Annotated in this window: 69 protein-coding genes and 2 pseudogenes (1 of these 71 running past the window's edge); 11 read left to right on the top strand and 60 right to left on the bottom strand. The window is 35.5% G+C overall.

Annotated elements, in window-relative coordinates; translation table 11 throughout:
• On the top strand, positions 1–284 hold the 3' portion of the coding sequence (locus tag APF76_12175) for a hypothetical protein (GenBank protein KUO53558.1). It extends 58 nt beyond the left edge of the window; only the last 284 of its 342 coding nucleotides appear in the window; the start codon falls outside the window, past its left edge; it ends in the stop codon at positions 282–284.
• A 30-nt stretch (positions 285–314) separates the two neighbouring features.
• Here APF76_12175 and APF76_12170 read toward each other — a convergent pair whose 3' ends face one another.
• From APF76_12170 to APF76_12100, 15 genes are all read right to left on the bottom strand, one after another.
• Positions 315–515 (bottom strand): hypothetical protein, encoded by a 201-nt coding sequence (locus tag APF76_12170; protein KUO53557.1) that lies wholly within the window; start codon positions 513–515, stop codon positions 315–317.
• Between the two features lie 253 nt (positions 516–768).
• Entirely contained in the window at positions 769–1,086 is a 318-nt protein-coding gene (locus tag APF76_12165) for a hypothetical protein (GenBank protein ID KUO53556.1), read from the bottom strand.
• A 419-nt stretch (positions 1,087–1,505) separates the two neighbouring features.
• Positions 1,506–1,856: a hypothetical protein gene (locus tag APF76_12160; GenBank protein KUO53555.1), complete on the bottom strand. Its 351-nt coding sequence runs from the start codon at positions 1,854–1,856 to the stop codon at positions 1,506–1,508.
• Positions 1,837–2,445, bottom strand: coding sequence for a cobalamin biosynthesis protein P47K (locus tag APF76_12155; protein ID KUO53554.1), 609 nt, complete (start codon positions 2,443–2,445; stop codon positions 1,837–1,839). Before APF76_12155 ends, APF76_12160 begins: the two co-directional genes overlap by 20 nt.
• A 24-nt stretch (positions 2,446–2,469) precedes the next feature.
• A complete protein-coding gene (locus APF76_12150; protein KUO53553.1) occupies positions 2,470–3,159 on the bottom strand; it encodes a hypothetical protein in 690 nt (229 codons plus the stop codon).
• A gap of 16 nt (positions 3,160–3,175) precedes the next feature.
• Positions 3,176–3,823: a hypothetical protein gene (locus tag APF76_12145; GenBank protein ID KUO53552.1), complete on the bottom strand. Its 648-nt coding sequence runs from the start codon at positions 3,821–3,823 to the stop codon at positions 3,176–3,178.
• A gap of 16 nt (positions 3,824–3,839) precedes the next feature.
• Positions 3,840–4,559 carry a hypothetical protein gene (locus APF76_12140; GenBank protein ID KUO53551.1) on the bottom strand — a complete coding sequence of 240 codons (720 nt, stop codon included), beginning with the start codon at positions 4,557–4,559 and terminating at the stop codon, positions 3,840–3,842.
• 64 nt (positions 4,560–4,623) lie between these two features.
• On the bottom strand, positions 4,624–5,730 hold the full coding sequence (locus tag APF76_12135) for a uroporphyrinogen-III decarboxylase (GenBank protein ID KUO53550.1): 1,107 nt from the start codon (positions 5,728–5,730) through the stop codon (positions 4,624–4,626).
• A gap of 4 nt (positions 5,731–5,734) precedes the next feature.
• Positions 5,735–6,337 carry a cobalamin-binding protein gene (locus APF76_12130; GenBank protein ID KUO53638.1) on the bottom strand — a complete coding sequence of 201 codons (603 nt, stop codon included), beginning with the start codon at positions 6,335–6,337 and terminating at the stop codon, positions 5,735–5,737.
• A gap of 507 nt (positions 6,338–6,844) precedes the next feature.
• Entirely contained in the window at positions 6,845–7,606 is a 762-nt protein-coding gene (locus tag APF76_12125; GenBank protein ID KUO53549.1) for a hypothetical protein, read from the bottom strand.
• Positions 7,584–9,116, bottom strand: coding sequence for a hypothetical protein (locus APF76_12120; protein KUO53548.1), 1,533 nt, complete (start codon positions 9,114–9,116; stop codon positions 7,584–7,586). The genes APF76_12125 and APF76_12120 overlap by 23 nt, the downstream gene beginning before the upstream one ends.
• Positions 9,117–9,133: 17 nt before the next feature.
• Positions 9,134–10,507 carry a UbiD family decarboxylase gene (locus APF76_12115; protein KUO53547.1) on the bottom strand — a complete coding sequence of 458 codons (1,374 nt, stop codon included), beginning with the start codon at positions 10,505–10,507 and terminating at the stop codon, positions 9,134–9,136.
• Positions 10,508–10,520: 13 nt separating this feature from the next.
• A complete protein-coding gene (locus tag APF76_12110) occupies positions 10,521–11,090 on the bottom strand; it encodes a hypothetical protein (GenBank protein ID KUO53546.1) in 570 nt (189 codons plus the stop codon).
• 18 nt (positions 11,091–11,108) lie between these two features.
• Positions 11,109–12,821 (bottom strand): hydantoinase, encoded by a 1,713-nt coding sequence (locus APF76_12105; protein ID KUO53545.1) that lies wholly within the window; start codon positions 12,819–12,821, stop codon positions 11,109–11,111.
• Positions 12,818–14,890 (bottom strand): hypothetical protein, encoded by a 2,073-nt coding sequence (locus APF76_12100; GenBank protein KUO53544.1) that lies wholly within the window; start codon positions 14,888–14,890, stop codon positions 12,818–12,820. Before APF76_12100 ends, APF76_12105 begins: the two co-directional genes overlap by 4 nt.
• 472 nt (positions 14,891–15,362) lie before the next feature.
• Here APF76_12100 and APF76_12095 point away from each other — a divergent pair, with 472 nt between their 5' ends.
• Positions 15,363–15,749 (top strand): hypothetical protein, encoded by a 387-nt coding sequence (locus APF76_12095; protein KUO53543.1) that lies wholly within the window; start codon positions 15,363–15,365, stop codon positions 15,747–15,749.
• A 19-nt stretch (positions 15,750–15,768) separates the two neighbouring features.
• Complete coding sequence (locus APF76_12090) at positions 15,769–16,329, top strand: hypothetical protein (GenBank protein KUO53542.1); 561 nt, start codon at positions 15,769–15,771, stop codon at positions 16,327–16,329.
• A 146-nt stretch (positions 16,330–16,475) separates the two neighbouring features.
• On the opposite strand, the gene APF76_12085 is transcribed toward APF76_12090, so the two are convergent.
• From APF76_12085 to APF76_12035, 11 genes are all read right to left on the bottom strand, one after another.
• Positions 16,476–16,661 carry a hypothetical protein gene (locus tag APF76_12085; GenBank protein KUO53541.1) on the bottom strand — a complete coding sequence of 62 codons (186 nt, stop codon included), beginning with the start codon at positions 16,659–16,661 and terminating at the stop codon, positions 16,476–16,478.
• A 29-nt stretch (positions 16,662–16,690) separates the two neighbouring features.
• Positions 16,691–16,876 (bottom strand): hypothetical protein, encoded by a 186-nt coding sequence (locus tag APF76_12080; protein KUO53540.1) that lies wholly within the window; start codon positions 16,874–16,876, stop codon positions 16,691–16,693.
• A gap of 118 nt (positions 16,877–16,994) precedes the next feature.
• Positions 16,995–17,615, bottom strand: a complete 621-nt coding sequence (locus tag APF76_12075; protein ID KUO53637.1) for a bifunctional phosphoribosyl-AMP cyclohydrolase/phosphoribosyl-ATP pyrophosphatase — start codon at positions 17,613–17,615, stop codon at positions 16,995–16,997.
• A 23-nt stretch (positions 17,616–17,638) separates the two neighbouring features.
• Complete coding sequence (locus tag APF76_12070) at positions 17,639–18,394, bottom strand: imidazole glycerol phosphate synthase cyclase subunit (GenBank protein KUO53539.1); 756 nt, start codon at positions 18,392–18,394, stop codon at positions 17,639–17,641.
• On the bottom strand, positions 18,394–19,128 hold the full coding sequence (locus APF76_12065) for a 1-(5-phosphoribosyl)-5-((5-phosphoribosylamino)methylideneamino)imidazole-4-carboxamide isomerase (protein ID KUO53538.1): 735 nt from the start codon (positions 19,126–19,128) through the stop codon (positions 18,394–18,396). The genes APF76_12070 and APF76_12065 overlap by 1 nt, the downstream gene beginning before the upstream one ends.
• Position 19,129: 1 nt before the next feature.
• On the bottom strand, positions 19,130–19,732 hold the full coding sequence (gene hisH / locus APF76_12060) for an imidazole glycerol phosphate synthase subunit HisH (GenBank protein KUO53537.1): 603 nt from the start codon (positions 19,730–19,732) through the stop codon (positions 19,130–19,132).
• Between the two features lie 10 nt (positions 19,733–19,742).
• On the bottom strand, positions 19,743–20,330 hold the full coding sequence (gene hisB / locus APF76_12055) for an imidazoleglycerol-phosphate dehydratase (GenBank protein ID KUO53536.1): 588 nt from the start codon (positions 20,328–20,330) through the stop codon (positions 19,743–19,745).
• Between the two features lie 12 nt (positions 20,331–20,342).
• Positions 20,343–21,617, bottom strand: a complete 1,275-nt coding sequence (locus tag APF76_12050; protein ID KUO53535.1) for a histidinol dehydrogenase — start codon at positions 21,615–21,617, stop codon at positions 20,343–20,345.
• 5 nt (positions 21,618–21,622) lie between these two features.
• Positions 21,623–22,303 carry an ATP phosphoribosyltransferase gene (locus APF76_12045; GenBank protein ID KUO53534.1) on the bottom strand — a complete coding sequence of 227 codons (681 nt, stop codon included), beginning with the start codon at positions 22,301–22,303 and terminating at the stop codon, positions 21,623–21,625.
• Between the two features lie 52 nt (positions 22,304–22,355).
• Positions 22,356–23,534 (bottom strand): hypothetical protein, encoded by a 1,179-nt coding sequence (locus APF76_12040; GenBank protein KUO53533.1) that lies wholly within the window; start codon positions 23,532–23,534, stop codon positions 22,356–22,358.
• A 96-nt stretch (positions 23,535–23,630) separates the two neighbouring features.
• A complete protein-coding gene (locus tag APF76_12035) occupies positions 23,631–23,927 on the bottom strand; it encodes a hypothetical protein (GenBank protein KUO53532.1) in 297 nt (98 codons plus the stop codon).
• Positions 23,928–24,106: 179 nt separating this feature from the next.
• Here APF76_12035 and APF76_12030 point away from each other — a divergent pair, with 179 nt between their 5' ends.
• Complete coding sequence (locus APF76_12030) at positions 24,107–24,304, top strand: hypothetical protein (GenBank protein KUO53531.1); 198 nt, start codon at positions 24,107–24,109, stop codon at positions 24,302–24,304.
• Positions 24,305–24,538: 234 nt separating this feature from the next.
• On the opposite strand, the gene APF76_12025 is transcribed toward APF76_12030, so the two are convergent.
• The 11 genes from APF76_12025 to APF76_11975 all read right to left on the bottom strand — a co-directional run bounded on the left by APF76_12025 (position 24,539) and on the right by APF76_11975 (position 35,144).
• Positions 24,539–25,210, bottom strand: coding sequence for a GntR family transcriptional regulator (locus APF76_12025; GenBank protein KUO53530.1), 672 nt, complete (start codon positions 25,208–25,210; stop codon positions 24,539–24,541).
• Positions 25,211–25,239: 29 nt separating this feature from the next.
• Complete coding sequence (locus tag APF76_12020) at positions 25,240–26,235, bottom strand: isocitrate dehydrogenase (protein KUO53529.1); 996 nt, start codon at positions 26,233–26,235, stop codon at positions 25,240–25,242.
• A gap of 61 nt (positions 26,236–26,296) precedes the next feature.
• Positions 26,297–28,222, bottom strand: coding sequence for an aconitate hydratase (locus APF76_12015; protein KUO53528.1), 1,926 nt, complete (start codon positions 28,220–28,222; stop codon positions 26,297–26,299).
• Positions 28,223–28,447: 225 nt separating this feature from the next.
• Positions 28,448–29,236, bottom strand: a complete 789-nt coding sequence (locus APF76_12010; GenBank protein ID KUO53527.1) for a hypothetical protein — start codon at positions 29,234–29,236, stop codon at positions 28,448–28,450.
• Positions 29,237–29,273: 37 nt separating this feature from the next.
• Positions 29,274–30,071, bottom strand: a complete 798-nt coding sequence (locus APF76_12005) for an amino acid amidase (GenBank protein ID KUO53526.1) — start codon at positions 30,069–30,071, stop codon at positions 29,274–29,276.
• The gene (locus APF76_12000) at positions 30,071–30,877 is read right to left on the bottom strand and encodes a nitroreductase (protein KUO53525.1); all 807 of its coding nucleotides are present in this window, start codon (positions 30,875–30,877) and stop codon (positions 30,071–30,073) included. Before APF76_12000 ends, APF76_12005 begins: the two co-directional genes overlap by 1 nt.
• A gap of 129 nt (positions 30,878–31,006) precedes the next feature.
• Positions 31,007–32,314, bottom strand: coding sequence for a histidine--tRNA ligase (locus APF76_11995; GenBank protein KUO53524.1), 1,308 nt, complete (start codon positions 32,312–32,314; stop codon positions 31,007–31,009).
• Between the two features lie 188 nt (positions 32,315–32,502).
• Positions 32,503–32,892, bottom strand: a complete 390-nt coding sequence (locus APF76_11990; protein KUO53523.1) for an NUDIX hydrolase — start codon at positions 32,890–32,892, stop codon at positions 32,503–32,505.
• Between the two features lie 17 nt (positions 32,893–32,909).
• A complete protein-coding gene (locus tag APF76_11985; protein KUO53522.1) occupies positions 32,910–33,689 on the bottom strand; it encodes a 4Fe-4S ferredoxin in 780 nt (259 codons plus the stop codon).
• A 130-nt stretch (positions 33,690–33,819) separates the two neighbouring features.
• Positions 33,820–34,278 (bottom strand): pyruvoyl-dependent arginine decarboxylase, encoded by a 459-nt coding sequence (locus APF76_11980; GenBank protein KUO53521.1) that lies wholly within the window; start codon positions 34,276–34,278, stop codon positions 33,820–33,822.
• Positions 34,279–34,316: 38 nt separating this feature from the next.
• Positions 34,317–35,144, bottom strand: a complete 828-nt coding sequence (locus APF76_11975) for an S-adenosylmethionine decarboxylase proenzyme (GenBank protein KUO53520.1) — start codon at positions 35,142–35,144, stop codon at positions 34,317–34,319.
• 406 nt (positions 35,145–35,550) lie between these two features.
• On the opposite strand from APF76_11975, the gene APF76_11970 reads away from it, so the two are divergent.
• Positions 35,551–36,168, top strand: coding sequence for a hypothetical protein (locus APF76_11970; GenBank protein ID KUO53636.1), 618 nt, complete (start codon positions 35,551–35,553; stop codon positions 36,166–36,168).
• Positions 36,169–36,180: 12 nt separating this feature from the next.
• On the opposite strand, the gene APF76_11965 is transcribed toward APF76_11970, so the two are convergent.
• Positions 36,181–36,750 carry a S26 family signal peptidase gene (locus tag APF76_11965; GenBank protein KUO53519.1) on the bottom strand — a complete coding sequence of 190 codons (570 nt, stop codon included), beginning with the start codon at positions 36,748–36,750 and terminating at the stop codon, positions 36,181–36,183.
• A gap of 314 nt (positions 36,751–37,064) precedes the next feature.
• Between APF76_11965 and APF76_11960 the strand changes: the two genes are divergently transcribed.
• A complete protein-coding gene (locus APF76_11960) occupies positions 37,065–37,376 on the top strand; it encodes a zinc-binding protein (GenBank protein ID KUO53518.1) in 312 nt (103 codons plus the stop codon).
• A 266-nt stretch (positions 37,377–37,642) separates the two neighbouring features.
• Complete coding sequence (locus APF76_11955) at positions 37,643–37,843, top strand: cold-shock protein (protein KUO53517.1); 201 nt, start codon at positions 37,643–37,645, stop codon at positions 37,841–37,843.
• 47 nt (positions 37,844–37,890) lie between these two features.
• On the opposite strand, the gene APF76_11950 is transcribed toward APF76_11955, so the two are convergent.
• The 7 genes from APF76_11950 to APF76_11920 all read right to left on the bottom strand — a co-directional run bounded on the left by APF76_11950 (position 37,891) and on the right by APF76_11920 (position 42,839).
• Positions 37,891–38,133 (bottom strand): hypothetical protein, encoded by a 243-nt coding sequence (locus APF76_11950; GenBank protein KUO53516.1) that lies wholly within the window; start codon positions 38,131–38,133, stop codon positions 37,891–37,893.
• A 190-nt stretch (positions 38,134–38,323) separates the two neighbouring features.
• The gene (locus APF76_11945) at positions 38,324–38,806 is read right to left on the bottom strand and encodes a hypothetical protein (protein ID KUO53515.1); all 483 of its coding nucleotides are present in this window, start codon (positions 38,804–38,806) and stop codon (positions 38,324–38,326) included.
• Between the two features lie 52 nt (positions 38,807–38,858).
• Complete coding sequence (locus APF76_11940) at positions 38,859–39,293, bottom strand: acetyltransferase (protein KUO53514.1); 435 nt, start codon at positions 39,291–39,293, stop codon at positions 38,859–38,861.
• Between the two features lie 416 nt (positions 39,294–39,709).
• Positions 39,710–39,898, bottom strand: coding sequence for a hypothetical protein (locus APF76_11935; GenBank protein ID KUO53513.1), 189 nt, complete (start codon positions 39,896–39,898; stop codon positions 39,710–39,712).
• A 52-nt stretch (positions 39,899–39,950) separates the two neighbouring features.
• Positions 39,951–40,658: a hypothetical protein gene (locus APF76_11930; GenBank protein KUO53512.1), complete on the bottom strand. Its 708-nt coding sequence runs from the start codon at positions 40,656–40,658 to the stop codon at positions 39,951–39,953.
• 75 nt (positions 40,659–40,733) lie between these two features.
• Positions 40,734–41,471: a hypothetical protein gene (locus APF76_11925; protein ID KUO53511.1), complete on the bottom strand. Its 738-nt coding sequence runs from the start codon at positions 41,469–41,471 to the stop codon at positions 40,734–40,736.
• 297 nt (positions 41,472–41,768) lie between these two features.
• Positions 41,769–42,839, bottom strand: coding sequence for an oxidoreductase (locus tag APF76_11920; GenBank protein KUO53510.1), 1,071 nt, complete (start codon positions 42,837–42,839; stop codon positions 41,769–41,771).
• A 728-nt stretch (positions 42,840–43,567) separates the two neighbouring features.
• Between APF76_11920 and APF76_11915 the strand changes: the two genes are divergently transcribed.
• The gene (locus tag APF76_11915) at positions 43,568–44,134 is read left to right on the top strand and encodes a hypothetical protein (GenBank protein ID KUO53509.1); all 567 of its coding nucleotides are present in this window, start codon (positions 43,568–43,570) and stop codon (positions 44,132–44,134) included.
• 135 nt (positions 44,135–44,269) lie between these two features.
• Positions 44,270–45,001, top strand: a complete 732-nt coding sequence (locus APF76_11910) for a hypothetical protein (protein KUO53508.1) — start codon at positions 44,270–44,272, stop codon at positions 44,999–45,001.
• Between the two features lie 36 nt (positions 45,002–45,037).
• Here APF76_11910 and APF76_11905 read toward each other — a convergent pair whose 3' ends face one another.
• On the bottom strand, positions 45,038–45,229 hold the full coding sequence (locus APF76_11905) for a hypothetical protein (GenBank protein ID KUO53635.1): 192 nt from the start codon (positions 45,227–45,229) through the stop codon (positions 45,038–45,040).
• Between the two features lie 305 nt (positions 45,230–45,534).
• Here APF76_11905 and APF76_11900 point away from each other — a divergent pair, with 305 nt between their 5' ends.
• On the top strand, positions 45,535–46,692 hold the full coding sequence (locus tag APF76_11900; protein ID KUO53507.1) for an MFS transporter: 1,158 nt from the start codon (positions 45,535–45,537) through the stop codon (positions 46,690–46,692).
• A gap of 4 nt (positions 46,693–46,696) precedes the next feature.
• Here the strand turns inward: APF76_11900 and APF76_11895 are convergent, their stop codons facing one another.
• The 9 genes from APF76_11895 to APF76_11855 all read right to left on the bottom strand — a co-directional run bounded on the left by APF76_11895 (position 46,697) and on the right by APF76_11855 (position 52,883).
• On the bottom strand, positions 46,697–47,158 hold the full coding sequence (locus APF76_11895) for a pyridoxamine 5'-phosphate oxidase (protein ID KUO53506.1): 462 nt from the start codon (positions 47,156–47,158) through the stop codon (positions 46,697–46,699).
• Between the two features lie 51 nt (positions 47,159–47,209).
• Positions 47,210–47,944: an ABC transporter-associated protein EcsC gene (locus APF76_11890; protein KUO53505.1), complete on the bottom strand. Its 735-nt coding sequence runs from the start codon at positions 47,942–47,944 to the stop codon at positions 47,210–47,212.
• 25 nt (positions 47,945–47,969) lie between these two features.
• Entirely contained in the window at positions 47,970–48,866 is an 897-nt protein-coding gene (locus APF76_11885) for a hypothetical protein (GenBank protein ID KUO53504.1), read from the bottom strand.
• A 50-nt stretch (positions 48,867–48,916) separates the two neighbouring features.
• A complete protein-coding gene (locus APF76_11880; protein ID KUO53503.1) occupies positions 48,917–49,408 on the bottom strand; it encodes a hypothetical protein in 492 nt (163 codons plus the stop codon).
• Positions 49,409–49,594: 186 nt separating this feature from the next.
• Positions 49,595–50,074: a hypothetical protein gene (locus APF76_11875; protein KUO53502.1), complete on the bottom strand. Its 480-nt coding sequence runs from the start codon at positions 50,072–50,074 to the stop codon at positions 49,595–49,597.
• 54 nt (positions 50,075–50,128) lie between these two features.
• Entirely contained in the window at positions 50,129–50,635 is a 507-nt protein-coding gene (locus APF76_11870; GenBank protein KUO53501.1) for a hypothetical protein, read from the bottom strand.
• Positions 50,636–51,160: 525 nt separating this feature from the next.
• Positions 51,161–51,556, bottom strand: coding sequence for a hypothetical protein (locus APF76_11865; GenBank protein ID KUO53500.1), 396 nt, complete (start codon positions 51,554–51,556; stop codon positions 51,161–51,163).
• Positions 51,557–52,002: 446 nt separating this feature from the next.
• Positions 52,003–52,431: an antibiotic resistance protein VanZ gene (locus APF76_11860; protein ID KUO53634.1), complete on the bottom strand. Its 429-nt coding sequence runs from the start codon at positions 52,429–52,431 to the stop codon at positions 52,003–52,005.
• Between the two features lie 194 nt (positions 52,432–52,625).
• Entirely contained in the window at positions 52,626–52,883 is a 258-nt protein-coding gene (locus tag APF76_11855; GenBank protein KUO53499.1) for a hypothetical protein, read from the bottom strand.
• A 349-nt stretch (positions 52,884–53,232) separates the two neighbouring features.
• On the opposite strand from APF76_11855, the gene APF76_11850 reads away from it, so the two are divergent.
• The gene (locus APF76_11850; protein KUO53498.1) at positions 53,233–54,297 is read left to right on the top strand and encodes a hypothetical protein; all 1,065 of its coding nucleotides are present in this window, start codon (positions 53,233–53,235) and stop codon (positions 54,295–54,297) included.
• 81 nt (positions 54,298–54,378) lie between these two features.
• On the opposite strand, the pseudogene APF76_11845 reads toward APF76_11850, so the two are convergent.
• The 5 genes and pseudogenes from APF76_11845 to APF76_11825 form a co-directional block, all read right to left on the bottom strand.
• A pseudogene (locus APF76_11845) lies at positions 54,379–54,751 on the bottom strand (hypothetical protein).
• Between the two features lie 178 nt (positions 54,752–54,929).
• Positions 54,930–55,442 (bottom strand): GNAT family acetyltransferase, encoded by a 513-nt coding sequence (locus APF76_11840; protein ID KUO53633.1) that lies wholly within the window; start codon positions 55,440–55,442, stop codon positions 54,930–54,932.
• Positions 55,443–55,620: 178 nt separating this feature from the next.
• Positions 55,621–56,070 carry a glyoxalase gene (locus APF76_11835; protein KUO53497.1) on the bottom strand — a complete coding sequence of 150 codons (450 nt, stop codon included), beginning with the start codon at positions 56,068–56,070 and terminating at the stop codon, positions 55,621–55,623.
• A gap of 261 nt (positions 56,071–56,331) precedes the next feature.
• Entirely contained in the window at positions 56,332–57,060 is a 729-nt protein-coding gene (locus tag APF76_11830) for a hypothetical protein (protein ID KUO53496.1), read from the bottom strand.
• Positions 57,061–57,240: 180 nt separating this feature from the next.
• A pseudogene (locus APF76_11825) lies at positions 57,241–57,671 on the bottom strand.

The following is a 57,671-nucleotide window of genomic DNA, read 5'->3' as shown; positions in this document are numbered from 1 at the left end:
TTAAGTTTAAGAACATGGGTGTATTTAGTGCTTTTGACTATTTTTCAATATGCACACCCTTGACTTGGATGTTGGCTTTCATGATTTTCTTTTATTTCTTGCCAGTAAGAAAAGTTTTCTTACTCCCATATATAATTGGTTTTTCCTTACTAAGTTTTACAATAGGACACGTTAAAGCACATACGAAAAATTTTATTAACATCTCTCTTATATTGCTTGTGGGAGTGGGTATTCACATAGCGTATTTTAACGATATAGAAGGTGGAAACGAACATATGATGTAAATATATTATTAACTATTGTCCGCCCTATTGCTATTCCATATAGTAAAAACCGTAAACATTATTATAATTATTAAGATAATAAACTTTTTCTTTTTCTGGGGATACCCCTATTATCCTTCCTTCACCGATTACGTCATTTGTGTTTTGGGGAATATTAAATAAAACTATATCTTCTCCTTTATAATATAATAACTCATTTTGGTTAATGAAAATAAAATTGTTTATTTCCAAGCCTATATTAATTCCCTTAGCTTCATTAATATTATATAAGTAAGCACCTGATTTTTTTACCAGTACAAAACTACTATTTTGACAAACGATCCTCTATCAAGAATTATAATGACAAAGCTTCACTCCCGCACTAAAATTGAACGAACTTACTATCTATTACGCCGCATTATATAGTACTTTTTATAAAGTATTTAGTAAATCAATACTTTTTACTATTACCTTCTATTTCTTCCCCACTCTCGACATTCACTTTTTAAAAACTTGTTAACAATATATAGCCGAACACAACTGCAGTTAAACCTTGGAAAAGGCTTTTCATAATATATAGACTTACAGGAGGAGGATATAATGCTTTAAGCAAAGTAAGTTGGCTTTCACCACTAATAGAAGATATAACCAAAACTATTGGGAAAATTGCAATATATAATACTGGAAGTCCTACAGCAGTAAACTTAATCCAATCATATTTGTATTGTCCTTTTTTTCTTAATTCAGATACGAATCTTGGCAATGCTAGAAACATACCTACTAAAACAGGATATATTGCATTATAAACAAAAACTGGATGCATGTTATAAGTTGCACTTCCGATTCTGCTAAGTTTTAGATTGTATTTTTCACCTAAGAAAAGTATTAATATATAAACAATCGTAAAAAGAAATAATCCTACAAAACGTTTTAATATTATTATTCATTAAACTCCCCCTAGTAAAAAGTAATTATATCCAAGCAACATTGATATTATCCTATTTAAAATGAAAAATAGGATATTCAATGCTATTAAAAACAAAATCAGGCTATAATAAGCCTAATTTAACCTGAGTAGTATATTCCTATCTACACTCGAATTTTTCATATAAATGGAAATATTTTTTAGTAAATAAGTTTATATTTAGATTGCTAGAATATGGGGTATGTGCTATGGCCAACACCTATTACTTCATGCGTATTAGATGTTTGAAGTGTCTGCTACATGGTTATGGCTACTGGCTACAACAAACTTGTGCTTAATTGTTCTATGTTCTTATTAACTTTATTAGCAAGTTCATCCTTTGAAATCCCATATACAATAACATTGTAGGAGAATTCTGGTTCATAAAATACTGCTGTGTCCCACGAAGGTGAAATTTGTTTAGTAACCTTTCCAGGCTTTGTACAGCTAAAGGTCGCATAGTTGCCATCTTCAGCAATAAGTACTTTTATATGCCCAGCAATTATCCCCTTTATACTTAAACTCTCAGCTAGATTTTGTAAGAATTCTATCATAGCATTAGCTAGATCATCAGACTTCAATGGAGGTTGTAGTTTTAGCACTATTTTGTTAGCTACGGCCTGATGCATAATCATACAACCCCTTTAGTAATGTGTCTTCAATTCCATGTAAAGCAGAAAGTGTAAACACCTTAGCTTCGCTATTTATATTATTAATACTTGATAGTGTTTCATTCAAATTTATCTTGTCCACTTCATCGGTTTTGTTAACAAGTATCACATCTCCTGAACCTACCTGTGACTTTATTAATTCTGGCATTATTTCAACTAATTCAACCCAACGACTAGCGTCTGCAAGTATTAAAGTGTGTATGTTTTCTATACCTTTCCCATATTTATTCAAGGTGTTAATAATCGCAACTGGTTTCGCTACACCTGTAGTTTCTATTATTACCCAATCTGGATTATACTCTTGAGCTAGTTTGTTTATTGTTAGGGTTAAATCTCCCGTTAGTTGGCAACATATACAGCCACCGAACAATTCTTTAACTAACAACCCTTCTTTAGACAAAAATTGGTCGTCAATACCGACTTCTCCTATTTCATTTTCTATAATTACCACCTTGTTTTCTGATTTACTAATCAAGTATTTTGCAAAATATCTAATAAATGTAGTTTTGCCAGATCCAAGAAATCCTCCTATTAATATCACTTTCATAAAGCAGCTCTCCTTTAGATAGATTTATAATTGAGATAGTTTTGATTCAGGATCAACTACATTTCGAAAATACTCAATATTGATAACTTCCCCAGGTTGGAGAATGATAAAATTCTCGTCCCAAGGACCTGTAAAAAGCCGCTTCAAAAAGCTTATAGAACCATGCACAATTTTGTGTTCCAATCCAAAAGATGAGGCAAAGGAATGGGAATAATGTAAATAATCCTTTGTTAAATACGCTCCAGTATCAATAAGAACCAGGCATTTGTAATGCTCTAACATCATTTTAATAACTTTGGTGGCTTTTTCTTTGCCGTACTTTTCTATACAACGATTATATTCCTTAATGATATTGTTTTCGTGTTCAATCCAACCTCTAGTTAAGAAATATGTTCCTGCTTCTTGAGCTAAGTCTTCCCGTATCTTACAAGATCCTAAAAGAAGGGAAATACAGTCATCTACTTTTGGAATAATTAATTTTGCTTTTTCAGAGTGAACACCCAAAAGCGAGTTCCCACAATACCCAAAGGCCAAATATATTTCGTCTACATTTGCGATTTTATTAATCTGATCTTGTAGTTTATCCCGAAGGATTTCTGGATAGTTATGAAGGCCTGATTCAATCCAAATAACGGGAAACTTAGTCCCTGTTTCAAATATAGCCTTCATTACCTCATCTTGTATAGTCTCACATGCTATGATTACAGAACTCATGATTCACCTCATTATACTATGCTTGAAGTTGGTATTTCTTTTCGATGATCCTCTTACATATCTCTACACCAGTAGTACAATCATTAACCCAATAATCAGCTTCAATATAATTACATACAGCTTGATTAACTAATCCACCTATAATAACCGTGGTTTGATTTAGCTTCTCATTGTTTTTGATTAAAGATACTGTGGTCTTCATAGAATCATAGGAATCTGAGATTAATCCTGATAAACAAAGTATCGGTACTCCAGTATCAACAAGACTTTTTAAAAAATCTTCTGGGGATACGTTTACGCCTAAATCTAAGACTTTTAAACCATAGTGCTGCATTGTGGAAATGGTAATGTTTTTACCTATATCGTGGATATCCTTCTGGACTGTTCCAAATATAATCTCTGGGTTTTGTACACAGTTCTGGTCAGTATCTATTAATACTAGTTTTTGAACTTCTTTATAAATTTCTGCGGCAACAATTAAGTCTGCTAAAAAGTATTTTCCTTGAGTATACATATCTCCAACTATCTTTAACCCCACCCTAATGTCCTCTAGAAGCAAAAATGGGTCAATACCCTTTGATAGTCCCTGACGAACTAAAAACAACACCTTTTCTTCCCTGATGCCAACAACTGCCGTTACTAACAGATTATGAACTACAGGCATTTCAATCACAACCTCTCTATATAGTTTGAGAAATTGCCTTTATTGTAAATCGATCATTCCTACAAATCATTTTTGACCACCCCATTGGCACATCATCCGCTGCACATATAATTTGTTCGATACACAAGGCAGGCTGCCCAGTCATTGCTTCAAGTAGTTTTGCTTCTTCATCAGATAATACACTTGCTGATATTTCTAATGTGTTTTGAACAGAAATTAGTTGTGTAAATTGCGAAACAAGGTCAGGGAAAGCTGCATATTTAAGCTCATTTTCTAAAATTGGTACACCTTTTAAGTAAGGTAAAAAACGAGTATCAATCGCTACTGGATCAGGATCAGATAGTAATTGAATTAACTTTAATACTTTTGTGCCTAAAACTACATTTAACTTATAGGATATTGTTTTATCAGCAGGAATTACGTTAACACTTAAAAGGTCAACCTTTGCGTTTTTATTTTCACCTAGCAATTTGTTATCTGAAAACTTTAGCATTAAGGTATCCATAGGTGGAGCGGTTATAAAACTTCCTTTGCCCTGTATTGATTTAATAAATCCTTCTTTAACCAATAGTGATATTCCTTGACGAATGGTCATTCTACTTACCTGATGCTTTTTTGCGAGTTGGACCTCTGAGGGTATTATATCACCAGGCCGCAATTCTCCACTTTCTATTTTATTTTTAATGTCTTCTGCTAATCGATAATAAGCAGGAGTAAAAGATGACATAGGCTTCATAGAAAAATATGACCTCCTAATAGGTACCCCTTTTGCAGAAAGGGGTACCTAAATACTGAAATTTTTAAAGTTTGACAGCATCAATCATTGCTTTAACATTTTCTGGCTTTGCATTGGGTGGAATATCACAACCTTGAGCAAGAATAAAACCAGATGGTCCAATTTCATTTATGAGACGTTTTGAGTATTCAGAAACTTCCTCTGGGCTTCCTAGCGTAAGCATGGCAGCAGGAACATCGCCCATTATGCACATATGCCCATCCAAAATTTCCTTTGCTTTAAAAATATCCGTCATACCATCAGGGGAAAATATGCACTTTGCTTTGGGTAACTCTCGTAAATATTCTAGATCTCTAGTCCAATCGGAGTCAAAATGCAGAACAGGAATAACCCCTTCCTCCACAACAACCTCTATTATTCTTTTATAGTAGGGCCATACAAAACGTTGCCATAGATGAGGTGCCAAAAACTCACTGGCTGCTCGCCAGCCTCCAACCCATATAGCAATTGGTTTCACTGTTTGTAAAAGCTGCCTTGTATTATTAACTATATCTTCAATGGCTACATCCATGGCTGCTTGAACTTTATCAGGTATACGATATAAATCTCTCATAAATGCTACCATAGACCTCCCACCACAAAAGTTCTCATATGGGATGGTGACAATTGCAGGCGAAAATGGTACAATTCCTAAATCAATAGTTGCCTTAATTGCTCCAGGAAATGATTCTAAAAAAGGATTAAGCTTTTCACCAAGATTATCTAGTCGGGTCATATAATATTCACCAAGAAATGTATTGTATCCCTTTTCTATTATAAAATCATAGTCTTCTATTTTCATTAATTCAACTTCATCCACCTGCCACAATTCGTCATCTGGCAAATCGCGACCAGGAATTTTTAGCTTTGATAACCATATAGAGCTAAGCATATGAACATAAAATGAAACATGTTGTAATCCGTCAACTTCTCCTAGACTAGTAAAGGATTTTAACATTATTTCATTAGATAGTTTAGGAATAGTACAAAAATCTGATACTTTTTCACCCAGATGATTGGCACAAAATGAGTCACCTAAAGGAACAATAGGGACTCTATCAGGTTTTCTTAATTCTACTGCAGTACGAATACGATTCAATCGCTCATTAAAAAGATCCGTTGTAGATGTCATAGTATTATTTCACCTCCAACAATTTTTTTGCAATTTCCACACCTGATGGCGCATCTTCACACACTTCATCAGCACCTACATAATTACTTGTTCCCTTGTCAACAGGTCCCCCACCTATTAAAATTTTCACATTACTTCCTAGGCCTTCTTCTTTGATTGTCTCAATAGTCTTTTTCATATTATCAAAGGCAGTCGTTAATAAACAAGAAATGCCAACAAACTCTGGTTTGTGTTCACGAATGGCATCTATGAACTTTTGGATCGGAACATCTACCCCTAAATCAATAACTTCAAATCCGTTAGTAGTAAATATTAATGATACAATATCTTTTCCTATATCATGGATATCACCTGATACTGTGCCAAGAACAATGGTAGCTATTTTCTTGTCAGTAGATTGAAATTTGTCCTGTAAATTCTTTGCGGCATTTTTAAAAATATCTGCTGCCATAATTAGTTCGGATAAATAGTATTGTTGAGATTGGTAACGTTCACCTATTATCTCCATACCAAGTTGAAGTTCTTTAAAAATCTCTTCTGCAGGAACATTTTTATTCAGTTGTTCTGTAATCTCAGCGAATACTAAATCCTCCTTAAGATCTGCCATATTTAAGCTTAAAGAACTGACCACGATAATCCCCCCAATGAATTATAATTAGTTGTTCTAACCATTACCTTACGTACATAAGCTTGGTAATACCTCATTTTTAGTATATGTTTACCCGATCAATATAACTTGTCTAGACATCTAGATTATATGTAGAAATTTCAATATTGTCAATACTTTCTGAAAATTAAATTTTGGAAAAAAATGCAGCTTCATAGACACAGTCTGTCCCCCAGGATCTCTCATTCTTGTCCTACTAATAATAGGGAGCTTCTAATTATATAGGGATAATGCGAAGAGTGTGTTCATTTAAAGTCGGTAGTTCGGTTACCTATACATTCGTGCTTAATTATTCACTTTTTAATCCGATTTTGATTATTAGTCTCTAATTTTAGTAATCTATTGAATGTCACAGATGCTAGCTGAAGTTTGTCATTAGAGGGTGAAGACACTATTGAAAAATCTAATAAAGGCAAAAAGATGATAGAAACTCGCTATTTAACTTGTTTAAATAATTTGCAGAAGTATTAATCCGCTAAAATAAACAACCAATGAGCAAAAAGCAAGGTAGTCTGTCGAAGTAAAGACAATGCGGTCTAGAAAGGTGCGAGCCGGAAAACGAGTATATCCTTTTAGCTCCATAGATAGGGCTACTTCTTGAGCCCTTTTTAATGCTCGCAGGATTAAAGGAAGTATTATTGGCACCAAACCCTTGGCCTTTTGCCAGGCAGTTGTCAGTTCCAGACCTCTGGCTTGCTGGCTATCATAGATTGTCCGCAAATCCTTTTCCATAATGGGGAGAAAGTGAAGGGCTAACCCAAGCAAGACAGCGTATTTTTGGGGCAATTTCAACTTTACCAATAATAATGTAAGCTCATTTGGAGAGGTACACATCACAAACTGAAGAAATACGAAAGCTAAAGTTATTAGGAGAGTAATACCCTTTATTCCTACTAAAACTCCACCAAGGTAGAAATTTAAGCTCCCCAGTTGAAATAAAACTGCACCTTCTGCCCGCAATAATCCCTGAAATATAATAAACTGTACTCCAAGGATGGTCATTATTTTTATAAGTGGCAAAAAAACTACTAAGGATATACCAGCTAAGATAGTAGTTGTTAAAACTAATCCAAAACTGAGGACTAATACTGTTAGGTCTTGAAAAAAGAGTATTAAGAATAAATTGCCTAACAGCCATAGCAGCTTAACTCGAGGATCTAATTTGTGGATAAAGGAGCTGTTTTCACTATACCCCAGCAATAGCTTCATGTCTCATTTCTCCTTCATCATATATTTCCCTTACATCTATTCCTAGCTCTCGCAAGTTTTCTTCATGATTTAAGCAATGAGCAGTTGGAATATCCACTACAATTTCACCTTGATCCATAATTACCATTCTGCTAGCGAAATTAAGAGCTAGATTTAAATCATGGGATATCATTATTACTGTAACACCATTTCGATTATATTCAGAAATTAACTTCATTGTCTCCCAGCTCTGGGAAGCACTCATTTGCGAGGTAGGCTCATCAATTATCAATATCTGAGGCTCATTTACCAGGCTAGAAGCTAGGGCCAGCTTTTGTAGATCGCCTTTAGCCAGCTTGTACGGATGGTTCTGAGCAAACTGAGTTAATCCCATTTTAGCCAAAAGTAGCGAGACCCTAGCTTCAATCTCTTTTTCAGGCAGCTTTTTTACCTTTAAAGCAAATGCTGCTTCTGCTTGAACTGAATTAGTACAAATCTGCAATTGAGGATTTTGAAATAGATAGCCCACTTGACTTGCCAATTGGGCAGTTGAGTAATTTTTAGTATTCATATGATCAATGACCACATCACCACTTGCAGGCTTATGTAGACCGTTAAAGTGCTTGGCCAGAGTTGTTTTACCTGCTCCGTTTTTACCCATGAGAGCAATAAATTCTCCTGGATAAATATCTAAAGAGATATTTTCTAAGGCAAAGTCACCATTGGGGTACTGAAAAGTCAGGCTATTAACAGATACAATTGGTTTTCGGGCATTGATAACATTATCTGAAATAATCTTTTTAGGAAGATTCCAGATCTTTTCCGTAGTGTAAAGTGCTTCTTTTTTAGGATAGCCATCATAGATCACAGTCCCCTTGTCTAGCCTGATTAAGCGATTAGCTAAATGCAGGTAGTGGTCTACTCTTTCCTCTACCACAATAACTATCCTCTTTTCCTGTGAAGCAAGGGTGTGTAGTTTTTCGTATATTTCCTTTCTTCCTTGAGGATCCAGTTGAGTCACAGCACCATCTAGAATAATGATGTTAGGCTCCAGAGTCAGCGTAGAGGCAAGGGCAATCCGTTGAGATTCCCCTCCAGAAAGGGTCTCAGGTTTTCGCTTCTCATACCCTGGTAACCCTACTAACTGCAAGGTTTTTTTGATTCTAGCTATTACCTCTTCCGGCTCTAGCATGAGATTACATGGACCAAAGGCCAGATCTTCCTCAACAGTTGTACAGAATAACTGATTTTGTGGCTCATCTCTAACAAGGCCGATTGTTCCTGCCATTTCAGGCAGCCGTTTAGTTATAATATTTTCCCCAACGAAGGTAATTTCACCAATTAAGGTGCCTGCTTTAAAGGAGGGGATGACACCAGCTAAGGCTTGGCACAAGGAGGATTTGCCAGAACGGGGTGAGCCTACTAAGAAGACAAATTCACCAGGCTTAAAGTCAATACAAATATCCTTAAGTACTGGATCAGCGTGTTCAGGATAGTTAAGGCTCTTAATTCTTGCACTAAGCTGATTCATGGCGTTTCCTCCCTTTTCTAATATCCAATGTTGCCTAAAATTTCTTGAGCCTTTTTCTTAGCCTCAGGATGGAACTCAATACTACTCGCAAAATTGGCAAGGGGTTTAGTGGCATTAATTCCCATTTTGGCACTTCTGCTTAAATCGTCAGTAGATGGATCTAAGGTACATCCCATTCCCATATGTTGTGGAATAATATGAACATCCCGGTCTGCCTGGACTCTAGTGGCAATAGCCCATAATACCTGACTTTCGTTAAAGACATCTACATCTTCGTCCACAACTACTACATGTTTTAGATTATGATCTACTGAAAGGGCTGTCATAATGGCTTGCATAGGTTGCCCCTCAGCAATTTTTTTCATGGAAATATAACAGTGAAATAGTCCGCATGCAGATAAAGGTGCATGAACATTGACGATATTAGGTAGATTTTCTTTTAGTGCCTTCAGCACATCTCCCTCTCGCTGGACAGCTACAATTGTGTTGTGTTCAGCACACATTCCCGGTGTAATGCATTGATATAAAGCGTTGGTACGATAATAGATAGCCTTTGGTATGAAGATATTCTCAGTACTCCTATAGCATGCGTAATTAGTAAATTCAGCAAAGGGTCCTTCTGGCTCCCGTTCTCCTGCTAAAATCTCACCTTCAATAACAATTTCTGCCCATGCTGGAACTTCTACGTCTATAGTAGTACAATGAGCAATTTGTAACGGCTCATCCAACAAGCCTCCCATTCGAGCAAACTTACCCTGATCATAGGGAATTAGTGCCATTGAACCTAAAGAAACCGCTGGATGAACTCCTAATACAACAGCTGCTTCTAGGTTTTTCCCCATTTTCTCTGCCCTTCGATGGTATTCCCACAGTCGTTGCCGTGAGTGTAGGCTTACCCCTAGCTTGCCAGGTCCTTTGAGCTGCATCCTATGGTAGCCACAAGTGTCAGCACCGGAAGCCGGATCCTTGGCAGTTACTAATCCCGCTGTAATATATGGACCTGCATCAATTGGAAAATGGGTCAAAATCGGCAGCTTGGTCAGATCTAAATCAGGGCCAGTCAAACAATTTTCTTTAAATGCTGGGTTTTCAATAATCTCAGGCTCAATTGCTCTCTTAATGCGCTCAGCATAAGCTGTAGGCAATTCTTTTTCATCAACTCCTATAGCCATGGCCATCCGCTGGCGAGTAGCAATCGTATTAGCCACAACGCCAAACTCTGATCCAGACACTTTCTCAAAGCGAACTAGAGGGTATCGCTTTTGCCGCTCTAGTTCCATAATAATTGCAGTTGGCTCATACTTCCTGTTTAGTTCCTCCTTAATCCGCAAAACTTCTCTTGGAAACTGCACCTCAAAGCTATCTAAAAAAGCTCTCCAGTCTTGATTCATAAAATGTCACTCCTTAGTTTAATACTCCAGATTTCACCACATTGTCATAAATTATTTTAGTAAGGATAGTTCCACCAATAATACCTGCTATTGTAGTAATGCTAAAAGACACCAGAATTATCGCTATAGGCAGTTTAAGAATCACATGCAGCCCAATTGCTACACAGATGTTGCCAACTATATTTGTTACTGTCTGAGCTAGTAGGTGATGTGACCATTTATCCATTGATAATTTCCAAGAAACTAGGGAATACGCTAAAGAACCTAAGCCGTTAGCTGGTATAAAGAATAGAGCTAATGGTGACAGGCCTGTAGCTACAGCTATAAAAGCCTGAACTTCACCAGTAATAACTCCTGCAGGCTGTCTGAAAAGAAGGACTACTAGCCCGGTAAAGGTGGCCCAGGTTATTCCACCGATAATTACAGAAGCTGGGTTAACTACTGCATCTATCCGGTGAGCTATTTGTTGTACTAGGACAAAAACAACCCCTAAAAAAACCGCACCAACCAATGCTTTTGTATCAAATCTACTAAACTTTTTAGTGACTACTCTTGCTTCTTGATTAGCTATAACTTGACTCATAATAAACACTCCATTCATCTATTTTTTTGTTTCATTCCAATTAATTCCTTCAGTTGTAACAGCCACCCCGTACTCCTTTAAAGCAGTCTCAAGGCTTATGTAACCATTTTTATAGTCATCGTAAACCATTTGCGGGTCCCTTTCATGAGGATTTCCCCACCCACCTCCACCTGACGATAAAAGAGTCAAAGTATCTCCTGACTGTAAAGCACGAGGCGGTGACTTACTTTCTAGAGATTCACTCCCATTTTTTTTGGTAGACAATTGATTTCTATTCAGGCTGCCTGCTTTACCACCCTCTATGCCATAAGGCGCTATTTTCATTCCATCACCAAACATGACAATACTAGGATCAGGACCGTAAAACTGAATCTTGTATTTTACTCCCGGAGCTCCCCTGTATTTACCTGCCCCTGCTGTATCCATTTCGAAGTGATGGCATAATGTTAACAGGGGATATTGCACCTCATTAGCTTCATTGTTTGGGGCACGAACTCCACCATAATTTGAGATAGGAGCCATATAAGGAAATCCATCTTGTCCTTTTTTCCCCCCACCTGAACCTAAACAACAGAAAGCAAATCCTACATAAAACTTTTGATTTCTTGGATCAACACCATAGAAAGAAGGTCCGCAGTAGCGACCAAACCCTGCTGGAATTCTCTCAGGTACTGCATTGGCACAGGCTTTTAAAATAGCAGAGATAATTTCGCTAGCACAATGAAGAGTAGACAGGGTTACAGGAGCTGGCTCAGCAGGGTTAACTACTGTTCCCGGTGGAGCTAAGATTTCAATGGGTCGAAATGCCCCGCTGTTTCTAGGTATCTCCGGTGATAGTGCCCATAATAGTGCTATGTATGCTGCACTTTTAGTAGTAACAAGGGAGCTATTGATAAAGCCTGTTACCTGTTTGTCAGTTCCTGTAAAATCAATAGTAACCTGGCCATTTTTAAAGGTGACTGTAGCCTTAATCTTCACCGGTGTTTCCTGAAATCCATCATCATCGAGCCACTCTTCACCTATATAGGTGCCTGTTGGAAATTTAGATATTTCGACTTTTGTCAAATCTTCTGCTTTTTGAAGAAGCTGGTTTACTGATTCCTTTACATCTTTTAACCCATATTTAGCAAGTAATACTTTTAATCTGTCATGACCAATTTTATTGGCTCCTATTTGAGCAAAGAGATCACTTTTTAGCATTTCTGGATTTCTGGTGTTATAGCTTATTAAATTGAGCACTTCATGGATTATGCTGTTTTGGCTAACTAGCTTTATGGGAGGGATTCTAATTCCCTCCTGAAATATTTCTGTAGCTCTTGTGTTGTAGCTACCCGCCACGGATCCACCTATATCACCGTGGTGCGCACGGCTTACCGTAAAAAATATTAGTTCATCCTGGTAGAAAACAGGAGTTATAATACCAATGTCAGGCAGATGATTTCCACCCCAATAAGGGTCATTGACGATGAAGACATCACCTTCGTATATATTATCCTTGTACTTCTCTAATACTGCCTGCACACTAAATGAGCCAGCAGCAGCTAGAATGGGAATGCCATTTAACTGGGAAACAAGCTCACCCTTATAATTGCAGACTCCACAAGCAAAATCACAGGCTTCAGCAAAGATAGGTGAGCGAGATGACCTCTCAAGTGCAACCCCCATCTCCTGGGAAATTGTATCTAAGCGATGTGCAATCACAGACTGAAGAATAATCTGGTCTACATTCAATTAAAATTCACCTCCTTTGCCGTCAGTATAATATTAAAGCTATTGTCTGCATGAGCCTTTAAATTAGGACTGACAAAGATTGTGGTGTACGTTTTTTCAATTAATGCCGGTCCTATAATCTCAACTCCTGCTTTTAAGCTTAATGATTGGTAAACAGGAATTTTATTAAATGTTAAATCATTATTCCAACAGATTAAACGGCATTCTATCGGAGCAGGTGCCTGATCAAGTGTAGAGTTATTGTTAAGCGAAAAGGGGTAATCAACTTCCTTCTCCCAGACTTCCATGCGTATATTTATTAGTGAACATTCTTGACTTGGTTCAGCATATCCATAGTACTTTTCATGAAGCAGATGAAACTCACTTATTAAATGATCAATGATTTTAGCATCAAGTTTTCCTCCTATAAAGGGAACTGACAGTTGATGATGCTGATCGGTATACCTCATTTCAAAGAAGAACCTGTAATCAATATTTTCTAGAGCCACCCCCTGTTTAACCAACTGTCCTTGAGCTTTAGATTTCAATTCTTTTAAAACCTCATTAATTTCACATGCATTGATTTTAGCTAGACTTCGTATATAAGTTTGCATTATATCCAGTTTAAGATGAGATTGCAGCATTCCCTGAGCGCAAAATACTTCACCAAAAGCAGGAATAACAATTTTCTTCACACCTAGATCTTGAGCTATTTTAGCTGCAAAGAGAGGTGACGCACCTCCAACTGCTCCGAGGATAAATTCTCTAGGGTCATATCCCTTTTGTACAGTCATTAAATGTACTGCATCTACCATTTTAGCCTCAGCAATTTGATAAATGGCAAAAGCCGCCCCTTCAACACTAATGCCGAGAGGATTAGCCACTTTCTCCTTTATTGCCTGGATAGCTAATTGTTTTTTTATTTCCATGCTTCCCCCACCGAAGCTATTAGGTTTAATAAACCCCAGCAGCAGAGCTGCATCAGTAATGGTTGGTTCTTTTCCTCCCCGATCATAGCAGGCTGGTCCTGGAAATGCCTCAGCTGAGTCAGGTCCCACACTAAGCCTCATGCTAGTATCCACAGAAGCAATACTGCCGCCACCAATACCTACTGAGTTGATGTCTATCAGAGGTAGATTGATTGGGTAGCCTGCCACCTCAGCTTCAGGATTAACTTTGATTGAATGGTCTTTAATCAAGCTTACGTCAAAGCTGGTTCCTCCCATATCTACTAAAACTAAATTAGGTTCTTTTAATTCTTTAGCCAGTGCCCTGGCACCACTACTCCCTGCCGCTGGCCCTGAAAAAAGTCCTTTTACTCCGAACTGTTTGGCAAGAGATATATCAGTTAAGCCTCCATTATTCTGTACCAAATGAATATCGCACATTAACCCCTTAGTTTGAAGTATCGATGTCAACTCATTCAAATAATTGGACACTAGTGGTGTAAGATAAGCATTCAGCACCGTAGTAGAAGTCCTCTCATATTCTCCAAGCTTTGGTGCCACTTCGCTGGAAATGGATACAAATACTTCAGGCAGCACTTTTTCCAGGTATGCTTTTACAAATACTTCATGGGAAGAATTTAAAAAAGAAAACAACAGGCAAACAGCTACCGCTTCTACTTTTTCAGCATTTATTTTATCTACTATTTGCTCTAAATTCTCTTTGTCCAGCGCTTGAATAACCTTGCCACTATAATCAATTCTTTCCTTCAGATTAAAACGCAAATAGCGAGGAACTAGAACTGGCGGAATTGGGGCAAAGAAATCCCATTGATTATTTAACTTAGAACGCCTCATCTCTAAAGCATCATTAAATCCAGCAGTAGCAATTAGTGCAGTTTTTACCCCTTTTCTTTGAATAAGAGCGTTAATAGCTACTGTATTACCATGTACAAAACGGTTAATCCTTGGCAAAAACTCCTCCAAGGTAAGATAATAGCCTTCTGCTATCAATTCCAAACCATTGATAACTGTAGCAATGGGATTATCTTTGTTTGATGCAACTTTGACTATTCTAACGTCTCCTTCATTTATAACCATAAAATCTGTAAACGTACCGCCCATATCTATCCCTATCTGAAACACACCACCACTCCTTCCTAGAACACATTAAAAAAAAGTTCTCAGCCTTAAACAAGACTGAGAACTTTACCATCATTCTCAAATTATCACTCTTTCCTAGAGAGTAAACAATCAGTACCAACAAGCAGGTTTCCTGACTCGCAAATCAATGCTCCCTATCTCCTTCCCATTTCCCTAATCCATTGGACCAGAAAACAGTGGTTATATGATAAGTCGCTCCTCGCTAACAGTGGCGGGACCGTACAGGATTTTCACCTGATTCCCTATTATCCTCAAAAAGATGAGGCACTTATTGGAAATATTCACTTAAGTAGATTTTAATTGGATACGGCAAAAAAATCAAGTATAATATTAAAAATATGATATAAATTATGTTTTTAAATAATTACCCATAGATTGACACAAAGTCAAAGTCTTAAGCTATAATAATATTGCAGTAAACCTAGAAATTTCACTTTTATTGGAGGATTATTGAATGTATTCAACATTTCATGTTAGTATTGGTGAAGGAACTCTGTGTTTAAAAGGTACTATTGTAAAAACTCAAGATGGGATTAATATTTATATTGGGGGAGGCAAAAAAACACACATAGGTACTACGGTCATAAGTCAACCTCGATCTAGTTTAACAGGGGATGGTAGTACAAGCTGCACTACCTCTGTGCTAAACATCCTAGGTCACAAAGACGATGAAATTGCCCTACCGATAGCAGAAGAAATATGTAAGCACTTTAAGGAGACAACAGTAGTAACTGCTGGAATACATATAGATAAGGCTACCACACAAGTTATAGAAAAGTTTAAATGGTATGGAACTCAAATTATTCCCCTAATCATAGAACAATTAAATGGGAAAAAGTAAATGTGAGGAGACATTAATCATGAAATTAATTATAGGAATAACTGGTGCAACAGGAGCAATTTATGGAATAAGGATTTTACAGGCTTTAATGGAAAAGGCAGATGTTGAAACCCACCTTGTTATAAGTAAGTGGGGTAGAGTAACTATAGAAACTGAAACGGAGTTTACAATAGATGACTTAATAGCCATGGCTGATTTTCATTACCATGAAGATAACTTGGCTGCTGCCATATCTAGTGGTTCTTTTAAATGTGATGGAATGATAGTAGCGCCCTGTAGCATGAAAACTCTAGCTGGAATAGCTAATGGGTATACAGATGATTTAATAATCCGTGCAGCAGATGTAGCAATAAAAGAAAAGAGAAATCTTATATTGATGGTACGTGAGACCCCACTAAATGCAGTCCATTTGGAAAATATGTTAAAGCTATGCAAAATAGGGGTAACAATTGCCCCACCTGTACCAGCTTTCTATACAAATCCTAATTCATTGGATGATTTAGTAAATCAAACTATAGGACGGATATTGGATAATTTTAATATAGAGATAGACACGCTATACCGCTGGAAAGGTCTATAAAAACAGCAAAAAAGCCGGAAGTCTTACACCTTATATTTTTCTTATTCTTTTGAAGGCTAGAGATAGTGGTAAATGAAATATTTGAGGTTTAATGGAAAAAGTAAAACCAAGGGAAACCCCTGGTTTTAATGAATCAAGAGGATAAATTACGAAAGATATGAGCTAGCACTTTGACATTGTTTTATACAGTCATCTATAGTCAAAAATGCCTTGTTTAACTCATCTCTAACACTTTGATTTTGTGCAGTATCAGCTAATATCCGTATAGAGTTCTGTGTACCTTGACACATATCTATACATGATCGAATAGCTTGTGTTTGACTTAATGGCATATTATTAACTCCTTTCTTGTATCATTGTATTATGATCTTGAATTTGATAAAGCTGCCTGGCACTGTTTAATACATGTATCCATAGAATAGAGTGCTTTATTAAGTTCATCCTTAGCTCTTGGATCAAATGCTACTTCTGATATTTCTTTGATATCACTAAGGGTACCTTTACAATGGGACACACATGAACTAATTGAATGATGTTCTTTTATCAATAATTTCACCTCCTTTCTTCTATATTGTTAGTTTCAATTAGTAACTAAAACATTATTCAGCTATATAATGTCAAATTTATGTATAAAAAAGCGACTTCATCTTGAAGCCGCTTTACAATTATCGTCTTTTATTTAATTCAGCTGCCAAATCATCCAAGGTTATTCCATGATAGGCAAGCAGTACTAACATATGGTATATAAAATCGCCGCATTCATAAATAACTTCCAGATTATTGCTGTTTTTTGATGCAATTATTATCTCAGCTGCTTCTTCACCGATTTTCTTTAAAATTTTATCCTGACCTTCAGTGAAAAGGTATGTGGTATATGACTTTTCAGGCCTCTTTTGTTGTCTGTCAAGAATAACCTTATAAACTGCTTCTAATATAGTTCCCAATTCTTGATTGCTATTTAAATTCTGATCTGAGGTTATAATATGATTATAGAAACAGCTTCTCTCTCCTGTATGACATGCTGAGCCTGTCTGCTCAACTTGAACTAATAAGCAATCCCCATCACAATCATAGGATATATCTAGTATTTTTTGTATATTGCCTGAAGTGGCCCCCTTGTTCCAAAGTTCCTTCCTGCTTCTGCTATAAAACCATGTATATCCTGTCTCTATGGTTTTCGCAAAAGACTCTTTATTCATATATGCCATCATTAGAACTTCACCCGAAACTTTGTCTCTAATAATAGCAGGTATAAGTCCATTATTATCAAATTTTAGATTCTCTATGATATCTTTCACCTCATTGTTTTTCACCTGACTATCACTCCCTGGCTTTTTAAGTATTCCTTTACTTGATTGATAGTATAAGTACCATAATGAAATGTGGATGCAGCCAATACTGCATCAGCTTTTCCCTTTGTCAAAGCCTCACTAAAGTGTTCTAGGATACCGGCACCTCCTGATGCAATGACAGGAATGTTAACTGTATCACTAACCTTACTAGTCAGTTCAATATCGTATCCATCCTTTGTACCATCTCTATCCATACTTGTTAATAGTATCTCGCCTGCACCTAAATTTTCTACTCTTTTCACCCACTCCAACACCTTAATACCAGTAGATGTGCGTCCTCCATTTATAAAGACCTCCCAGTCACCGTTTCCGGTAGATCTAGCATCTACTGCCACAACAACACACTGGGTTCCAAAGCGTTTTGCTGCTGTTTCCACAAGCTTTTCATCTTTTATTGCAGCTGTATTTAAAGAAACCTTATCTGCACCAGCCGCTAGTAGCTTTCTAATATCTTCTATTGTCCTAATTCCACCACCTACAGTAAATGGAATGAACACTTCTTCAGATGTCCTTTTGACTATATCGTATATGATATTCCTTTCTTCATTAGAAGCGGTAATATCTAAGAATATAAGTTCATCCGCCCCCTCTTTATCATAGCGGGCAGCTAACTCTACCGGGTCCCCAGCATCCTGTAAATTAACAAAGTTAACCCCTTTTACAACCCTACCTTTATTCACATCAAGACAGGGTATTATTCTTTTTGCCAGCATCAGCTTTGACCTCCAGCTATACTTATTGCTTCTTCTAAATTAATGTCACCTGTATACAAAGCTTTTCCAATAATTAATCCTTCCACTCCTATAGACTGGAGCTCTTTAACTTTGGTCACGTCTTCAATACCTGCCACGCCACCGGAAGCAATTATCTTGATACCAGTCTTAACAGCCATTTCTGTGATACCTTCAATGTTTAATCCCTCAAGGGTACCGTCCCTTAATGTATCTGTGTAGACAATTCTTTCTATACCTAGTTTTGCCATTTGTAAGGCAAACTCTATTGCAGATTTTTCACTAACAGTCTCCCAACCATCTACTGCCACATTGCCCAGTTTGCTGTCTAGTCCCAAAACAATGGCACCAGCACCAAATCTGTCTACAGCTGCTTCTACTAACTGAGGATTCTTTAAGGCCGCGGTTCCGATAATAAGTCTAGAAATGCCTAATTTAAAATAATGCTCCATAGTTTCAATGCTGCGTATTCCTCCCCCTAATTGGACGGGAATATTAACATTAGAGATTATCTTTTTAATTGCTTCTAGATTTTTTGGAGATCCTGAAATAGCTCCATCTAGGTCAACAAGGTGAAGATACCTTGCACCCATTTTCTCCCACCTTAGAGCTACTTCTGCTGGTTCCTTTGAATAGACAGTCGCCTCATTCATATTTCCTTTATATAAACGGACGCATTGTCCATCCTTTAAATCTATAGCTGGTAATATTAACAATTTAAATCATCTCCCCAAAACTTTTAAGAATAATTTGTCCTAGCGAACTGCTCTTTTCAGGGTGAAATTGAACCCCCATTATATTATCTTTGGCTATTACAGAGCAGTAGTCAATTCCATATTGGGTGGATGCAACAATATATCCTTTATTTTTAGGATTCACATAGTAGGAATGGACAAAGTAAAAATAACTGTTTTCCTCAATACCTGATAACAGTCTATGGTTTTTATTGATAGCAAGAGAGTTCCAACCCATGTGGGGAACTTTTACTGTTGAAGGAATTTTCAAAACCTCTCCATCTATCAAATCCAAACCCTGATATAAACCATTCTCCTCACTACTTGACATTAGTAACTGCATTCCAAGGCAGATGCCCAAAAGTGGTTTGCCATTTTTAACTACTTCTCGAATTGCTTCAATCATTCCACTAGTTTTAAGATTATCTATAGCATCAGCAAAAGCTCCAACTCCAGGTAGGATAACACCATTAGCTCTTGCTATCCTTTCAGGATTAGAGGTAATTGCGGCTTTGTAGCCGATGCCTTCCAAGCTTTTTTGTACACTTCTTAAGTTACCCATACCGTAATCTATTATCTCAATCATATTTACCCACCTACTCTAGAATTCCCTTAGTTGATAAAACAGAATCGGGATTTGCATCTAACTGCCAGCCTGCAGACATACTACGGGCTAACGCCTTGAATATTCCTTCAATGATGTGATGTGTATTATGTCCAGATATTTTATCCACATGAATAGTTATGCCACCATTTAATGTAAGGGCACGTAGGAATTCTTCAACCAGCTCTGTATCAAATACACCCACCCTATCTTTTATGTCATGTACACGATAAGCTAGATAAGGTCTTCCACTAAAGTCAACAACAACTCTTATCAGAGCTTCATCCATTGGAACATAGCTCATTCCGTATCTTTTTATTCCTTTTTTGTCTGCTAATGCCTCTTTGATGCTCTTACCTATACATATTCCTAAATCTTCTACCAAGTGGTGATAGTCAACATGAATATCGCCACTAGCTTCTACATCAAGGTCACACCCACTATGTTTTGCAAAAAGCTCTAACATGTGGTCAAAAAAACCTATACCTGAAGTTCCTGTAAATATTCCATTGCCTTCTATACAAGTTTTGATTTTAATATTTGTTTCTCCGGTTACCCTTTCTATACAGCCTTTTCGCATCACGCTTCACCTCTATTCTAATCTAACTTTGACTGAATTGGCATGAGCATCTAATCCTTCAATTTGCGCCAGATCAATTATTTTTGGGCCCCATTTTTTTAGATTATCTTCAGTATAGTAGATGATACTACTTTTTTTCATAAATGTATCTACCGAAACAGGTGAGTAAAACCTTGCAGTACCACCTGTAGGAAGTATATGGTTTGGCCCAGCGAAATAATCTCCAACAGGTTCAGGACTATTTGCCCCTAAAAATATTGCTCCAGCATTTTTTATTTTAGGCAGTAAATCCAAGGGGTTATCAACTAATAATTCCAGGTGTTCAGGAGCATAAGAATTAGAAATATAAATGGCTTCATTTATATCTTTAGTAAGAATTACAGCTCCATAGTCCTTTAATGATCTTTTAGCTATTTCCCTACGAGATAGTTTTTGTAGCTGAGTTGCTAACTCATCTTGAACTTTTTGTACTAATATTTCACTTGACGTAACAAGGATTGATGATGCCAATGTATCATGCTCTGCCTGAGACAAAAGGTCAGCGGCAACATATCGCGGATTTGCATTTTCGTCAGCAATAATTAATATTTCACTTGGCCCTGCCAACATATCAATGTCAACAACCCCATATACAAGCTTCTTAGCAAGTGTTACAAAAATATTACCTGGTCCTGTTATCTTGTGTACAGGAGCAATATCTTTGTCCCCATAAGCAAGAAAACCAATAGCCTGTGCTCCTCCTACTTTATAAACAGCAGTAACTCCAATTTCTTTAGCAGCTACCAATGTATAAGGGTTAACCGTTCCATCCTTTGCAGGTGGCGTTACCATAATGATATCTTGTACACCTGCCACTAAAGCTGGTATAGCATTCATTAAAACTGATGATGGGTAAGCAGCAGTTCCTCCAGGAACATAGATTCCAACCCTTTCAATTGGCTTATACATCTGCCCTAACATATTTCCATCCTTATCTTTTTCAAGCCATGAAACCCTTTTCTGCTTTTCATGAAACTCACGAATTCTATCTGCAGCCATATTTATGGTTTCTATATAATCCTGATCAACTTGCTGATAGGCAGCGGCAAATTCTTTTTCTGAAACCTTTAATTGTTCTTTTGTTAGCTTAATCCCATCAAACCGTTCTGTATACCTAAGAACTGCTTCTATGCCACTACTCCTTATTTCGCGAAGAATAGCTTCCACATAAGAAGTGAATTTTTCTTCATCGTTTCTTTTTTGATTCATTAGTGATTGCAATTCTTCAAGAGTTAATACCTGTAACATTTTGTTTAGCTCCTTTTATTGACTTGTTCATAACATTTACTAGCAAGATCTTGGATTATTAGATTCTTAATACGATAACTAACCCTATTTGCTATTAATCTTGCTGTAGCTTCAAACATTTCTTCTACTTCTAGAAGATTGTTTTCCTTTAATGTTCTGCCTGTTGATACAATATCCACAATCATATCTGCAAGACCTACTGTGGGAGCAAGTTCTATGTTTCCATGAAGTTTAATAACTTCAACCTGAACTCCCCTGTCCTTAAAATACTTTTTTGTAATCTGAGGAAATTTTGTGGCTACTCTAGCATTGTTGAAATATTTTAAATCAAAATTACCCTTGGTTTCTTTAGCCTTTGCAACTACATCTTGGGGAAAAGCAATCACAAACCTGCAGTATCCAAAACCTAAATCAACTAATTCAAACACATCTGCTCCAGATTCCTCTAGAGAATCCTTACCTACAATTCCTATATCAGCTGCTCCATATTCCACGTATGTAGGTATATCAGTTGGACGACATATAAGATATTTAATATTTTCATTTGAAAATTCATGAAGTAGTTTCCTTGACTCTGTTTTAACCCCTTCTGTTGGTAATCCAATTTTAGAGAATATTTCTAATGCTCCTTCGCCAAGTTTACCCTTTGGTAATGCTATAATTAATTTATCTGAATGTATATTCATATGCTTCACACCTTTTTTTATATCTAATATTAGCTTGCATCAAGTACCATCTTTACAATAATCTAAGAATGTTATTTATCCCTCTTTTAGCAGCATATTCTTCTGCATCCTTTTCTGAGAGGTTCATCAGATCTACTTCAACCACATATCCTTTAGACCGTAAAAGATTTGCTTCTTTAATGACTTCATCCTCTTGATTTCCACATACTAGATAGTCTATTTCAGGCTCTTGTAGATTTGTCTCTCGGCTTAAAGCCTCAAGAACCCTTTCAACACCTATAGCAAAACCAGTTGCTGGATTAGGATAGCCAAAGTTTCCTAGTAAATTATCATACCTACCCCCACCACAAATTGGGTATCCTAGATTTTCACTATATCCTTCAAACACTATTCCCGTATAGTAGTTAAAATCCCTTAATATGCTAAAATCAACAAAAACCCTTTGTGTTACTCCATATGCCTTTAAGGAATTGGTTAGTTCTTCTAAATCCTTAATCGGTTTTTCAAGTTCCGGGTTTGTGATTAGCTTTTTAAGGCTACCAACAACTTCATCTAAGTTATTCTGAGTTGTTATTAATTTGAAAATACTTTCTTCCATTGATTGTTTTTTAAAACTTAATAGGTTAGCTAATTGCACATAATTCTTACGACTTAGGGCTTGCCTTATTTTCATTGATCGCACATTGTCATCAGTACCATTTAGCTGTCTTAAAAGCCCTTTTGTTATTTCCATGTGGCCTAATCCAATCTGGAAGTTCTTCAAACCAACTGTCTGCAAAGCTTTAACAGCTAGTGCAATTATTTCACCATCTGCCTTTGGCCCCTTGGGCCCAATAAATTCAACACCAGCTTGATAAAACTCTCTGTGGCGTCCTTTTTGTATTTCACTTTCATAACGAAACACATTAGCTAAATAAAAAAGCCGCTGGGGTAACTTTTGATCCTTCATTCGGGTTGCCACCAGACGTGCTATGGGGGATGTCATATCAGGCCTTAAGGCTAAAATGTGTCCTCCTCTATCAACAGTTTTTAATAAGCTTAGCGTATCTACTCCAACATTCATTGTTAAAGTATCATAATACTCAAAGCTTGAGGAGACTATTTCTCGATAGGCCCAACTTTTAAATAGATGTATCCATTTTTCTTCCAAATATCTTTTTTTATATGCCTCTGCAGGCAAAAAATCTTTAAACCCTTCTGGAACTTGAAGTCTATTACTATAACTATCCACATAATCACCTTCTGTTGTTTAACGTGATAAAGCATTAACGTAATATTAACATGACCTACTGAAGAGTGTCAATAACTTTTTCAGCAGAAGCCTTCTTTATTTGTCCTCTAATCTGTCTAAAATCAGACGATAGCCATCTGCACCGTAATGTAGGCATTTCTTAACCCTGCTAATTGTTGCGGTACTAGCCCCAGTAACCCCAGCTATATCTGAATAGGTAGCATCCGTCTCCAACATCTTAGCTACCTCCAATCGTTGAGACATAGATTTTATCTCACTTACCGTACATATATCTTCAAAAAAACGATAGCATTCTTCTTCACTTTTTAACAGTAAGATAGCCTCAAAAAGAGAATCAGTAAATTGGTCCTTTAATCGTGGATTATATGACATATATTCCATCCCCCTAGTATTTATTGTTGTATATTTTTCTACATTTCATCTATAATCTCCTTCATAGTTTACAATAGTATGTATCACTACTGTAAAATTTCTATATGTTAAAGTGTTCAAGAGTGCCAGATAACACCTCTGCATAGTACAATGGTTTTTGGAGAAAATAATAATAGTGAGTGAAAGAAAGAAAGGATTTATTAATGGATATAAAGGTAAAAAATAATTTATCCGCTTGGGACAGGGCACTAAGATTTGGGATAGGAGCATTTTTGATAATATTAGCAACAGTCAATCTAGACTTGCCTGTGCTTACAAATTGGATTATTGCAATTATTGGGATCTCACAAATCATTGAAGGCACTATTGGCTATTGACTAATTTATGATTTGATGGGTTGGTCAACCCGTAATCTATAACACTTCAATTAGTGGCATTCTAATCGTTAGATGAACAAATCAGGAGCTAGTTTATGCAAAAAAGCACGGTGTTGCGTAATAATATTAAAAGGCTACAGCCCAATAGAGTATCGAGCTGTAGCCTGATTAGTTTATTTCTACTGTCTACTTGACAGGTAGCAATTCAATAAAAGTTTGTCTTCTTAGTAATTCCTATTTTTCAACCACTTCTTTTCTATGTGATGACAGGTTGTCTTTAGCACCTAAAATATGCCTCTGCATTGCTTGTTCAGCAGCATTAGGGTCATTGGATGCAATAGCGTCTAATATAGCTCTGTGTTCCCGTAAAGCCTTTGGTAATCTTCCAGGTACCATTAATGAATCTCCTCTAGCTTTTCTAAGAAACTGATGAAAATTCGCCAGTACAAACCTTAGTGGTTTGCTTTTGGACGCCTGAAAAATAATACTATGAAATTCTGCATCTAACACCTGAACCTGATCCAAATTTCCTCTTTCAGTATAAAAATCCATTAAATCCAAAGTCTTCTTTAACTCTTGAAACTCGTCATCAGTAATGTTTACAACTGCCCAGCGGGCTGCTAAACCCTCAAGTCTTTTACGGATAATATAAATGTCATCAATATCTTTGTCTGTAACACCTTGGACAATAACTCTCCTATTCGGTAGCGGAGTGACTAAACCTTCTAGTTCTAGTTGTTTGATGGCTTCCCTAATTGGCGTCCTGCTGACTCCAAGCTTTTCTGCCAATTTAGATTCAACAAGAGTTTCACCCGGAATATAAACCCCATTTAAAATGTCGTCTAGTAACCGATTAAATACCATACCGCGCAGTGAGTTCTGGTCACCGCCGCCAGTATATTCCATTACACTAGCCTCCTTGGTTGATATGACCCTTATAGTTTTGACTTAATTGCTTCAGTAATCTCTGTTGTTGAACTGCTCCCTCCCAAGTCACCGGTAAGGAATTTTCCTTCCATTAAAACCTGGTCTATAGCAATTCTTATTCTCTGACCTATATTTTGATAGCCTAGATAATCCAACATCATACATGCTGACAGTAAAAGGGCAATGGGATTGGCTTTGTTCATTCCGGCTATATCAGGTGCACTTCCATGAACAGCCTCAAATACAGCCACATCTTCACCAAGATTAGCTCCAGGAACTAATCCTAACCCGCCAACAAGTCCTGCTGCAAGATCAGATAATATATCTCCATATAAGTTAGGTAACACGAGAATATCAAAGCGCTCTGGAAATTGTACCAACTGCATACACATATTGTCAACTATTTTTTCATTAAATTCAATATCAGGATAATCCTGGGCTATTTCCTTGCAAGATTTCAAGAATAAGCCATCTGTTAGCTTGAGGATGTTTGCTTTGTGTACAGCAGTTACCTTGTTTCTATAATACATTTTAGCATACTCAAATGCAAAATGTGCTATTTTTTTTGAGGCTTTAGCAGTAATAACTTTAACTGCTTCTGCCCTACCCTCATCGATCTGCCTTTCAATTCCTACATAGATATCTTCAGTATTTTCTCTAACTACAATTAAATCAACATTTTCAAACCTAGTTTTTACATTAGGTAGGTTTTTTATAGGTCTTAAATTAGCGAAAAGATTCAATTCTTTTCGTAAAATCACATTCACACTCTTAAAGCCTTTCCCTACTGGTGTTGTAATGGGGCCTTTTAAAGCAACTTTATTTTTTCTTATAGAATCGAGTACTTTAGCAGGTAATGGAGTTCCTTCGGTTTCAATTGTCTTTTCTCCTGCTTCTACTTGTTCCCACTCAAAGGGAGAAGCAGCTGCCTCTAATATTTTTAATGTTGCCTCCATTACTTCTGGGCCTATACCATCCCCTGGTATAATGGTAATCTTTTGCATAATCATCCACCTATCCTTTTATACATTTATTTCCTGTATTCTTAATGGTTAATGCTTAATTCTATTTACCTTGAGTTGTAAAATTTAATAATCCACCAGCTAGTAATATCTCTTTTTGTCTCGGTGTAATATCTAAAATAACAGGAATTGCAACACCCGAAGTTTCATTAAACAATGAACCTTTGCCTTCCATTACCAAGGAATGGACGTCTTTAGCAGATAAGATATCATTCTCTGCTACTTTGTCTATATCTTCTAGTCTTTCAAAAGTTAGTGGCAGTATTCCAAAGTTAATCAAATTAGATTTGTGTATCCTAGCAAAAGATTTTACTATTACTCCTTTAATTCCAAGATACAATGGAGCCAAGGCAGCGTGCTCTCTACTAGAACCTTGTCCATAGTTTTCACCACCTATGATAAATCCACCCTCATTATCTATCGCTCTTTTTGGAAAATTTTCATCAACTGGAGTAAGGCAATATTCTGCTAGCTTTGGTATGTTTGACCTAAATGGAAGAAGCTTTGCATTAGATGGCATAATATGATCTGTCGTAATATTATCTCCAACTATCAGTAAAACTTTTCCTTCTAAGCCCTTGGGTAATGGTTTTGCCGTTGGTACCGGTTTAATATTAGGACCCCTAACAACTTCAACCTTAGAAGTATCATCTAGTGGACTGATTATCATACTATCATCAATTGTAAAATTTTCAGGGTAGTCAATGTCAACTATTTCACCTAAGCTTCTAGGATCAGTTAAAAAACCTGTAACTGCTGTGGCAGCTGCTACTTCTGGACTCGCAAGGTAAACCTCAGCACTTTTGGTCCCACTTCTGCCTTCAAAATTACGATTAAAGGTCCTAACGGATACTGCATTACTCGCAGGGGCTTGCCCCATACCAATGCAAGGTCCACAGGTACACTCTAATATCCTTGCCCCGGCACTAATTAAATCTCCCAAAGCACCATTATCAGCAAGCATCTGTAAAACTTGTTTTGAGCCAGGTGAAATAACCAGGCTAACTTCTGAATGAACTCTTTTGCCCCTTAAAATAGCGGCAACTTTCATTAAGTCTGTATAAGATGAGTTGGTACAACTACCAATAGCTACTTGGTCTACTTTTAGGTTCTTTATTTCTATTACAGGAATTACTGCATCTGGACTATGCGGTTGTGCAACTAGAGGCTGAAGTTCAGACAGATTAATGGTTATAATTTCATGATAGTTTGCATTCTCATCTGCTTCTAGAGGCGCCCATTCTGCTTCTCTTCCCTGAGCTTTCAGAAATTTTAGAGTTTCTTCATCACTAGGAAAAATAGAAGTAGTGGCACCAAGCTCTGCACCCATGTTTGTAATAGTGGATCTTTCTGGAACAGAAAGGCTCTGAACTCCATCTCCTCCATATTCAAAAACCTTTCCAACTCCACCTTTTACGCCAAGCTGTTTAAGCAGATAAAGAATTACATCCTTGGCTGAAACCCATGATGGTAGTTTTCCTGTCAACTCAACTTTCACCACTTTTGGCATGTTTAAGTAATAAGGACCACCAGCCATTGCAACAGCAACATCCAATCCTCCAGCTCCTATAGCAAGCATTCCCATGCCACCTGCAGTAGGAGTATGACTATCAGACCCTAGTAGTGTACTACCAGGTATAGCAAATCGCTCTAAATTCACCTGGTGGCAGATTCCATTTCCAGGTTTAGAAAAGTTAATTCCATATTTTGCAGCAACAGTCTGAATATATTTGTGATCATCTGCATTCTCAAAGCCAGTTTGTAAAGTATTATGATCAATGTATGCAACTGATCTTTTTGTTTTCACTCTAGTCACCCCCATAGCTTCTAGTTGTAAATAAGCCATGGTTCCTGTAGAATCCTGTGTCAATGTTTGATCTATTCTAAGGGCCACTTCATTTCCAGTACATATGTCACCCTCATTACCTAGATGAGATTTGACAATCTTTTCAACTATGTTTAAAGCCATATAATCTACCTCCTGTGTTCTTATTAAAATTCTTTCATTAATATGTGGAGTTATTTTTCTACCACTCATGTATTTCTGCATACAATTATACAACGTATTTTGTTGTTTAGTCAAACACAACTGGTAGTAAGAAATCTAAAATAGCGTCCCCTTTGACGGTTGACGCTATCAAAACATCTTCAAAATTTGTTACGTAGTCTTTCTGCGGCTATATTAAATATCCAGCTAAGTTATAAGCTCTCCTTTAAGAACTGTCACAGCTTGTCCCTTTAATAAAACCCGCTGTCCATCTATGGTAACCTTAACCACACCACTTCTTTTGGAAACTTGTTTCCCAACCAATGGATTTTTGTTTAACCTGTCTTTCCAATAAGGGCCTAAGCAGCAATGAGCTGAGCCGGTAACGGGATCTTCGTCAATACCTACACCTGGTGCAAAGTATCTTGATACAAAATCATGATCACCTTGGTTAGCTTTACTTGTAACTATAACACCTCTATGGCCTAATACTTTTCCCATTGATATATAATCTGGTTGTAAACCTCGAATTACCTCTTCTGTATCATATTCAAATATATAATCCAAACGATTCCTACCGGAATAGATAGGTTCTACTCCAACAGCTTCTATAAGTTCAATAGGCGCCTTTGTTTGATTTTCAGGTTCTGCTGGAAAATTAAGCTCTATCCAGTCGCCTTTTTTGACTGCTGTCAAAAGTCCGCTTTTGGTATAAAACTTACCCTGCTCCTCCACCTTTAAATACCCATTTTCCCAGAGTGTGTGAGCACTTGCTAATGTAGCATGTCCACATAAATCAACCTCTGCAGTAGGAGTAAACCAAGATAAATTAAAACCGTCTTTTTGGGGGTATAGAAAAGCAGTTTCTGATAAGTTCATCTCCAGGGCAACTGATTGCATCCAATGCTTATCCATTGTCTCATCCAATATACATACAGCAGCAGGATTGCCTTTAAATGGTTCATGGGTAAATGCATCTACCTGGTATATTTTCATTTACACCCTCTCCTTTTTCCACATATTTGATAGCTTCCTATATTACAAAAGAAAACATTCTTAGAACATCAAAGTAGTTCTCCGACTTAAATAGAATACTGTTTGGTGAAATCTGTTCTGCTCCTGGATAGAATGATGCTTTATAGGCCATATATGGATGAAAAAATGAAATCTCAACCACAAAATAATCTGGTAATTCAATATGATATTTGCTAAGATCATTTTTTAATGCTGATTCAATACCTTCCTTTATCACATCTACTGCTAATGCTGGATGAATACTTATGGTAGATTTACCTATACCCTTGTTCACAGCAATTGTCTTAATCTGATTGTTAAACTCCAATACGTGATTACAAAGCTGTTCATCACCACTTACTAATATGACTGGAACATTTACCAAAGAAGCCGTATAAGCATTTACTAGAAACTCACTTGCATATTGATCATTAATTATTATGTAATTAACTGTTGTGTCCAGAGTATGAGCCAAAGGGCTACCATTAGAACCAGCAAAGGAATGATAGCCGATCATGGCAATAGCATCAAATGAGCTGTCGAGGTCCTGCATCATTAAAAATGGGTGACCACTAAAAACCCTAGAATACTTAACATTCCTTGGTAATTTACTAACATCAATGTTTCTCCCAGTATCGTGAGCATCCTTTACCCATACTTCTAATGCACCAGCATTGTTAGCTCCGTCACAAACTGCTTTTACTTCACTAGTCATCTGTTCAACAAGCTTTTGATAGACTTCCTTCTCCTTATTCACCTCATCCCAATGAGATGCTCCAGTAACACCTTCCATATCTGCACTTATATATATTTTCATTATGTCACAATCCCTTCCACTTTAAAAATGGCAACGTCAGGGTCTGGTAGATAATCCCAGGTACCTTTAACACCCGAATACATGGCTCCTAACTCTAAATGGAGCATAGCAATCCCGCAATCAAGTCTTTTAGAGATATTATATGTACCTTTAAAATTGTCCATTGAAACTTTAATAGCATTATTCTCCAAAGCAAATCTCCAGGGCTGCCTGTTTACTGCAGATGGTGCTAGCCTCGCTGCCTCTATGGCAGTTTTTTCCCACTCTTCAAGGTTCTCAGGAGAAGATTTTGGTAACAAGATATTTAGATCTTTTCTTTTACGACTAGAAGACATTCCAGACATTAATTTTTCCTGCATTGTATATTCTTGTTGTACATGGCCAATTGGGGTCACCGCCAATACTTTTTCGTGATTATCTATTTTAATATGACTAGCAACTGCTTCTGGTTTAAAAAAACCTCCCACCCAACAGGTTGCCAAGTTTAATGAGGTTGCTTCTAAGATGAGTGCTTCCCCAAGGTATCCGACTTTTTCTTGCACATTTTGGTCATTCATGTCACCTACAAATGCAACATAGGCAGGTGCACCTGTAATTTTCCCGTAAGAACCCACAATACCTTTAAAGACTTCATCAGGGTTTTCCTCAACAATAACAACCCTTGCACCGCTCATAGTGTGATTTAGCTCCGTACTGACCTTTTTTAACTGAGACATGAATTCTAGTGAAATCTTCTTATTTAAAAACTTTCTTCTGGATTTTCTTGTGAAAATCGCATTATACCACTTTTTAACGGGATAATTCATACTTGCCTCCTAGATAATGATTTTTCAATAAAAATCAACTTTTATATGTTTTTGAAAAAAGCAGCAATATGCTATGCTGCTTTACCTACCCTACATAAAACCATTTGTTCAGCTCCTAACCTTAATTTTCTACCTAATTCTTGCGATTATTTCTGAAATAGCTAAAGCCTTCTGTTCTCCATTTTTCATATTTTTAAAGGTTAACAGATTACTTTTTACTTCTTCACTACCTATTAGAATTACATAGGGTATACCAAGCTTGTTAGCATAGCCTAGCTTTTTAGCTATTTTGGTTTCTTCAACATATACCTCTGAAACAATTCCATTTCTTCTTAATTCATTAGCAATATTTATGCAATACTTAAAATCATCATCAACGGGTATAACCAAAACCTGTGACAAGGTTGCTGATTCTGGCTGAATTATATTTGCTTCTCGCAACTGATAAAAAAGTCGTGTCAAGCCGATGGAAATACCAACTCCAGGTAGTTTTTGATTTGTATAATATTCAGCAAGATTGTCATATCTGCCACCTGAACATACACTACCTATTTGTGGATAGTCATTAAGTATGGTTTCATATACAGTACCAGTATAATAGTCCAATCCTCTGGCAATCTTTAAATCAATTGCATAGTTTCCTTCAGGAACACTAAATGCTTTTATGTAATGAACAACCTGTTCAAGTTCCTCTAACCCTTTTTTGTATACTTCATTAGAGATGTTTAAAGATTTCAAGGCCACTATGATTTCAGAATTGCTTCCTTTAATTGCAATAAATTCGATTAGCCTTTCAATAGATCTTTCACTAATTCCTAGATTTTTCAATTCCTTAACTACAGCTTCTTGGCCAATCTTTTCTAATTTATCTATTGCTCTTAAAACTTCGGCCTTATCATTAATCTCGAGTTCTTCAAAAAAGCCATTAAGAACCTTTCTATTGTTAATACGAATTGTAAAGGAATCAAAACCTAGATCCTTAAATGTTGAATAGATAACACTAGGAATTTCTGCATCATTAAAAACACTTAGTTTACCATTTTTTCCCACAATATCTATATCACATTGATAAAATTCTCTAAATCTCCCTTTTTGATTTCTCTCTCCCCTGTAGACCTTGCCAATATGATATCTACGAAAGGGGAAAGTTAGGGAAGAAAAATGCTGAGCTACATAGCGGGCTAATGGAACAGTAAGGTCAAATCTCAATGAAAGGTCAGTATCACCCTTCATAAAACGATAAATTTGTTTCTCTGTTTCTCCTCCCCCTTTAGCCAAAAGTATTTCTGACTTCTCTATAACAGGTGTATCTATAGGAATATAACCATATGTCTCAAAATTATTTCTAATTTTATCAAGCATTTTATTAAATAACAATTGATCGGCTGGTAATAGTTCCATAAAGCCTGGCAATATGGATGGCTTTACTATACTCATTTATACCCCTCCATCTTGTGTAATTGGACTTAATAATCAATGAAAATTATTTCGCCTGTAAAATACCCACATTAATCACCAAATATATACAAATTAAGTTAAATATTTTCATTAATAGTTTAATTCAAACTTAGGAGTTTGTCCAGAATCACCCAGAATGTTTTCAATGCCTAGTCTTAATATACTGGCTATAGCTTCATGGATTTAAGTTTTTCTACAAATGGAATATCGGCTGGCGAAAAATCATAGTTAACCAATTCACTAATACTTACCCACCTATAATCATCGTGTACTGTTGGTTTAAGTATGTCTTCACCATTATATTTAGCCCAATAGCCTAGCAACTCAATAGCTCCATGTTCATAGGAATATTTACTACTGCCAAAATAACCTTCCACAACTATCTCAATTTGAAATTCTTCCTTAATCTCTCTTATTAAGCATTGCTCCGATGTTTCTCCTTCTTCGATTTTGCCACCGGGAAATTCCCATTTATTTGCCAGTTTATCACTTGCTCTTCTTTTTGCAATAAGTATTTTATTATTTTTTACTATGAGGGCTGCAGTAACCTGCTTCATGAAATCTTCTCCTAGAGTTATTTGTTTGGAATTGAGGCTTCACAGGGTACTCCTGTTTGGCATTTGCCACAACCGTATCTAGGTTTAAAACGAGGTACTATATTCTCATCTATAAAATTTGAACATAAACCATGGTCCTTACCTTCCTCTGAAATGGCCAAGGCTGGGCACCTTTTTATACAAGCACCACAATTATTACAATACTCATATATATCCTTATATGGCCGCTCAGTAATAGGAAATTTAATATTTGTAATAACACTACCATACCTGCCTGCACAACCCTTCTTCGTAATCAGAGACTTGCTAAGATTGAAAGTACCTAATCCTGCAATGAATGCAACATGCCTCTCAGACCAATTACTTTTTCGGTTGACTACACTAAAACGTGTGTCTAATGCAGGGGCGATAGCCTTTCCACCTAAACCTTCCAATTCTTTTATTAGATAGCTGGCTAAAGCATTATTTAATGCTTGTCCTTCTATTCTGCCATATAACCATTCAGTAGATGGGATTTCTTTCAACAGTCTGTTAGATGCTATTACACGATGGCTAAAGGGCAGAAAGTATGATATTACCACCTGAGCACCATGTAACCATTCTACTGGTTCCATATGATGGGGCCCAATAATTTCTTCTTTCTTCAATTTCTGAAAAATCTGATCCTCAGCATGGGCAACCCCAACAAGTGGTGTTTCGAATATTTGCATTTCACCCAATTCATTTACACAGTTCATAGGACTACAAAAAATGAAATCTGCAACCTTTTCTCTAATATTTTCTACACTTTGCAAGATCGTATTCCCCCTCTAATATTTACTTGCTTCCTAAACTGAAACAGTTATTCTTGCTTTTCACAAAGCCTAATATTATAAAAACTGACCTTGTTTTAATAAAGGTCAGTTTTATATATATATAAATATGCACTTAATACCACATGGGAACAGCTGCAACAGCACAACCAATAGTTTTTACAGTATGTTCCGCACATGATACTGATATATCTTTTACTTCCATTTCCCGCATTTCAAAAGATTCCTTGACCATGTTAATGATTTTTTCTTCTGCTTCTTCCTTTTTCATTTTGCCAACAAGTTCCATAATTATTCCAAAGGAATCTTTAGATCTTCCAACTGCAACTGCAGCAGATATAGTAACACCTGGTTCTTTGGAAATAATTGTACCGTATGCTGTTGGTACTAGCCCACCCAGAGGCAACTCCAATTCGGCAGAATACTCAGCACCTGGTGGAAGAATACTACTGACCTTTAAAAGATTTATATTTCCTATGTCTGCATTTAAAAGAGCTCCATCAAAAGCAGTTAACTCTGTTTCACCTTCTGAACTTCCACTTGTTAGAAAAAACTTTTTTGGAATCGGCAACATGATTTTTCTCCTTTTCAATGTAAATATTTACACACGTTCTATCCATTGAACTTTGCAATATTTCTTCCATAGTATATTTCTAACATCTCTTTTTTTATTCTATGTTTTATTTTTTTCTTTTCTGATGCTTGTAGGTCCTTTTTGGCAACACCAAATAGATAGTGATCCAAGTCATATTCTCTCAAAATCATTTTAGTATGGAAAATATTCTCCTGATAAACATTCACATCTACCATTTGATAAGTTTGTCTAGTTTTACTAGCCATAAAGTTTTGAATAGAATTAATCTTATGATCCAAAAAATATTTTTTCCCATTGACATCTCGAGTAAATCCTCTAACTCTGTAATCAATTATTGCAATGTCTGGTTCAAAACTTGTTATTAGATAGTTTAATGTTTTTAAAGGTGATATTTCTCCACAGGTGGAGACATCTATATCCGCTCGAAAAGTACTGATGCCCCTATCTGGATGACTCTCTGGATATGTATGAACAGTAATATGACTCTTATCTAAGTGACCCACAACAGCTTCTGACCCAGGTCCTGGTGATTCATTATCGTTTATATTCATATGATCTTCTTTATTTATTTCATTTTCTGCCACAAGCATTGTAACGCTTGCGCCCTGAGGATCATAATCTTGATTAGCAACATTAAGGACATTGGCACCAATTATTTTCGCCACATTATTTAGTATGTGTACTAAGCGATCAGCATTATATTCTTCATCAATGTATTCAATATACTCCTGACGATGGGCTGGATTTAATGCATAACATATATCATAAAAATTGAAACTTAGAGTCTTTGTTAAGTTATTAAAACCATATAACTTTAATTTCCTATTGATGGGCTTTATTTTCATTTTTTCCCCTTTCCAAGAAGAAGATCCCTTTTATCTCTAAAAATATTGTGTGGTTTAGACTAAAAAATATGCATTATGGTATTGCAGATGTTTAGTCATAATTCAACATCTATCAATACAAAAGGTGATTGTTCTATATAAATATACAACAAATAGATCTCTAATAAAAGAGAATTATAGTCTTTCTCTGTGTGGAGCTATCTACACACAGAGAAATCTGCAAACCATGATGGGTGTTGCTGGATTTTCCTTATCAAGTATTGTATAATTTGGTAAAAAGTTATCTATAATAAATAATAGACAAAAACTAATATGATAAATAGTAATTCTTTAAGGGGTGACTAGTATGACCTACGATTCATTAATAGATCCTAAGGATTCTAATAAATTGGTAAATAGGTATACAATAAAGGAAGAGATCTTTAGCAGTATAACTCATGGTATTGGAGCTTTGTTAAGTATAGCAGCTCTGGTAATTCTTGTTGCATTCGCCAGCATTAACGGAGATGCCATGCAAATTATAAGCTTCAGTATATATGGTTTTACTTTATTTTTTCTTTTCACATCTTCCACTCTTTATCATAGTATTTTCCATGAAAAAAGCAAACATGTATTCAGAGTACTTGACCACGTATCAATTTATTTGGTCATTGCTGGAAGCTATACTCCAATTGCACTAGTAGCTATGAAAGGTACATGGGGATGGATAATTTTTGTTCTAATATGGTCTTTAGCTGCTCTGGGAATTGTATTAAAAATCTTTACTATGAATAAATCAAAATATTTTTCAAGTTTTCTTTATATACTTATGGGATGGTTAATAGTAATCGCTATCAAGCCTATGCTAAATACGGTACCTCCAGGATTATTTTTGTGGTTGCTAATTGGTGGATTAACCTATACATTAGGCATAGTATTTTATATATGCAAAAAAATACCATTTAATCATGGAATTTGGCATATATTTGTTTTGGGAGGAACAATAATTCATTACTTAGGTATTTTATTCAATCTAGCATTGTAGAACTATCAATATCTAAAACCTTAAGATTAACGTCCCTATAACGTTATCAATTGGCACCGCGCCAATTTGCCTGCTATCCTTGCTATAATTCCGATTATCTCCCATTACATAAATATAATCTTGAGGTACCACTATTACCTCATCTGTGGGATAAAATGCAGGCTCTTTTATATATGACTCTTTCAAAATCTCTCCATTAATATATACATTTCCTTCTTTAAACTGAATTGTATCACCAGATTTAGCTATTACCCTTTTTATCCAGTATATACTTTCATTTTCTCTATTAAATAATTTGTTTGCTAATGAATTATTCTTAAGATTATCAGTTATATCATCAATAATTGTACGTTTCCTATTGACCCTACTATCAATAACAACAATATCTCCATAATTAAGTTCATATTTAAGTGTTCGAACTAGCTTGTTAATAATAATCTTATCTTCATTGTGTAGGGTAGATTCCATTGATTCCCCGATAACCAGGGTAGGTTGCAAAATAAATATACTAATTATTAATGCTAGAGTAATGGCAATAAATATATGTCCTATCCAGCTTACAAGTTGTTTTAGCATCAACATTACTATTACCTCCATCTGTAAAGCATATTTTAAATGTAATCCCAGCATTAATCTACTAGAAATAATTATACCATAAAACTAGATTATTAGATTTCATTTAAGTCTAAGCACCTAATTTTATAGGTATCATAATTTAAAAAAAGTAATTTTATGCACTAAAAGTTATTTTTCTCTTTTAATTTTGCTAAGTATTGGTTATACTAGATTTGCCTAGAAAATGCTAAGGTATACACTTTAACCTCCTCGATTCCTATGGTCAGGGAAGTTTATTGGATTAGCTTTGCACCGGGCAATAAATTTTTGGAGGTTTTTTCATGGAAGATAAAAATTTGAGTTGTAAGGATTGTGGAAAGGAATTTGTGTTTTCTGCTTCAGAACAGGAATTCTATGCACAGAAAGGTTTTACTAATGAGCCCGGTCGTTGCCCTGAGTGCCGATCTGCTAAAAAAGCACAAATGAGATCAAATAGGGGTGGAGGAGGATACGGTCGTTCATCACAAGAGCGAGAAATGCATCCTGCTACCTGTGCTACTTGTGGCAAATCTACTACTGTACCTTTCAGACCAAGTGGAGATAAACCAGTATACTGCAAAGATTGTTATCAACCACGTAAAAATAATTGGTAGATATTACAAACCTTTTTCAGTAACATTCTGAAAAAGGTTTTATTCTTTTGGTAATTGATCACGGCTATAGACACTTTATCCTTTTGAGTATGTTTCTTGACAAATATAAAAAATAATGGTAATCTATTAAATGTTGTATATGTGAAGTTTCTTTTTCACATATTATAAAGGGTAACATTTTTTGGTGAATGATACTCCCTATAATGTGTGAAGTCTTTTCTTCACTATCCATCAAAACAAATCAACAAATATTTGGAGGTTCTAAAATGCAAACAGGTACAGTAAAATGGTTTAATGCAGAAAAAGGTTTTGGTTTTATTGAAGTAGAAGGTGGAGACGATGTTTTCGTTCACTTTTCTGCAATTACAGGTGACGGTTTTAAAACGCTAGATGAAGGACAGCGTGTAGAGTTCAACGTTGTTCAAGGAAATCGCGGACTGCAAGCTGAAAACGTAGTTAAAGCATAAAAATACTGCCCTTCATGGGCAGTTTTTTTAATTCTGATAGAATAACATTAATCGTAGCCTATTAGGCTTAATTTTTCTTCTTTTGGTAATTGCTTTATGAAGTATTCTCTTTGTAAAGCTTCTCTCTTGGTTGTGAATTCTTCAAAATGTTTTAATATAACAGGGTATCTAGCACGTGTATATTTACAGCCCTTTCCTTGATTATGTTTTTCTAACCTTTTCTCAATATTAATGGTGGAACCCGTGTATAATGTTCCGTCTTTACATTCAATAATATAAACATAATACAATAATAAGACCTCTCTCTAATTTAGTTATATTTTTCCTTCTGAAAATGTGCTTTGCAATTGATATATTTATTTGCTCAAGCAGTACCACATGGGTTCTTCATTAGATCATTCCTCTCCAGATTGTACTCTATCATCTCATTGCCCATTAATAATATTACTATTGCAATTGGTATGATATCACGAAAAAATTCTAGTCAATTTTAAATAGTGACCAAATAGAAATTTTATCTTGAGTAAGTAACCATATATCTTTATAGACTTTTTGGGGTAGTTTGATCAAGGAGTTAGCTTCTTCAAAATCCTCCTTTGTCCATACTGGAGAGGTATCCCTAATCAATAATGAACACGGATATCCAATTGGATAATTTAATCCAGTCTTAGCTTTCTTATCTAACAAGTCATTCAAAACATCTAAATATTTATAAAAACTTTCAGTTTTATGTCCAGTACTATTAGACTTACCCAAAAGAATTTTTGCTTTTAATTCATCATAAAAAAGATGAGTAACCTCCATACCCAGCCTATTTCCTTCTGGATCTTCAAGGATGGCATCAGGACGTTCTTGATAGCAAACAACCTTATATTCAACACCAAAAATCTCTTTGAATGAACATATAAACAATTCAATAGCAGCTTTTTCTAGCATCCTTTTTTCAGATTGGTTTTCATTCATTTAATCTACCCCTATTTTAACTCTATACAACTACAATATCATGTCATTATCCTCATTTCAATTTCTTTTTGAATCCCTGGTGTGTATCAGGATTATATCCTACAGTTTCATAAAACTTGCAAGCATCAATCCTATTATTATCTGTTATAAGAATTATTTGGGTACAGTTTCTTTCAGCAGCAATTTCTTCAAGTTTAGATATTAATGCCTTACCAATACCCTTGTTTCTAGATTCTTTATCCACTATCATATTTTCCAGCACCATGAAAGGTTCACAAGAACCATATAGTTCTTCACAGATTACTCCCATTACAGAACCAAGTAGTCTATTGTTTTCAACTGCACTAAGTAATACATGTGTATCTGCTTGGCATATTTTATTAAACTGATTGTTCATTTTATCAATACATGAGTCTTCATTCCAAAATTGTTTGTATAACTTCGCTAATTGAGGGATATCACTTGCAATCATTTTTCGAATAATCATTTTATAAATCCCACCTAACTAACAATTATTTATCCGATGACTATCGCCACTAAGACTCCTATCTTCTACAAGTAGGAGATAAGTGGCGCTACGTCCCTGGATAACGGTTTCTAAAACTCAGATGGAGTCAAAACTCCACCTGAGTTCAAGAATCCTGTTTATGCTTTCTATAAGCCCTTCTTTCAGCATACTCCGCACATAATCCACAAACTGCTATTTTATTTCCTTCCTTATCCAAATAGTATCTTTTATCCTGAGTTGGCTTATTACAGAAATAGCATTTATCCCCTAGAAATATCCTTTTAAAAAATTGAAACATAATCATCCCCCGTTCCTATAAACTTTCATAGGCATTCTTCCTCGCGGCTTTTAATTTAAAATTAAAGCATCTCTACACTAAGTGGTTTATATTACCCTTAATCCTTTATAGACTTAAGTAATTTTTTTAAACCAAAGGTTAGTAATACATATATGATAATTATAATTACCAGCGTAATAACTCTTTCTTGCATTGAACCGTCTGCAAGTAATACTGGGCCTATTCCAAAAAAAGTAACTAATATATATAGCAGAGCAAAAGTTCCAATAATGATGGGTTTTTTCATAATCATACTTCTCCTTATTTTTCATTGTTTTTATATATTATTGTACTTTAACTCAGCTTTGTAAATCTAGCCCTTGATTGTTCTTATAAATAATGCCAACTTTCACTTCACAACCAAATAATTGTTGTAACATTAAGGCTAATTCATCTCGAGCTAAGATTACAGATCCATAATTATCATTTATAAAACCATCTATTGGAAAGAAGATATTTGTGCTTCTTTCAGTAATTTTCCCTTGTTCACTTTGTCTCCATATCCATCTTCTTGTTTTAATATTACTCCCACTTGCATACACTAATTCTCCAGTTTCTAATAATTCGGGCTCTGATGCTCCAAAGGGGATGAAACTATCACCAGTCGCAGAAAACCTGACTGTGATATCATCCTGTACCAAGTCAATGTCATGTGCACCAATTGGTAGTATGTGTTTAATGGATATAGAATTAGCTAAATCCACAACATTATTTATATTTGGAATTTGGTTCCCTTTTAGAATCCTGGTTACTAGTGCTTCTACAGAAGGTGCAAATTTATTTGGGTTAAACCCTAACTTTCCAAAGGCATTTCTGTATGGAATTATTTTAGGATGTTCTTTGATATTTTCACCTTTTAGTTGTTCGCTAATTTCTCGTATACTATTTTCTAACATATCTTTAATCTCATTGTTTTTTGTTGCATTATCTACTCCTCTTGCTACAACTACACCAAAACATACATCCTCCAATGTTTTAAATACATTCTCTTCTACCGTAAATCTCATAAAGTATACCTCCAGATATTTTCTTTCATTATTATCATAAGCAGTTTCAAAATGATTTCACCCAAAAGAAATAGCTCAGTTATTTAGCAATAAATCTTCATAACTGCACATATTTGTTTCTAGAGCAGTTTTACGGAACACTAAATATAGCTCTGCTTTAGTTGCATTTTCATAAGGCATTACAAACAGCGCACCAATTCCCAGAGCCAAAATTCCAAGCAAGTACCATCCAAGAAAAGATAGATCCAATACAAACATCTTAAATTTATGCCCCTTCGTCATTTTGTCACTAAGTTTAATTGCTTTTTTGGCTCCTATATTGGGATTATCCGCCAAAATATATGGTACCATTCTATATGCATATAGTTTAATAATGCCAGGAATAATCAAAAGTAAAAACCACAAAAAGTTTTGAACTCCTTTCAGCAGCATGGTAAAGACTATTCCAAAATAATTTTGCCCATTAAAGGCAAACCTAAAGCATTTTTTATTATCCTTGTATTGAGCGGATTGCACAAAGTACTTTCTGCCCCCAACCTCTAAAGGGTACCCTAAAAAAATACGTAATGTGACAGCAAGCATTATAACTCCTATTGCTGCAATTATAATAAATATTATGGAATATAAGACATTCGGATCAGTAAAATCAAAAGCCATGTTGTTTGTTGAGTCACTACTTCTGCTGCTTCCCCCGCCTATTCCACTATCTTTACCTCCTACTAATAGAATAACCATACTTATTAAGAATGCCTTCCAATAGATGTTTTTCAAAACCGCCTTTGCTCTTTCTTTAAGTTCTTTTCTTGTCCACATATCTACTTTCCTTTCTAATATTTATTTTAAAGGTTAAATTAACAGCACCTACTGGTCGAAAACTAGCTCCGCCTGCAGCTAATGGAGATGCTGTATTTGCACATAACGGAGGGGTATCTTTGGTTCGACTAACGCGGTAATATAATAAACTCCAACTTGGTAGGTACTTGAAAAAAAATCTAGTAGTTAAAACCCAAAGACATCGAGGTTAATATAAGAATAAAGTATACAAAACTATTTCTATTTATTAGCATTTAAATGATCTATCTCCTCAAAGAATTTGATTTGTGGTTTTTACTAATCACTATCAATCATATTCATGCTGGATATTCCTGTTTTCATAACAAGTCCTCTTATCAAGGGGTTATACATAAAAGGTGCTTTTAAGTTTTTGGTAAATATATTAAATTTTAAACCTTTGGTGTTTTGGATATAGTCTGATAGATAGTTTTCTGATTTGCTCTTTAAGCTTTTAGCTAAAGCCAATGCACTTCTAAATGAATAGCTTAAGCCTTCAGCAGATGTTGGACTAATCCAGCCAGCTGCTTCCCCGATAAACATTACATTGCTTTCACCTAAATAGATTTGAGCTCCAGTTTCGGGTCGAATTATATAACAACCATGTTTCTTTACTAATGTTTTTAATTCAAATCCACAAGTTGACAGTTTCTTTTTTAATAAGTTATATTTGTAGCCAACATTCTCTTTTACTGGTACAGCTGCTCCGACCAGCAGATAATCTTCCTTTGGAATAGTCCATGAGTAGAAATCTGTAATTTCACTATCGAAAATTGCTGAAAAATAAGGTAAAGTATCTTGTACCTTATACCACTCTTGTATTGCTACATATTTTTTTTGAAACAGTAAGGGGGCCAGTTGCCTGCGTACGGTTGAAAAAGCCCCATCTGCACCTACCAGTATTCTTGCCCTCTCAATGTACTCTTTTCCATCATAGATAAGCTTAATATTGAAGTTTCCCCCTGTACGTTCAAAAGTTTTAAACTGAGAACCACATCTTATGTCAACAGATGGTGGAATTAATGATACTAACCACGAGTCAAATTTTCCTCGATCTATATTAATATAGTGTCTTTGGTAGTATCTTTCAATATTACTTTGTAAGTCCATAGTTCTTACCGTAAATAATTGGGGGCCTACTAATACCCTTTTAGGAACTCCAAGTCCTAATTTTCCCAGCATATATTGAGCATCAGGGGCAATAAGACCCCCACAACACTTTTCATCAGTTCCATTCTTTTCATCTAAAAGCTGTCTCTTATCAATTAATAACACCCTAAATCTATTCCCAATCAGTCTAGCTAAAGTAGCCCCTGAGGGCCCTGCTCCTACGATTACCACATCATACATTTTATCTCCTCCAAGCTCAAGAGCTATGCTTATTTATGTCCCATCTCTTAGGCGCCCATCTGTAATAGAAGCATCAATTTTATTGTTTTTGTTGCATTATCGATTCCTCTGGCTACAACTACACAGAAACACACATCCTCTAATGTATCAAATACATCTTCCCCTAATAAAAACCTCATAAAGTACTCCTCCAGATATTTTTTCATCATCTCAAAACAGTTTTCTAGATTAAAATTAATTAAGACTTACTAGTAACATTATACCAATTATTAAATTTTTAATCATGACAGAATCATTCTTTTTTTCGATATTTAATTTTACTTTCTTGTTTTGGCTACTTTGATAATAAGCTAAACAAAGCATCCAAAATTTTAAGCCCAAAAGAATTTGGGGAATTTGCTGTCTTAGCCAAGGATCTAGTTTTCTTTATGGTAAAGCACGGAGATATGTCTACTTCGGAAAGAGAAAAATTGGGGCAAGTGGATGTTACAAAGCTAACACCTGATCAACAAGAGGAATATAATGAATTAGTAGCTAAAATTCAACCATACTTTGATCGGTTAAATAAATAAGAAATGTGGACAACGGGTAATATCCGTTGTTTTTCTTTATGCTAATTAAAACTGTTCTTAGATCTGCATCATTACAATTTGCATTCTTTGACACTTTCTTCGCTCTATAATACTTGCTTCCAGCATAATATTATTTAGGGGAGGTGTAATACTCATATGGGAATTAGTAATGAAAAAGGTGTTCTTTATTGGGAGTTTTACGGTGCAATAGTAATAATTATACTTGGGTTTGTCTTTCATTTTGCATTCTTTTGGTTCAACCAATGGAAGCCCTTAGCTTTATTCTTTGCCGTAAATGAAAGTGTTTGGGAGCACTGTAAGATAGGTTTTTGGCCTGCTTTACTTTTCTTTCTAGCAGAATACTATTTTATAAAGAACAAAGCAAATAATTATGTTCTAGCAAAAGCTACTTCGCTTTTTATCATCCCTGCTACAATAATTGTAATATTTTATACCTATACTGGAATAATAGGCTTCAATCTATTCCCCATAGATATTAGTATATTTTTCATTGCTGTTATTTTAGGACAATATGCAAGTTATAAATTACTTGTCGCCAAACCTTTAGGTCGATATTATGGATCTATGGCAATAGTATTAGGCATTATCCTCGTAATCTCCTTTTCAACATTTACATTTAAGCCTGCCTCAATACCAATATTTATTGATAATAATTCGGGAAGCTACGGTATACCCAACTCTACTCTAGAATTGTCAAATTAATTATGCGGTGCTAATATGCTATACAATCAGACATTTGCTATTTCTTGGTATTAATTATATATAATGGAGAACAATATTAGAGACTATCTTTCAACTCCATCAAAAGGTGCTTTTATCAAGAAAGGAGTTTGTGTTATGGAAGTTGTGACTAGAGCAGTTATAGTGTATATCTGGTCCTTGATTCTTCTTCGTTTGTTAGGTAAAGGACTAACGTTCCAACAAAAACCATATGATTTTGTAGTGATGATGTTGATAGGTTCAGCTTCAGCAGCACTAATAGTCAACCGAGATGTTCCTCTTCTAAATGCGCTCGTAGCCTTAGGTGTCCTAGCTTTAATGCACACACTCATAAGTGTTGGTACTTTAAATAACTATTTAAAGGATATTTTAGGTGGACAACCAGACCTACTAATACGCAACGGTCGTATAGTTAAAGCTAATCTAATTAAGAACCAAATTAATATGAATCAACTCATGGCTGGACTTAGAATAAAGGGTTATCACCGAATACAAGATATTGAATTTGCTACTCTAGAAGCCAATGGCCAACTATCGGTTATTCCAAAGTCTCAAGCCCGCCCTGTCAAACTTACAGATCTTAAAATAGACTCAGGTTATGAAGGTATACCTACACCTCTAATAGTTGATGGTAAAATTTTTAAGGCTAACTTGCATAATTTAGGTTTAAATAACAAGTGGCTTGAAAGCGAACTCTCTAAAAGGGGGTTAAAAGAGCCACATAAAGTACTATTAGCCCTGCTCGATACTGATGGTAGTCTCTATATAGCCGAACAACCCCCCATCAATTCAATTAAAGCATTTTTTGTAGGAGAAGGTAAAGATACACCCCTTAAAAAAGGCTCTTAATTAATTTTCTCACTCTTTATCCAGTTTTTATCTGTTTTACTTATTCCTTTCGAATATTAGTTCATAAAACTCTGCTGCACCATATCCGCTTATAGCTGGTGCAAAAATTTGAACTAACCTCCAACCTTCCCTTGCGTACTGTTCAATGATTTCATGATAGTCTTCCTCAGGCTTTCTTCCTTTAAATCCTGACTTAAGCTTTATTTTAATAAACCTATATTCATACATTGTTTTACACATTCAACTCCTTCCAAATAAACTTAGAATGATGTTTTAAAAAAGTTGTAGAAGTAGAACAGAACTATATAGTATAATTGCACCATAGAAGGTATAAGTCAAATAAAAGGATGGTTACTTAATATGCTAAGAGTTGCTCTTATTTCTACAAATTAAATAGTGTTGAAATATTTTAAGAGCAACGGTAATTCATGATTTATGTTGAAGTAAAATTTTATAAAAAACTTTACGCCGTGTATCTTTAAAATGCATGGTTTTTTTGTGCCTAAATTTAACTTGTTAGGAGGTTTTTCCTCATGTTTAGAAATAAAACACTAATAGGCTTAAACCTTGCTGTATTTCTTATGATGCTGGGAGTGGGAATGATAGTCGCCATACTTCCACAAAAGGTTATTGTCCTAACCGGATCAGGAGAGTTGGTAGGTATTTTAGCTTCCGCTTTCGCACTTTCCTACATACTCTTTCAGTTGCCTATAGGGAATCTATCAGATAAGTTCGGATTTAAACAATTCTTAATCTTTGGCTATATTCTATGTACAATGACTGGATTGCTTTTTTATTTTACTAAAAACGTTAATATTATTTTCCTAGGTAGACTTATGCAAGGTATTGGAGAGGCACCTATTTGGGCACTTGCCCCAGCACTTTTATCAATAAAGTATCCACTCATAAAAGGACAAATTATGGGACTATATAATGCGTCCATCCATATTGGCCTCACAATTGGCCCTATCCTTGGGATTGTGTTTGCTACTCTTTTGTCCGGAAATGAAGTCTTTCTCTTTTATGCAATCGTCTGCTTTCTTGGATCATTAGTTATTTATTTTATGGTGGATGATGTTAATTCAGATGAGAGAGGCACAATAGAGCCAATAAGTTTCAATAAGATAGTCAAGATAGCTGCTAACCGAGAAATTCTTGTTACTTTACTAGGAATTACAGTATATGGTGCGGGATATGGAATATTCCTTACTGTCATCCCCGCGTTTTTAATTACCTTAAAGAATTTCAATGAGATACATATAGGAATTTTCTTTTCTCTTTTTTATGCTGCAATAAGTATTTCCCAAATAATAACTGGTCCATTATCAGATAGAATGGGACGAAAAATCTTTATGTTAGGAGGATTAGTATTAGCTTTATGTGGAATTATAATATTCCCCATTCTAGTTCTTCCTTGGATAAGTATAGTACTATTCGTTGCAAGTCTTGGACTTGGTGTGTTCTATCTCTCATCCATGGCCTTTCTTAATGAGGCTGTTCCGAATTCTTTAAAAGGCACCATTTCAGGAGCATATTATCTTTTTTGGGGAATAGGCATGTTCTTTGCACCCCTGATAGTAGGTAGGGCAAGTACAGTATATAGCTATAAGACTGGTTTCTATTTATTTACTGCTGCTGTATTGCTAGAAGTATTAGGTATGCTCATTTATTTTAGTAAGGTACGAAAATAATCTATTATATTCCAGACCTTTTACCTGTTATTTCTTCTATTTTTACTTTAATAATTGCTATTTGTTCAACTGCCTTATCCAAGTAGCTGAATGAGTTATTGCATGAATACTTTCCCATAATTACATCTAAGGCTTTTTTCTTCTCTTCCAAATCTTCAATTATATATGCTTTTCCCAAACCTATAACACTAGAAAAGTTCATACTCCAGTTACAAGGATTTTCTGATTCTTTAACTTCATAATCTACACCAACTTCAAAGCAGATCTTGTTATTTGCTTTTATGAATTCAATTTTTTTACCTTCTTTAGCTGAATGAAGATATAAGCATCTATCTTGATATCCAAAATTCATTGGAACTACATAAGGTTCATTTCCTCTGCATAAACCAATTCTGCAAACTTCAGCTCGGTGTAACACTTGCTCAATATCTGCATTATCCTTGATTTCCTTTTCTGCCTTTCTCATTATTTAACCCTACTCTCTTATTAGTGACGTAACTATTTTTTCCTATTCTTTTCAACTCTTAATTAATCTTAATCTGTAAGCATTCATAGCCGTTTTTCCCAGGTTATCCAACAATCTATAATTAGCAAATGCTCCAATAGGTGCTCCTATTATGGGAACTAACTGAAGCATTTTAGCTATATCAATATAATCCCTATATTCCTGCTGAAATTCCTTCCACTGAAATAGGTTCATGTCCTTTGGCAATTCTTGCTTTTTATTTTCCCAGTCTGATATTTGTTTATATACCTTATTTCTCTTTTCTTGGCTTGAAAAAGCTAATTGAAAAATATATAGAATATATATTCTTTCTTTATAGTCGCTTACGTTAAAACCATAAAGACTAGCTACATTAAAAAGAAACTTTATTTTTAGGCTTAGTAATACAGGCAAATCCGCAAGTCCTAGGAGGATGCCCCCGTAACCAGTTCCAGCACCGCTAATTGCAGCAGTTCTCTTATAAAAAGCAATGCTTTCTTTTACTAACTTTTCACGGTCTTCTAGCGATACCCCTACTAAAGGTTTTTTTGTGATGAACCCTGATCCGAACAAGACCGCTTTTACCATGTTCTTTATTGTACCTGTAATTACTTCGTGGACCTTATCCGGGACTATGTTATTAACTCTATTTTGCACACCCTTAGTTAAGCGGTTTGATAAGGATGGCTTCTTAACCATCTTTATTTGCCACATAATAAGTTCTTTTAATATAATTTCTTCATATGTTTTCGTTTTAATTACCACCATTAAAATAGCATCTTCTTTGTTTATATTAGCATTTATTTACTGAATTCTCCATGGCAGCCATGAGATTTCTGCGAAACATATTGTAATTTACACCGACTAAAGCGTATCCCAAGTATTTATTAAAATCCTCTTCAGTCAGCTTGATTAAATTATTCATATTAAAAAATTTATTTAAGTTTCCAAATTGTTCATTTAGGCTCCATCTATAGTTAGATTTAACCCCTTTATTATCAAGTTTTTTATTCCAGGGACAAGCCAGCTGGCACAAATCACATTCTAAAATTTTGTTTCCCATCACATTCTTTATCTCTTCAGACAGTTCTTCACCTTCTAGTAAACTTGACAAGCATCTAGATACATTAAGTTTATAAGGTTCTTCTAATGCATTTAATGGACACGCAGTTCTACAAGCATCACAATCTCCACAAAGATTTTTTTGAGGTGCAACCCTGTCGTATTCTAATAATGCATCTGTAATAATACCCCCTAAAGCAATAAAACTGCCATACTCTTTTGAGATCAACAAGGAATTTTTTCCTTGCCAACCAATACCTGCACGAACCGCTGCAAGCTTTAGAGGTAATATAGATTTATCAGAATAGCCGTCACATTGAATGGCTGTATATCCTTCTTTGTTTAGAATAGATTTTATAGAATCAAGCGGTTTTACCACATCAAAATAGAAGCTTGACAATATTAGTCTACTTAATTGTCCTATATTAGGGTCTTTCGTATCAGGTATTTCAAAACCACCTATATAAATTCCACAAATAATAAGTGTTTGAGAGGATGGAAGGGAAATACGCGGGTCACTCCTTGGCGACTCCGGCAATGCATAATTGAAATATCCTGGATTGGTAAACCGAATTATATCCAACCCTTCCGTAAAAGCGGTTTCTTCAATCCTATTTTTTAAACTCATTAGTCTATCATCCTCCATAAGTTATAAATTTTAGTTAACCATCCCTTCAATTATACTACAAGATCAAAACGTTGTTCTATAACGGTTGTGCCCCATTGGTCTCCAGGTCGTTCTTCGGTCAATTGAAATTCAAATTTCTCATAAATATGCCCAGATGAGGAAAGTCCCTGAAAAGTCCATAAATAAACACCTTCAAATTCGGCATCCTTGCAAAATGAAAGAGCTTGCTCCATAAGAAAGTTTCCAGCTCCTTTTCCTCGCAATTTCTCCGAAATAATAAACCATCTAAGATGAGCAATATTTTCTTTTTCAGAAGAGCCATCAATGGTAATAGATCCTTCGATAGAGCCATCCAAGACTAATGACCAAATACGGTCGCGGGAATTGTTATAATTATTTACAAATCTCGAAAGCTCACTAGCAACTTTTCCTTCAAAAAAATGTCCAAAATTCCAGTTTTCAGCGTAATACTTGGCATGCAACTCGGAAACTCTACCAATTACACCAGGCGTATATCCAATTATGGTTTTAAAATTCGTCATCTTCCTCCTCCTACCTAGTTAATAATAAAAATTCTAAGGCATAGTTAATTGAGTAGTGGTAATATACTCGAAAATCTACATTAAGAGACTCTGCAATTTCATACCTTGATCGATCTACTTGCTTTATAGCCCATAATCCTCAGCTCTTAATATACACCGTAACACCCTAAAAAGAGCCAATAATAACTAACGTAAACACTTCTTCATAGGTTTGTACTTGAGACCATGTTTTTCCTGCATTGTATTAGTAGCATTGAAGCCAAGTTTTTCATATATTATCACAGCATATGGTGAAGAATTTACCGTTAATTCTTGTAAATCAGGATCAATTTTTAATAATTCCATTGTAGCTATTCTTAAAAGTTCCTTTGCAATTCCAATCCTTTGGTGGCTCTTTTTAACAAACAATAGTGAAATATGAGATGTATTCCTAAATGCCAAGACACCGACAAGATCATTTCCTTCAAAACAGCAGTAAATCTTAAAATCATTACTAATTATCTGACTAACAAGTCTTTGGGGATGAATAAACTCTTTAAATGTATTAACCCCTTCAGCAGAATAATAAGGAGCTTCAAATTCACTAAAAACCTCCCACACCATATCTGAAACAATATTCTCCTGTCCAACCTCAAATAACTGGTATCTTAATAATGAATTATTCATGAAATCCTCTCCAATGGTCAACTCTGTAGCCTCACTTATAAAAAAGATATACGATTATTTGGGTCCTCGCCCAATAAACATTTCATATGATACAGCATATTCTTTAAAGCCATTACGCTGATATAGTTCCTTTGCATTATTATTCCAAGAATATGCATGTAATTTGACTCTATCAATTCCTCTTTCTTTCATCCACTTCATTGTCTCATCCAGTAATTTTTGTCCTAATCCAAGGCCTCTTGCTGTATCATCAACAAATACTTCATCAAAAAGTCCCATAGTACCTGTTCCATTATCCGCAGTTTCATCCTGTTTAAGTATTCTTCCCAAAGCGTATCCTACAGGTATATTTTTCAATTCAGCTATTAAGATTAATGTATCTTCATTTCTATTATTAAAAATCTCTTCAGCCTTCCTTTGTATTGAATTAAGAACTGATTCGAAATCATCATACTTACATTCATTATTAAGATTGCTCCGATTGAATTTGCCTAATTTTACTGTGAATCCAACAAAAATATCTTTATCACTTTCTACTGCTCGTCTAATTTTTACTTCCATAATCTAGCCTCAATTCAGTTTGTATTATGTTATGCAGCCTTTGCGTCATCTTTCCGAGTCACGGTATGAACACCAGTTAAAACTTATTCTTTATACTCTTTTTTGCACTAAAGACAAAAATTTCGATGAACGCATATTTTCATCCTTGAGCAAGGGAACTTCTGGCATTCAAAGCAATATATAAATACCGATTTATTGTGTTCACTACAACATTTTATGCCACACTTAACACCACGATGTGTTAATTTCTAATTCTAATTTACCATAACCGAGGGCTAACTTGGAATTAGCCTATGCATTTGCCGAATGGTTCAGGAAATATCCTTTTGTCATATAAGAAGCCAGTATGAATAAAACGCCCGGTATTATGATATATGCAAACTCTATTTCCCCTCACCCATCAAATATCACCTCGGATCGGTTATTTACGATCTCTTTCAATAATAATATTAGTGCCTATTTCTCTTTGATAAAAAATCTTATTCACGTTGTATCGTTCTGTCTACAGAAATTTAATATTATTCACTATGGTTTGCTATTAAAGAATATGAATTTCTCAACAAACACTCCCATTACAATTCCAATACTATATGAAACCAAGTCACTCCACAAAAAACCGTACCCCAAAACTAATCCACCTAACCTTGTCTGTCTCAAAGCATCAATCCACTGTGAATGATACAACTGACTTATTTCAATACTGAAGGAGAATAAAAGGGTTAGCGCAACAATCCATCTCGTTTTCGCCGTCTTAAATATGAAGCCAAACAAAAAGAAAACCATAAGTGCCCATAAAGTATCTCCTAAATATAGAGTAATCCAGTTAGGCAAATACACTGAAAAATATCTAGTACCTAAACCTAGTATCATAACGATAATTAACATGGTAAGATAAGTAAAACTATTCCTCTTAACTAACATAATTGGAAGCCCCTCAATAATAATTGTTTGCTCGTATTATTCTTCGAGTTAACTAGGAAACTTTATCAGTAACCCCTTAGATACCTTTTCTATTCCTATTATCTTTTTCTACCATTATTATACTATTTTTGTGAAATTATTAGGGGTTTTAAAATTTACATTAACCTGTTTTTTCCGTTATACTCAAGCTTGAATAATTCAAGGTTCAACAGCTAATGATAAGAATAGATGAAATTTTTGTCAGTAAGAATGTCAAAATACTTCCTCATTTCTTGTAGCACCATGCGTGTCTCACCTTTCTCATCACTAATCTATCCTAAGCATAGAGGAACCCCCCCCCTTTCAACGTTTTTCGTTTAAAGAAGCATTTTCCAGACGCTGCCAAGCTTAAGGCTTGGCGAGACGGCCGCTGCCAATTCTGCATGCGCCCTTGCGGAAGTATATTGTTATATGGTTCCGCCTCTCCTTGAGTTTACCCACATAGTCATTAACTTGAAAACAACATATCCTAATATGAATCCAAACGAGTTTAGAATGAAATCGTCTACATCAAAACTCCCACGTTTAGTAATTAACTGAGATACTTCTAATAATGTTAGCCCAATTAGAAAAACACCCAGTGATTTAAGGTAAGATAATTTCAATGCCAATGGAATTAAAAATCCAAAGGGAATAAACACACCAATATTCCCTATAAGATTAATCACCCAGACATTTTTGTTTAATTTGTTAAAGTTAAGAAAATGCTTGATTGTTGAAAATGGCTCCAGGTTATACATATACATTGAACCAGCAATTCTGCCGAAACCAAAGAGCATCCAATAACCAAGTAACATAAAATATGCAATCAATACTAAAAAAAAAGTTTTACGCATCATCTATGATTTACCTCATTTTAATAAAGTGTATAACTATCTCTTGTGTGTGGTATTTTAGTGGATTTGCAAATCTTCGCCAATAAGTTTAGTCGCTTCATATATTACACCATTTTCATAACTCTTTATATCGAAATAACCATTATAATAATCCCATACATCTGAATGATCAGAGTAATGAGCAATATTTTCTACTATTTTATTAAATAAAAAAATGTCTCTTCTTCTGTTGGGTATTTTTCAACCATTAGTCTAAACTTAACATCACTTTCACCATCAAATGCAGCCGCAGTAGTTTCTACCTTATTTAATTGTTTAAACTCTTCTTCAGACTTCTCCAGTATTTCACTCATGTTTATATCTGGTTTTTGATTATAACCAGCAATTAACAACAATAAAACAAATAATACACCTAAAAAGAATAACATCTTACACAGGGTACTTTCTTTCATGGAAATCACATCCATTTTGCTCCATATCGAAAAGGTACTCCCATTTTCATATTTTCCTTCCAAAATTTAGATTTTTTGATTGTGGTGCCTAGTGCTTGATATATTTGACAATTCTATAAGTTTTTATCCATTTCGATTTACATCTCAATTTTTGCTTTTATTAATAGTGTTTATTTAGAGCACATATTAAACCAAAAGTTATACTTTATAATCCATACAAAGGGAGAAAGAAGGCTAGGAATAACATAGAAATAACAGCTACAAAGTGTAAATTAAGTATGCATAAAATCATATAATATGATAGGACTAAGTTAAATACGCTAGTAACAAGTGAGGAAGGAATGTTATTATGGCCAATACACTAGTTCCAAATCAATGCCCGCCAGGTTTTTTTCGCTATGTGGTGATTTCGGGAGATACTATTTTTCAATTAGCCGATCAATTAGGGGTAGATGAGGGTCTTATTATCGCCAACAACCCTCTTCCCGACCCAGCATCAATTAATCCGGGTGATGTACTCTGTTTACCTATCCCCATTAACTTTCCTTGTAATGCAGTATTGCATCCTACTATAGACACTCCTCCCAATGCTACAGGTTCCATACTAGTTAGGCAACTGCCAGACGGTCAACAATCGGCTACCGTTACTGCATTTGGCCTGCCTTCTTTGGCTAATTTTGATGGTTTTGAAGCGCTAATTGATATTGTTGGCATTGGAGGTTTTGGCTTTCCTCTACCGCAAGAAAGCCCTTCTACCTGGGCCGGCACAGTAATCATTCCCAGGCCGCTTTTATTTGCCGGGGCGCAGGTAATAGTTCAACCTGTCAATACTCAAACCAGTACAGTCGGTAGTCCGGTGCTAACAGGAGATCTCAGTGAATGTGCACGACCACAAGATCCAACGCATCGTTTTAACATCGTCGCCCTGCCGACAGATACCCTCTTTTCTCTGGCCCGCACCTTTGGTGTATCCATAGAGCAGATTATGGTACTTAATCCAGGAATCGTTAACCCCAATGTTATTTTTCCAGGACAGATTATCGCTATTCCGTTAGTAGTACCAGTATTACCTATTCCAGCACCTAGTCCGGCGCAATACTTGGTAAGAACTGGAGATAGCTTCTTCACTATTGCCCGGCGCTTTGGCTTGACAGTAGCTTTGTTATCAGCAGAAAATCCCCAAATTGTAGATCCCAACGTTCTTTCTGTCAATCAAGTCATCAATCTGGTGGTAACGCCACCTTTGCCATCACCAATGAATACTGCACAATTATATGTTTCGGTAGGAGAGACTCTGCTCAGTATTTCCAGACGCACCGGGGTTAGCCTAGAAGCTATTATTGCTGCTAACCCACAAATAGTTGACCCAAATTTTATTCAAGTCGGTCAAATCATTAACCTGCCATTAGATTAGAAGATTATTATAGGTAAACCGAGCTTGCTTAATTTAATCTAAGTCGTCTAAAGAATCCCCTGACTGCATGTCGTTTCGCAGCAGGGGCATTTTTATAACAATATAAGTTTTTGGGATAACTTCAGGTAAACTAGTGACAAATTTGACAGCTAACTCTGGACTCTTCTTGTAAAATTCCTTCTTTACCATCGACAACTCCAGTTGATAAGAAATATTCAATAAAACCTAGTTGAAAACGGTTGAACCCCAGTCCAACTTTACCACCCTGACAAGTAGTGGTCTTATCATCAAATATCGCCACACGCCCTTTGGCTGCAGCATTTAACATTGAAATAACGCCAACCCCATTTCCCTTCATGAAACTGCATACCGCCCCTGGTTTAATATTTGAACGTAATACGGCAACTGGGTGATTTTTCAGCTTTATGGACTCAGCAATTTTACTTTTTTTCATGCAAACACTCCTTGGTATAACTAATCGTTTGAAGTTATAATTTATATATTATTCCTGCAATTCCTGCAAAATAAAAAACACAAAGATTACAAGTGTTCAGTATCAGAACGCTAACAACCCTTAAAGTTTTTCATCCCACTTTCAGACTATGGCCTCTTTATGCCAAAAAGACAAAGTTCTAATCAACAAAACAACTTGCCAACGCATTTAGTTCCTCATTACATAATCTATATACAGTCCAGTCATCCATTGAAACTGCTCCTAAATGCTTGTAAAAATCAATCGAAGGTTCATTCCAGTCTAAACACCACCATTCCAATCTGCCACACTTTCTTTCAATAGCTTCTTTTGCTAAAAATGAAAGCATTATCTTACCAATACCTTTCCCTCTCATTTCAGGTTTCACAAATAAATCTTCCAAGTAAATACCTGGTCTCCCTAGAAATGTTGAGAAATTGTAAAAGAACAACGCAAAACTTACAGGTTTATCCTGAAATTCTCCAATTATAACCTCAGCTGTCTTTCTTTCAAATAAAGACTCTCTTAAAACATCTTCAGTTGCTATTACCTGATCCAGCAGTTTTTCATACTCAGCTAATTCCTTTATGAATTCCAATATTAATGAAACATCGCTTATTTCGGCAAACCTTAATTTAAAATCGCTTATCTTGGTATCAATCAATCTGTTCATCCTTTCTCTAGTCACCTTAGGTAACCCCATTATTTATATCAAATGTTTAGAAGTTTTTACCACAAAAAAATCCATCCGTGGACGGTACGACCATCGTCAATGGATGGCTGTGCATATGACTAGGCAAACAATAAGCAAAATAATACTTTGTATCAAAAAATATGAAACAGTTCTAAGGTTATTTACTCCAGTTCTGAATTTCTATGAAATTCCCCTCGGGATCTTGAGCATAAGTTGCTGTTAAAAATCCGATCTCCCCATAATCCTTATTTATTATTTCACCCAGTAATTTGCCACCATGTGTAATTAGTTTTTCAGCAACGTTTTCTACATCATCAACATGAAAAGCAATATGTCCAAAGCCCTGCTCATTAATCATAAACCTATTCTTAGGACATTCCGGATCATATTCAAAGATTTCAAGGGTTGGCCCATTATCATAACCTGGCAAAATCAGATGTATTCCTTTTATCCTAACGTTATTAATATTTGTTAACTTATCTATCCATTCGCCTGAAAGGTCTCTTTCCGGATATTGGGGTTTACAATCAAAAACGTCAACATAAAATCTAGATAGATTTCTCCAGTCTGTAGCAACAAGGTTTGTATGCACAAATTTAATGCCCACTTAATTCCCCTCCTATAAATCTTACGCCATGGATGGCGAATTATATTATCCTCTACTCCTTTCTTTGGAGGAGCAGGGGTATATGTTCGTGAAGATTTCACCTGTATAGTAATGACGCTGAAACATTATCCAATCTCTTTGTAATTAACAAATCTACCCCTTTTTCTTGTCGAGATAGCGGAGCATATACAGTTCCCGAAGCGTCATATTACAGTCATATATTCTAAGTTTTGGGAACTGCCTGTTATGTGTAGTGCCCAGCTACTTACTACACTTCCACAATTTCCTAACTTTATTTCCTGTTAGTATTCCATTTATTATCAAGACTAGCCATGTTGTGGAGATAATGATTACTTCATATCTGTCCAGCTTATCTAAACCATATTGGATACTGATAAAAATAAAGCTCACTATTGCGATTATAACTGCCAATAAATAAATTACCGCTATAATGTTTGTATGTTTTCCTCTAAAAACTGGTATTAAAAACCCAAAAGAAATAGCCATCATTATATACCCGAGTTCCTCCAGGGCGATAAAAATTCCATGTGGATTATATTGAGTAATTAAGGCAATCCCTTCATATTCTTGATTCATCAAACTTATAGGTACAACATTTACTTGAACGTAATAATTTATGAGTAAAGTAGCAGTTGCAATTATTGCAAAGGAGCTCGCTATCTGAATATAAATTTGTTTTTCTTTATTAATAATAGTCTTAATAATAATGATGTTTATCAAATAGATGCAAATCATAAACATCGCCAAGTACTGCCAAATATAATCTCTTGGATACCGTTCTATAGTCTCTAGATAAGGATATAAAATGCCTCCATTAGGGGCATTTGCACCTGATATAGGAACAGCAATCATTGCAAATACAAAAGTTATAAAAGTAATTAACGCTAATCCATAGCTTGAAAGGAATACCAGTTTCAAGACTTTTTCATCAGTTGTCATTAAATTATGGCCTTTATGTTTCAATTCCATCTCTCATCTCCTGTTCTGTTATATTTAACTCTAGTAAGTCAGGCATTACACATAACGTTCCCATGATTTGCGAACTTGGTAGTTGGCGCGATTTTTGACCCCAAAGTCTCGCCTACTTCAAAAATCATGACAATTACCAAGTTAGGTCGAAAGCGAAAGCCGGAGCCGCAAATCATCGTGTTAGGCAGAGTTGCCGTTCAGTACAACAAATACTTCATTCACCTGGTGCCCGAATTTTTTTGTCAATCTAGACTTGCCTAGATTAGACTTTATTATTTTCTTTATATCAGGATCATTTTTCTGAGCCCACTCCTTCATAAGATCAAAACCTTCAGTAGGTAGTTTTGCAACAAATACACTTATTGCGTACTCAAGTCCTTTCCTTAATACACGAAATTCTTCAGTCTTTCGAATTTCTCTCCCCAAGTTAATTATGTCTTTCAAAATTCTTTCCGTAATTTTAAAGCAGAATAGTACATTATCTTTTTCATTCAAAACAGGAGGGTGTGCTAGGGCCGCTATAATTGCTCTTTTTTCTAAAATAGAAGCGTCATCATCAATCCACTTATTAAAGATTAATTCTGCTTGTCTAAAATCATTCTCTTCAATCC

The organism is Desulfitibacter sp. BRH_c19 (assembly GCA_001515945.1).
GTDB lineage: Bacteria > Bacillota > DSM-16504 > Desulfitibacterales > Desulfitibacteraceae > Desulfitibacter.
Note: the sequence above shows the minus strand (reverse complement) of the source record. Positions and strands in the feature narration are given on the sequence as shown.

Bases quoted from the DNA above. Each gene is read 5' to 3' on its own strand.
- APF76_11960 (KUO53518.1), top strand. From the start codon at position 37,065: ATGGAAGATAAAAATTTGAGTTGTAAGGATTGTGGAAAGGAATTTGTG.
- APF76_11855 (KUO53499.1), bottom strand. From the start codon at position 52,883: ATGAAAGAAAGTACCCTGTGTAAGATGTTATTCTTTTTAGGTGTATTA.
- APF76_11990 (KUO53523.1), bottom strand. From the start codon at position 32,892: ATGAAGCAGGTTACTGCAGCCCTCATAGTAAAAAATAATAAAATACTT.
- APF76_11955 (KUO53517.1), top strand. From the start codon at position 37,643: ATGCAAACAGGTACAGTAAAATGGTTTAATGCAGAAAAAGGTTTTGGT.
- APF76_11850 (KUO53498.1), top strand. From the start codon at position 53,233: ATGGCCAATACACTAGTTCCAAATCAATGCCCGCCAGGTTTTTTTCGC.
- APF76_11870 (KUO53501.1), bottom strand. From the start codon at position 50,635: ATGGAAGTAAAAATTAGACGAGCAGTAGAAAGTGATAAAGATATTTTT.
- APF76_12165 (KUO53556.1), bottom strand. From the start codon at position 1,086: ATGCATCCAGTTTTTGTTTATAATGCAATATATCCTGTTTTAGTAGGT.
- APF76_11925 (KUO53511.1), bottom strand. From the start codon at position 41,471: ATGTGGACAAGAAAAGAACTTAAAGAAAGAGCAAAGGCGGTTTTGAAA.
- APF76_11975 (KUO53520.1), bottom strand. From the start codon at position 35,144: ATGAAAATAAAGCCCATCAATAGGAAATTAAAGTTATATGGTTTTAAT.
- APF76_12090 (KUO53542.1), top strand. From the start codon at position 15,769: ATGAAATTAATTATAGGAATAACTGGTGCAACAGGAGCAATTTATGGA.
- APF76_11995 (KUO53524.1), bottom strand. From the start codon at position 32,314: ATGAGTATAGTAAAGCCATCCATATTGCCAGGCTTTATGGAACTATTA.
- APF76_11930 (KUO53512.1), bottom strand. From the start codon at position 40,658: ATGAGATTTACGGTAGAAGAGAATGTATTTAAAACATTGGAGGATGTA.
- APF76_11840 (KUO53633.1), bottom strand. From the start codon at position 55,442: ATGAACAGATTGATTGATACCAAGATAAGCGATTTTAAATTAAGGTTT.
- APF76_11945 (KUO53515.1), bottom strand. From the start codon at position 38,806: ATGAATGAAAACCAATCTGAAAAAAGGATGCTAGAAAAAGCTGCTATT.
- APF76_11910 (KUO53508.1), top strand. From the start codon at position 44,270: ATGGAAGTTGTGACTAGAGCAGTTATAGTGTATATCTGGTCCTTGATT.
- APF76_12145 (KUO53552.1), bottom strand. From the start codon at position 3,823: ATGCCTGTAGTTCATAATCTGTTAGTAACGGCAGTTGTTGGCATCAGG.
- APF76_11980 (KUO53521.1), bottom strand. From the start codon at position 34,278: ATGTTGCCGATTCCAAAAAAGTTTTTTCTAACAAGTGGAAGTTCAGAA.
- APF76_12025 (KUO53530.1), bottom strand. From the start codon at position 25,210: ATGGAATATACTGGCGGCGGTGACCAGAACTCACTGCGCGGTATGGTA.
- APF76_12130 (KUO53638.1), bottom strand. From the start codon at position 6,337: ATGGCAGATCTTAAGGAGGATTTAGTATTCGCTGAGATTACAGAACAA.
- APF76_12135 (KUO53550.1), bottom strand. From the start codon at position 5,730: ATGACATCTACAACGGATCTTTTTAATGAGCGATTGAATCGTATTCGT.
- APF76_12085 (KUO53541.1), bottom strand. From the start codon at position 16,661: ATGCCATTAAGTCAAACACAAGCTATTCGATCATGTATAGATATGTGT.
- APF76_11885 (KUO53504.1), bottom strand. From the start codon at position 48,866: ATGAGTTTAAAAAATAGGATTGAAGAAACCGCTTTTACGGAAGGGTTG.
- APF76_12035 (KUO53532.1), bottom strand. From the start codon at position 23,927: ATGTCATATAATCCACGATTAAAGGACCAATTTACTGATTCTCTTTTT.
- hisH (KUO53537.1), bottom strand. From the start codon at position 19,732: ATGATTGAGATAATAGATTACGGTATGGGTAACTTAAGAAGTGTACAA.
- APF76_11860 (KUO53634.1), bottom strand. From the start codon at position 52,431: ATGCGTAAAACTTTTTTTTTAGTATTGATTGCATATTTTATGTTACTT.
- APF76_11935 (KUO53513.1), bottom strand. From the start codon at position 39,898: ATGAAAAAACCCATCATTATTGGAACTTTTGCTCTGCTATATATATTA.
- APF76_11865 (KUO53500.1), bottom strand. From the start codon at position 51,556: ATGTTAGTTAAGAGGAATAGTTTTACTTATCTTACCATGTTAATTATC.
- APF76_11900 (KUO53507.1), top strand. From the start codon at position 45,535: ATGTTTAGAAATAAAACACTAATAGGCTTAAACCTTGCTGTATTTCTT.
- APF76_12110 (KUO53546.1), bottom strand. From the start codon at position 11,090: ATGAGTCAAGTTATAGCTAATCAAGAAGCAAGAGTAGTCACTAAAAAG.
- APF76_12095 (KUO53543.1), top strand. From the start codon at position 15,363: ATGTATTCAACATTTCATGTTAGTATTGGTGAAGGAACTCTGTGTTTA.
- APF76_12005 (KUO53526.1), bottom strand. From the start codon at position 30,071: ATGAAAATATATATAAGTGCAGATATGGAAGGTGTTACTGGAGCATCT.
- APF76_12150 (KUO53553.1), bottom strand. From the start codon at position 3,159: ATGAGTTCTGTAATCATAGCATGTGAGACTATACAAGATGAGGTAATG.
- APF76_11940 (KUO53514.1), bottom strand. From the start codon at position 39,293: ATGATTATTCGAAAAATGATTGCAAGTGATATCCCTCAATTAGCGAAG.
- APF76_12160 (KUO53555.1), bottom strand. From the start codon at position 1,856: ATGCATCAGGCCGTAGCTAACAAAATAGTGCTAAAACTACAACCTCCA.
- APF76_12000 (KUO53525.1), bottom strand. From the start codon at position 30,877: ATGAATTATCCCGTTAAAAAGTGGTATAATGCGATTTTCACAAGAAAA.
- APF76_11905 (KUO53635.1), bottom strand. From the start codon at position 45,229: ATGTATGAATATAGGTTTATTAAAATAAAGCTTAAGTCAGGATTTAAA.
- APF76_12155 (KUO53554.1), bottom strand. From the start codon at position 2,445: ATGAAAGTGATATTAATAGGAGGATTTCTTGGATCTGGCAAAACTACA.
- hisB (KUO53536.1), bottom strand. From the start codon at position 20,330: ATGCGAAAAGGCTGTATAGAAAGGGTAACCGGAGAAACAAATATTAAA.
- APF76_11890 (KUO53505.1), bottom strand. From the start codon at position 47,944: ATGGTGGTAATTAAAACGAAAACATATGAAGAAATTATATTAAAAGAA.
- APF76_12015 (KUO53528.1), bottom strand. From the start codon at position 28,222: ATGGCTTTAAACATAGTTGAAAAGATTGTCAAATCTCATCTAGGTAAT.
- APF76_12140 (KUO53551.1), bottom strand. From the start codon at position 4,559: ATGAAGCCTATGTCATCTTTTACTCCTGCTTATTATCGATTAGCAGAA.
- APF76_12120 (KUO53548.1), bottom strand. From the start codon at position 9,116: ATGAATCAGCTTAGTGCAAGAATTAAGAGCCTTAACTATCCTGAACAC.
- APF76_11875 (KUO53502.1), bottom strand. From the start codon at position 50,074: ATGAATAATTCATTATTAAGATACCAGTTATTTGAGGTTGGACAGGAG.
- APF76_12050 (KUO53535.1), bottom strand. From the start codon at position 21,617: ATGTTACAGGTATTAACTCTTGAAGAATTGCAATCACTAATGAATCAA.
- APF76_11895 (KUO53506.1), bottom strand. From the start codon at position 47,158: ATGAGAAAGGCAGAAAAGGAAATCAAGGATAATGCAGATATTGAGCAA.
- APF76_12125 (KUO53549.1), bottom strand. From the start codon at position 7,606: ATGAAGCTATTGCTGGGGTATAGTGAAAACAGCTCCTTTATCCACAAA.
- APF76_11965 (KUO53519.1), bottom strand. From the start codon at position 36,750: ATGTTGATGCTAAAACAACTTGTAAGCTGGATAGGACATATATTTATT.
- APF76_12115 (KUO53547.1), bottom strand. From the start codon at position 10,507: ATGAATCAAGACTGGAGAGCTTTTTTAGATAGCTTTGAGGTGCAGTTT.
- APF76_12010 (KUO53527.1), bottom strand. From the start codon at position 29,236: ATGAAAATATACCAGGTAGATGCATTTACCCATGAACCATTTAAAGGC.
- APF76_11920 (KUO53510.1), bottom strand. From the start codon at position 42,839: ATGTATGATGTGGTAATCGTAGGAGCAGGGCCCTCAGGGGCTACTTTA.
- APF76_12070 (KUO53539.1), bottom strand. From the start codon at position 18,394: ATGCTGGCAAAAAGAATAATACCCTGTCTTGATGTGAATAAAGGTAGG.
- APF76_11880 (KUO53503.1), bottom strand. From the start codon at position 49,408: ATGACGAATTTTAAAACCATAATTGGATATACGCCTGGTGTAATTGGT.
- APF76_11915 (KUO53509.1), top strand. From the start codon at position 43,568: ATGGGAATTAGTAATGAAAAAGGTGTTCTTTATTGGGAGTTTTACGGT.
- APF76_11830 (KUO53496.1), bottom strand. From the start codon at position 57,060: ATGGAATTGAAACATAAAGGCCATAATTTAATGACAACTGATGAAAAA.
- APF76_12045 (KUO53534.1), bottom strand. From the start codon at position 22,303: ATGAATATACATTCAGATAAATTAATTATAGCATTACCAAAGGGTAAA.
- APF76_12020 (KUO53529.1), bottom strand. From the start codon at position 26,235: ATGCAAAAGATTACCATTATACCAGGGGATGGTATAGGCCCAGAAGTA.